Raw genomic sequence first — 49,457 nt, 5'->3', positions numbered from 1 at the left:
GGCTTGCTCGCGATACAAACGACGCGGTGGTTCTGAAGACCGCGCCGACACTATCGCGAGCAAGCCCGCTCCCACAGAAATGAGGTCAATAGGACGCGCCTGCTTGCACTCAGGCGCGTGCTGCTCTAGTGCGTCGTCAACCCATCCAGCGACTTATCCACATACGCTTTGGCCAACTCCACCAAATGCATGCTCGACAACACCAAACTGCGCGCATGCCCGCTCAAACCATTCCCCGCCTCACACGCCGAAGCACCCGCGCAGCGCAACAAGTCTGACGCTTGGGCCAAAGCCGCTTCTACATTGACGTTGTCGGGTATGGCATACGTGGCCTGATCCACGTGCCGTGGAGGCTTATGGTCGTGCAGGTAGTAATTGAGGGCGCGCTCGGTGGCCGCGCGGTCTAACGACAGTGCATCGCACTGAACAGCCTCTTGCGAGGGTAAGGCAGGTGGATCGGGGACAATCTTTTTCATAGCGCTCTCCAAGTTTAGGGAGCTGCCTTAAATCGCGACTAACGATGGGGAGGCAGCCGTACGCAGGTTAGTCGACCGGCAAACTTGGAAACCGGCGCACTCGAAAGTGCCCTGCGCACGGCCACCATAAAACGCAGGCCATAGAAAAGGGCCTCGCGGAGGTAGCGCCTTGCGCCAAGTTTACAAGCCGGGCGACTAAACCCGACCGCTGATGTGCAGCGATGGGCCGAGACTATGCCCCGAACTGGACAGGCGCAAGCGAACGAGAGTGTCTAGGAAGTTTCATAAGAAGGAAAGGGATCGGGCCTACGAACCGCCTGAAAACGCCCCCTTTTTGGGCACAAAAAAATTCATCAAATACTGGCCAAACGCAGGCAGAACTCCAGAGCGTGGCTATAGTCAATTAGCTTGAACCCTAATGATTGGGGCCTATAACCGAGCCCGGAGCCACCGGGCCTTACTGTGCAAAAGGAGCTTGACCCTATGAAACGTACCGCATTGGCTGGTCTGTTTGTATCCGCTGCAATGTTGGCCTCTCCGGTGTTTGCGGCAGATGACCTCTGCCAGCTCAACCTTATACAAATCGCCAATGCCCGAGCGACCGTAGTTGCAACCAGTGAAAACACCCTGGGCGATATCGACGCACAGGTAGATAAAGCCAAAGCCGAACAAGCGGCTGGCAAAACTGAAGACTGCATCGCGACCACCAGCCAAACCTTACAGAGACTGCAAAACCTCATTAAAGGCGGTGATGGTAAGTAAGCCCATGAGGTTGGCCTTCTGCGCTGAATTGGCGTAGACTGCGCAGCTTGCTGGTTACGGCCAGCAAGCATCGGGGCCGTTTAGGATTCGACGCCGGTTGCGAAACTCTAGGTGCATGCCGAGTTGGTAACAGAACTCGTAAATCCACTGTTGCAACTACTTATAGTTGCCAATGACGAAACCTACGAGGGTCAAGCTCTCGCAGCGTAAGCTGCCTTAGCCATCCTCCTGGTACCTTCGGGTCCAGCAATCACTAGGGGATGCCTGTAAACCTGAAGTGATTGTCATATAGAACAGGATCGCCGTGCAGTACGTTGTGGACGAAGCGGCTAAAACTTACACAACTCGCCCAAAGCACCCTGCCCTTCGGGTCGCTGAGGGTTAACTTAATAGAAACGGCTAAGCATGTAGTACCGACAGCGGAGTACTGGCGGACGGGGGTTCAAATCCCCCCGGCTCCACCACTTTTACATCTAAAGACGTCCAAGGGCGTCTTTTTTTGTGTCTTAAATCCAATGAATACGGGGGTTTCGGGGCTTTTGGGTGCTTTGGAGGTTTTTTGAGTTCTAGGCGGTTTGGTATTCCCATTGGTATTCCCGGCTACCCGGGGCTAATCTTGGGAATACCAAACCGTGTCATGGAGTACTTCTCATGTGCGCTCAATTTACCCGCCTCTCTGACCGCCAGCTCAAGGCGATCAAGCCGAAAGACAAGGATTACGTCCTCACCGATGGCGATGGGCTCCAGTTGCGAGTCAGGGTCAATCGGTCGATGCAGTGGAATTTCAACTACCGGCATCCGGTTACCAAAAACCGAATCAACATGGCGCTCGGCCCCTATCCCGAGGTATCTCTGGCGCAGGCCAGGAAGAAAACCGTCGAAGCCAGAGAGCTGCTTGCGCAAGGCATCGACCCCAAAGCACAGCGTAATGAGCTGCACGAAGCCAAACGAGCCGAGACCGAGCACACGTTCGAGAATGTGGCCACCGCCTGGTTTGAGTTGAAGAAGGATTCGGTTACGCCTGCGTATGCCGAGGACATCTGGCGCTCGCTCACGCTGCACGTCTTTCCCGACATGAGAACCACGCCGCTGTCGGAAGTCACCGCCCCCATGGTGATCAAGCTCCTCCGTCCGATCGAAGCAAAAGGCAGTCTTGAGACTGTGAAGCGGTTGAGCCAACGGATGAATGAGATCATGACCTACGGGGTCAATTCTGGAATGATCTTTGCGAACCCCCTCAGCGGCATTCGAGCGGTCTTCAAGAAGCCGAAAAAAGAGAACATGCCTGCGTTAGCACCTGATGAGCTTCCCGAGCTGATGATGGAAATTGCCAATGCGAGCATCAAGCGGACTACCCGCTGCTTGATCGAATGGCAACTACACACCATGACGCGTCCCGCAGAGGCCGCGACGACACGTTGGGCAGATATCGATTTCGAGAAGCGTATCTGGACCATACCTCCAGAGCGCATGAAAAAGCGTCGCCCGCATACCATCCCGCTGACTGAACATGCGCTTGCGCTGCTAGCGACGCTCAAATCTCACAGCGGCCATAGGGAATATGTATTTCCGTCAGACAGAAACCCGCGCACCCATGCCAATAGCCAGACTTCCAACATGGCGTTGAAACGAATGGGCTTCCAGGATCGACTGGTTAGCCATGGTATGCGCTCGATGGCGAGCACGATCCTGAACGAACATGGCTGGGACCCGGAGCTGATCGAAGTCGCGCTGGCCCACGTTGATAAGGATGAAGTTCGGAGTGCCTACAACAGGGCAGCCTACATCGAACGCCGGCGCCCGATGATGGTTTGGTGGAGCGAGTATATCGAGAAGGCAGCTACGGGCAGCCTGTCAGCATCTGCGATCAATCAGACCGGAGCTCGCAACGTCGTACCGATAAGGTAAATGCTGATTGGTGCAGAGCGTCGGCAATCCACATATCGCCGACGTCTGGCATAGCGACAGTTATGTCGACTATCGAACACCGAATACGTAGAGTCCTCGTCACGATCTGACATGAAGCCCTGGGTAACGATATGCAGTGGTTGAAGAGAAAGTACGCGGAGACGCCAGTCCCGTATCGTTTTTACACGGCATCTCTTGTGTCGTTCTCTCTCGGACTAGTTTTGTCTGAAGTTTGGAAACAGTCCGCCTTTGAGACTGCGAACACAATAGCGTCGGCATTGATAATTTGCGGATTTCTCATGTGGTGCCTGCCGGCAGTGCGATGGATGAGAGATATTTGGGATCGTCCATTTGGGAAGACGCCTATCGTTCTGTTGCATGTCCTAGTTTTGCTATTAGCAACCAGTCTTTCCCGCTTTGCGGTGTCCGACGCGCTCGGGTTGCCACCCCAGTCATTTGATTTAACCGTGGGGTTCTTAGCTTTAATCTTTTACCTCCCGGCATGGATGGTGGTCGCTTCCACCATTTTCATGATTTTTGGCTTCCTGCTGTTCGTTGCGGTTTTGATCGCGATTTTCGTTGTAGGATCAATCCAAACACTCGCCCCCCTGTTAAAAGTCGTAGGGTTCAACTATTCAGCTACGCGAAATCGAGCCATGGCTCTATTCCATTCGGCCGGCGCTATTGCGACCGGGCTGGCTTTGCTCGCGACCTACTCTTTCTTAACCGAGACATATCAACCATGGATTCTTTCAACTATCAGATTTACCGCGGTTAAAACCGACTTTCACGCTGCGCCAAATTATCCTGACGTAAGCCCCGGAGAAAGGATACATCCACTCGAAAATGGGTACGTAGCGTACGCCCGTGTAAGAAATGACAAAAGCCTCGTCATCGGGGTCAGATCTCAAAGCGCGGCCACCTATGATCATTTGCTCCCCGAACCGATTTCCTCCGTCAAAGATATGACACTGCCTTTTTTTGAGATAGAGCCTCTACAGATATCGTCCAAAGCTAGCAAATGAATCCAAGCTGGGCGACGACGGCGACAAAGGCGACATTCGTTAGTCCGCTGGTGTGCAAGCTTGGCGACCGCGGTGGCGACCGTCGCCACATCTACCATCTCTCAGCATTTTCAAGCCAAGCCCCTGGGCATAGGAAGGCTCCGCATTCCCATGCGCAGGGGCTCGCATTTAAAAGACGACGAACGGCAGATCATCCATCCGCGCCCATCGGTAGCCACTGCTTTCCAGCGCCCTTAGAAGGCGCAATTCTCTAGATTCAAGTCGGTTGACCTCATGATACGTGGGCGATAGAAAGAAGCTTCAAAGCGTTGCCGTTGGCAGCTCCCAGGTGGCCCGAACCTTCGAGGTCACGCCGTTAGCGCGGTGGTTCAGCCCAAGTGCGATTCGCGCCCGGAAGCTCGCACGGTTACTCGCCAGAGTGACGGACGCCTACTCAACAATCCTGCCCATTGCGGCAATCCCTTAACCCTGCCGACCTGCAGCAACCATTCTGCTCGGCCAATGTTTTGCGCCAACCGTATGTCCGTCTCTTTCCCCAAGAAAGAGACGGACGCCTCATCCAACGCTGCAGCCCACGTCGAACGTGGCTTTGGGCCAAACAGCCTCGTGACAATTGGCGTGACAAACGCCGAATTCAACCGCAACACCCGATGCAGGTGATGGTGCCGCAGTCCACGGATTGGACTGCACCTGACTGACAGTCAAGCATGCCCCAGTCACCGCATCATCGCCTCACCAGACTCAGGATCCCGCGGCACTGGTCTCGTCAGCCAATGCAGCCTTCACCCGCCCACCGGTAACGGTGCTCAGGAGGCCAGATCATGAGATGCCCAAGCTCCCGGTCGTAAGGAGCCGCCAGTCCCGCGTAAGTGGACAAACCTCACAGGTCGCAGGGGCCTTGATCCCTGATAACACTCAACAACCGTGGCGGGATGAGTGAGGATGAAGTCGATCATCTCAGGAGAATGGCGATGCAACTGTGCGAAGCGTTCGAGCCGCCACAACCGTTGCTGGAATACCAGCAGGCGCCGCTGCCCTACCCGGTCGAAGCACTCGGGGAACTGTTGGGCCCTGCGGTCGGACGACTGGCCGAGGTGATCGGCGTGCCTTGCGCCATGGCGGCGCAATCGGTGCTAGCCACTGCAGCCCTCGTGAGCCAGGGTCATGCCAATGTCCAACTCGACGGCCGAGCCTATCCGCTGTCGCTCTACCTACTGACGGTGGCGTCCTCGGGTGATCGCAAAAGCGCGGTGGACCACCTGGCACTGAAGGCCGCACGCGACTGGGAACGACAGCAGTGGACCCTGTATGCAGAAAAGCTCAAAGCCTATCGCGCCGCTACCAACATCATGGCCAAGCCCAAAACCTCAAAGAACCACGCAGAAGCGGAAGGCAGCGAACTATCCGAGCCGGTACCGCCGAGACTGATCATTGCAGAGCCCACCATTGAGGCCCTGGTCAAAAGCTTGTGCCATGGCTTGCCCAGCATGGGTTTGTTCAATGATGAAGGTGGCCAGTTCTTGGGCAGCAGCACCATGAGCAAAGAGAATCTGCTCAAAGCGATCACCACCTTGTCGACATTGTGGGATGGCAGCCCGATCGACCGGGCGCGCTCCATGGCTGGAGAAAGCCTGCGTGCCTATGACCGTCGCCTCAGCCTGCATCTGATGCTGCAGCCCTACCTGGCCAACCAGCTGTTTAAAGACCCGGTAATCAATGGTCAAGGCATCCTGGGCCGTTGCCTGATCAGTTGGCCCGAGCGCCTGGCCGGCCAGCGACTCTACAAGGCAATCGACCTGACCCGGGACGCCAGAGTCCAACGCTACCAACAGCGGATCACCGCCCTGCTGCAACAGCCCTGGCCGCTTCACCAGGATGGATCACTCAATCCCGCCACGCTGGAGCTGACTGCCCGTGCCCGTCGTGCCTGGATAGATATTCACGACACCATCGAGTGCCAGTCTGGCGAGTTCGGCGAGCTGGCCGGCGTCCAGCCTGTCGCGGGCAAGGCCGCGGCGAATGTACTGCGCATCGCGGGCGTGCTGGCCATGGTTGAAGAGGCCAGTGTGTTGGACGAAGCACACATCCAGCGCGCCTCCACGTTGATGGATTACTACCTGGCCGAGATCCAGCGCCTGACCGAACAGGCGCCGGTCAATAGCCGATGTGAAGAGGCGGATCGACTGCTGCGCTGGCTGGTGCAGAAAGGCTGGGCTCGCTTCACCATTCGCGACGTCAATCGCAACGGCCCTCGTTTTGCCCGCAAGAGCGCTGACCACACTGCCTCTTTATTGGTCGTGCTGATCACTCATCGCTGGCTCAGCAGCCGCGACGGAAAAACGTTCGAGGTCCGTCATGTTTCGCCTCAATGACGCGGTGCGCCGCTACCAGACGCAACATCAATCGCAACCTGAATTGCGGCGTGTCGCAGCTTCTGTCGCCACCCTGTCGCCACGCGCCAGGCCAGAAACGACGCGGGTTGTCGCCATTGTCGCCGCTGTCGCCACACCACCACTGGAGCCTACCCACCTAGCCCGGCTGATCGAGCAACTGCGTGAGGAAGGGGCACTGCTGCAACACCACGAGAACGCCCTCCTGATCCGCCCGACACACTGGCAGCAGGTGGACAGGCTCAGCCCTCACTGGAAAGCCTTGCTGCTCTTTCTGCAAACAAACGAAAACGGTGATGACGATGGCCCTCGTCGGTCGGCGTGATGGTCGCAACTTTGGCTATGGCCGCCAGCTAAGCTACGCCGGCCTACAAGCGCTAAAGGATCTGTTTGCCGGCGGCCACTTCGCCACGGTCAAAGCGCATAGCGATCGCTGGCAAGCGTTCGTGCGTTGGTGTCGATCAGAGGATGGTCCCGGTTACAACGATGCGCGTCAGATCGATCGACGGACGATGCAAGACTACGCCGCTTACCTTCGCCAGCAGATCCTGCAAGGCGAACTCTGCATCGCGACCGCGCAGAACCGCCTGAGCAGCGTCAACCGCACCCTCGCCGCGCTGCGCGGTGATCAAGACGTGAGAATCGCCAGCCCGAGTCAGGCGTTGGGACAGCATCGCTCGGGCGTACGCACCCACGCGCCGGATGGCCAAGACCACCAGCAGGTGCGGCGAGTACTCGAGGCGCTTGGCGAACAGCAACACGAGCGGGTGGCCGCGATAGTCCTGTTGGCCCGCGCTACCGGTATGCGCCTGCGCGAAGCGATCCTGGCTGACCTGCCACGCTTGCACCGCGAAGCCGAACACTTAGGCCGCATCAACATCCAGGACGGTACCAAGGGCGGCCGCTCAGGGGCATCAGCGCCGCGATGGGTCGTGGCCAATGAAGCGGTGAAGACGGCACTGCAGTTGGCTCGTAAGGCGTCGCCGCCCCGCAGCCGCAACTTGCTGGCCCGAGACGAAAGCTACGCCGTATTCCTGCAACAGACCGTACTCCGCGCCCGCGAAACGCTGCATGAACACGGGCTGAAGGGCTTTCATGAACTGCGCACTGCCTACGCCTGCGAGCGTTACGAACAGCTCACTGGCCACGCCGCACCGGTCAATGGTGGCCACTGCTATCGCATTGACCGCGACCTTGATCGGCAGGCGCGCCAACAGATCAGCCTTGAGCTCGGACATAACCGGATCGATGTGGTGTCGGCCTACATTGGAGGTCGAGCGTGAGCAAGCCCTTCGATATGACGCTATTCCTGAGCGGCGTACTGACCGGCTCGAAGGTCACGCAGCAACGCCACCTACGGCAAGCCCGCATCATGCAAGCGGCTATTCAACAACGGTGGCAACGAGACAACCCGTGGACATGGCATCTCAAGCATGTACGTTGGTTTCTGATCCACCACTTAAAGGACCACTCTGAAGCCACTCGGTATTACTACCGGTTAACCTCACTGCTGATCTTGAAGAAACTGGGGAAGAGCCGGCCTTTGCGTTGAGAGTTGGGGGGATTGGTTTAAGCTAACGTCGCGGGCGCGGGCAGGCTGCTGCAGTCGGCTGATAGCATCCATCAAGCGCGTGTAAATCGAGAAAAATTCAACCATATACTCGCCCCTGATCTTTATAAAATCTCCCCGCAGCGCTCAGTAAACGCCATAGTTGAACCGTGCCAGCCCCCCCTGACATGCACGTACCGATTTGATTGCTAAAACTACCTCACGACAGCTTTACGCCGGAGCAAATATAAGTCTTTTCGGGACTTACAGATCGTCCGACTAGTCACACCTCTCCGCAGAGGGGGCAGCCACAACCTCTGCAGGCTGCACAGACGGCGCCACATAAGGCTCAGCCTCCACAAACCGATCTGAAAAGAAGGAGCTGATCTTACGCACGGCATGAGTTAGATACGCTCCAGCCTTCTCGTAATCCTTACTGTACCTTCCGGAGTGATTGTTGACGCGCCAAACGGGCCTCTCTCCTGCCCTGTCATACGCCATCTCGCCTGCAATACGAGCAGGCTGCATACCCGTCATGCTCGGATGACCCAGAACCACGGGCGTCGAGATGTCCTCGGCTACGTGCAGACTTCCATCCTTTCCGATAGCCCAAATGAGTTTCCGCCTCGGATCGCTGGCAACCTCTGGAAACATTGACTCCAACGAATTTTGCACAGGATCAAAGAATCGACGCTTGGTCGGGTTAGTACCTTTGCCTGTTTTCGATACCTCATCCTGCTTGATGTAGTTGGGGGCACGCAGCGCACCGTAGTGCTGATTCAGGTGATGTTCGTAGTCATCGTATCGACGTTTGAGAGCTTTGAGGAAAGCGTTGTAGAAATGCTGCTCACCTACATCTACCGTAGCAGTTCCTGGCTCCACCCCTTGCTCATCGAACGCCTTCAGGATCAGATCTGAGTACACGGGATCGAAGAGATAAATGCCAGAAATCGCGTTGCCTAATGGAATGTCGGTGGCATCAAGAAGCACTCTGAAGACACAATTATCCCCCCAAAAAAAATCCATCTGCCACTGTAGCCTGGCCAAGTGGTTCGTAAGAAAGCGCACCGTTTCCTCTCGCCAACGCTCCATTCGCTCGCGCTCGACGGTGTGATTCCCATTCAGCACCAGATCACCTGCCTCATAGGGCACCTTGTGCTTGAGCACATCCTCCCGAACCTGGGAAATCGAGGAGAGCCTAATTTTGCAGCTAAAGGCCTGTGAAGGGATGCTCACCAACTCCATCCACGCAGTCACCTCATCTACGATGCGGTCAGCTGTGGCACGTGCGAACGTGTACTGCAGGCGTGCTTTCCTATCCACAGGCACTATGGACACGTCGGGGATGATGACCTCATCCCACTCTTCATTCAGACCTCGTACCGACATGACTAATGCGCAACGAGACCTGAGTTTTCTCGGAGCGCTGGGGCCAAGCAGTTCGCCTACAGTTGTAAGGTGAGCGCGGGCGTATGGACCAAGTCTGTCGTCGTGGACGTAGACCCAATTTGATCCGTCCCTGAAATCGTATCCGAGAGCAGTGATTGCATGCCCTGCCATCAACGTCATCTTACGTCTTAGCGGGATAGACTCATCCGGGCTTCCAATCGTCTTCAACCTATAGACGTTACCGGTCAGGATCAGCGGCAGGTCGCTGTCCACATAGGCCGTAACGTAACCCTGAAACCACTTAGGGGTGCGGGTGGTTAGGTTCGTGTTGTGGTAACGCAGCCCTTCAACATCAAGCGCTCGTAGAATCTGCTTGTTGCTGAGCTCCTTGTTTGGGAAGCCATTGTTTGAGCCATCGACGAAGTTGAGAGCGGCGGTCGTGATTTCGCTGCAAGACGAAATCTCCTTGACGCTCCGCCCAGGCAGGCTGTGCAGCGCTGTCCAGATCGCCGTAGTGGCGCAGGCAGCAACGACCTTGTCCTGCTCTTGGAAAGCGATGGAATCCACGTGAAGCTTGATACCGAACAGGTTTACCTCGTAGCGCTTCGAGATTTTTTGCTTGGTTCCTGCGCCTTCAGCAATATCACCAAGGATCCGCAGGCAGGTTTTGCCAACGAAGGTCTTCGTGAGGGGCTTGATTACCATGAAGCCAAGGTAGTGCTCCTGTAGCCATTCGGCCGTCATCTCGTCACTTTGCTGACCGTGTAAGAGGCCATCCAGGCTATGGTGTTTGAGCTCACAGCTGAAAAAATGTAGCCGGGCACATTGGTACCCATCGTTCCCAAATCGGCCGACGTAGAAATTGGAGTAGTCCTCCATGAAATCGCGATCGATGTATTTCGGCTCAAGGAGGATGCTGCTCTCGCTCCCTGGCTTCGGGTCAGGGTTGAACTCGGTCAGGTAGCGGAAGAGGTAATTGATCTGTGGCTTGTCGAAGATGTCTGAGTGGTCGTACCCGAAACACTCATGAATCAAAGCAGCAAGCGTCGGCTCGGCGAATTTGGAAACGAGGTATGGAGTCGGAGTCATTTGGGTCGCGCAAAAAAAAGCAGCCGATTGGCTGCTTTTTATAGAGAGGGAGGTTACAGGCTGCAGGTTTTGGACAGCAGATCGCGGGTGACTTCTTGAGCAGTAAATTCGTTGGCCAGCCGCTTGTTGAACGCAACAGACCGCTCACGGGTGAGACGAAGACGCTCCTCACGGTTAGCCCCCATACGGTTACGTGCTTCTGCTACCAGACGATCCAAGCTCATTTCCAGTCCCCCAAAACAGAAAAATCCAACTGCCGCTCCAGCGATCCTGATAAGTGATCACTGCGCTGATGCGACGCCTCGAGGCGAAACGTTCGCCGATGCGCTTCTCCCAACGCTCAGTCTCAGCAGACACCAAGCTTGAGCAGACACGTGACATCATTCAGACCGAGCGAAAGCTTCCAGGTTCAGAGCGAGCACGTGGAGATACCGCAAGCCGAAACGCGAACCCAGTCTCGGCACCCGCTGCAGATACGCAAAACTAACCCTCTCGAAGGGCTGCTAACGACGTCAGTGCGGTGGATGAGGTGATTGTGGCATAGCCGCATAAGGCAGCGCGAGAAGAATTTATACACTTATAGTGGAAAAAGGGGATGCGATCCGTCGTTTCAGCTCGATACGGCAACGCACCGAAACACGTGTGACGGCTCTATCAAAAGCCGTTTCCACGCTTGCGTAACACGGATCTTTAAGCCCGTTCGGTGTCCGCATGAATCCACGAAACGTGTGCAGATTACTTACCCAGCAACCCGCAATAGCTGATCCAAGCACGGACGTTAGATAATAAGCATCCTGCACACTGCCCGATCCAAAACGCGAAACAGATGTAGCGCCCCTTCCAGATCCAGGAAGCCCGCAACGCCTTCGTCGCCCGCCGCTACGAGATCAGCCTTATTATCACTACAGCGCTAATAATCGATTGCTGTCCAAGGTGACCGCACCGATGACTGTATCTCAGAGCGCCTGCAATTTTCCCAGACCAGAGCCATCAACTTCCAAGCGAAACGTTGACATTTTTCTTGACAGCTGATTAAATTTTCAAAGATGCTCTAGAGTTCGTGAGATTTGCTCCCTAGTACCAACAGGGCTGGCAAAGCCAGCCCTGTTGGTACTAGGGAGCGAAAAGCAACTGCATTTTTCGCTACAGCCGCCGCTCTACGCTAGGCATATCAGTGATTCTCTCTGGACCTACCGCCTTAGCCATCTCGCACGCCGCCCCCATTCAACCTGTGGCATGCAGGCCCTGCGCAACTTCCTAGCCTAAGTAGCCTCGACGTACATCTGTCTACCGACCAGACCTACATCCAACAGTGCCGCAAAGAAGCTTCGGGGAACTGACTGCAATCAACTGCAAGTGCTTCGACCAAGAAATCACCCAAGGCTCGGCCATATGGCAGCTGTGCCATGTTTAATTTAACCGGGAGGGCGACTTTCTTCGACCCTGTATGCGGAATGCCACTACGGAATAAGTCATTGTTCCGCTATCGGGTTTTCTCTCGTATACCCCTACAAGATTGCGAAGGTGGTCGCTTCCCCCGCCCCGATCTACCAGATCTAGGACCATGAGAATGCAAAAAGTCACATTGACGCGTTGATAGGCTGTCGCTTGCAATCCAAATTGCTCGACCAAGCCATCTAGTGAAACGTCGTCATCCGTCTTTTTCAGTTCGGCTACGGTCTTAATTCCATCGCGCGCGAAGTGAACGTCGACCCTACCGTTGGCAACATCGTTCACCTCTCGCTGAGCAAGCTCTCTCAGCGGCGTAGCTTGAAGGAACCCATAATAATCTTTGTGCAAATCGGCCTCGAGGGGGGGCTGATCAACACTGCGATTGAACAGGTAGTCAATCCCTGTGACCGCAGTGCGGGTGAGGCTCTCGCGCGAAGCTACAAATGAGATCGTGTGGTAGAGGACCTGAATGAAAAACTCCTGCGCGTGACCGTGGTAGTCCTGGTTACTTACAAGTTTATTGTGGAGCTGCTCAAATACCTCGGTAGCTATAGGCTCAATTCGCTGGAGCTGCACCGCTGCCATAGCTGCCTCAAGTACTACTCCTGCACTCAGCGCGATCGCATCAGGGATGTCGGCCTTCTGAATTATCGCGGCAGCGGTGACCGGTGCCACTACCGCGTCATGAGGGTTTCGGTGAAGGCTCGCTGCCATCGCCACGTCGATTTCATCGCGCATCACGCCCGCAGCAGTTGCGGATAATGAGCTCTTGTTCTCGGTCAACCACTCGTCGAGCACTGCCAACTGAAAAGTATTCGCTTGGATAGTGCCAACAATACGAGGCCTTACGAGCGCCTCTATACCTCCTGCCTGATCACGTTGAAAAATGGACATACTCGCTTGGTAGACACGGAGGAGCTCCTCTTCGATCACACGAGCTGCATGCAGCCATGCGCTCTTGAGCAAGCTCGTGTCGAGCGTCGCGAGTCGAGTCCCAAGTTCCGCCCAACGCAGAGCTTCAATCGACGCAGCACCAAGCCAACTACTACGATCGAGAGGACGATCCGACGGCATCAACACCGCAGAGTAGCCGAAAGCATCTTTGCGAATCTCGGCCAACCTAGCCGGAAGTTGCTCATGGAGACTACCTGTTTGGAAATCAAGAAGAACGCAGATGCAGTGGTAATAGAGTTCTGCGTCCTGACGCTCCTCGCTCATTGCTAGAGCATGCGCCATGAAGTCACGCGCTCGATGGAATGCTTCCACTGCTGTTTCATGATCTTGCGCATCTAAGCCGTCCGACAGTGCAAGCAACCCCAGAGCAAACGAAGCCTCATCTTCTGCCTCCGGAACGTTGGCGAGATCACGCAGCGCTACCAATAGGTCATTATCGGGAACGTGAGCTAGGATCAAACCATTCACTTTGGCAACATGCCGCAGGTAGCTACCATCGTCACTATGTTCGACTTCCAGGAGATGTGCTTGAAGCTTGCGCAGATGAGCAGGACGTCCCTGAGAGAGATACAATGCGCCCAATAAAGACTGGACTCGAGCGCCCGGATAAAGCTCCTGCCGGCCGGTATGATCAAGAAAGGCCCTCTGCAAGTCGCGCACAAATTTTTCATCCATACCGGCCAGGGAAGCCGAACGCCGCACGATCTCAATCAGCACACCTGGATCGCAGGTCTCGCGGATCAAATCGAATGCAGTAGCTCTTGCGCTTGGAGTTCCAGCGTCGACAAGCTCATAGAAATATGCCGCGCTTTCTGGAGTATCCGCGAGCGCGACTGATATCTCACGAAGCTCGAACTCAGACAGCTCATTCAGCTCGACCGGTTGCTCCCTGCGCAACGCATCAATGATGCTTCGTGACTGATCGTTCATCCCTTAGTCCCTAGAAGAGCGTATCGCTGCCGATGGCCACTCTGCGTCTATCCAAAGGTATAACTGAATCAAGCTCTGGGCGTGCAAGGGCACCCACAATGACTTGGATGCCAGGTATCTCTTCCACGGTTTTACTCACCGCCTCAATTAAAGCAGCGAAATCTGCAACGCTCATTTCCGATGCTGCTGGCGAGTCCAATACAAGAAGCCCCGGATGCCTGCCATAACCGCGCGATCGAGCAACCTGAAGAGTGGCCAGTGCTGCCGCGACACGTATGCGAAGATTTTCCCCCGCATTCAAGCCGGTGAATGTGACATTAACGCCACCCTGACGCAGATCCATTCGATGAGCCTTGAATGAAAACTCCTCCAGGTTGCGAACACCAAACCGCTCGGCCAGGTTAAAGATCTGATCGCCGACCTCTTTCATAATTTCTGCTTGAAGCGACTCCATTGCGCATTTGGTCACCGCCTCTGCTGCACTGAGCATGCGCAAAGTTTCGTCTTCATCGAAGGTTGTCTCCGCAGGCCCAGCAAGCATGGCCCCTAACTCCTCGATTCGCGCTTCAAGTCCGACGATTTCGCGTGATAGTTGCTCGGATTCATCGCTGGCTGAGAGCGTTGCTGATATCTCGGACAGGCGTTGATGAACCGAATCACGACTGCCTTCTGCATTTCGAAGCGTGGATTGTACGTGTTGCAACGCTTGCTCCGCGCTATCACGCACTTGGCCTGAATCTGCCACGGCCGCTTCCAAATGAGTCAGGCCATCCGTGTCGGACGAGTCGTGGTCAGTATCGACATCCCCACATAAGCCACAGGTTCGAGTGTTTTCTTCAGTAAATCGCCCTGGTTTGAAAGAGGCTTCACAGGCAGGACAGCAGACTGGTTGCAGCTTTCTGAAAACGTACCCCGCAGCAAGGTCGTCTTTGGCTTGCTGCAAAAGACGGCGAGCGTTGAGGTGCGCAACCGAGGATTCATTGGCCAAGGTTTGCGCAATATTCAGCTCGGTTCGACGCGCAACGACAGTGGCTTGCGATGCGGCCAGTTGCTGATCCAATATACTGATTTCAGTCCGCATCTCGTGCCGACTGGGCAGCGCCGCAAATCGGGTCTGCTTATCCTTCTTCTGACCCTCGAGCTCAGCCAGTCGGGTTCGAATCTTTAGCGTCTCGGTCGCATTGGTACCTTTTGCCTTTTCATGCTCACTCTTCAAACGCTTGTGCGCTGTCGAGATGGCCGTGTAGGTCGATACCCAAGGCAGACCGATGAACATTTGGATGAGGCGTATAGGCAGTCCATCCTCAGTGTGATCACCGAAAACGGCTGATCCAGGCCCAGCGATGAATAGCGCAGAGGACATAGAGGACCAGCCGTGTTCAACCACAGTCGCTTTTGCTGATCGGAAAGCTTGAAAACGATCAAAGCCGAGTTCATCCATGAATACGGCCTCAATGGCTTCGCTCAGTTTCTCACCCGCAAGGCCCTCGTAGAGGGAAAGCTCGGTGCCGTCACTCCGTCGAACCAGTGATGCTTGTGCGACGGTTTCGTCTGTCTCGCCTGCATTCTTGCGTAGCGAAGTGATGTAGGGAACACCGTCGATCTCAAACTCCACTCGAAGGCCTTCTATCCAGCTCCAGACATCACGCTTGATCTTCCCCGGGAAGCGCCCTTGCAAAGCAGCCCTGACCACTGCAAGTGTGCTCGATTTTCCTTTCGAGTTCCCTTCTGAGAGAAGTGCCCAAAGGCCGCCACTGAGGCCAGACCAATCGAAAGTAAAGGGCGTTTGCTGCTCTTTCTCATGCTTGACGCCTTCCATGCGAACTGACACTAGGTTCAGCGTCCGTACCCGAGGGAGGACAGGCTTGGGGCGAATGTTCAAATTGTCGAGTGCAGTCGCTATTGCTTCTGGCGTAGATTTGGCCTTTTGGGCTATGGCCTGATGCCACTCACCAACGGTCATGCCATCTTTCTTGTCGGTCATACGATTTGCTTTTCAAGAATGCCGCTCATGCGTTGTAGCACACGGCTTTTGATGGAGGGGATGACCGCACCATAAGGAGTAGAGGCATAGTCATCGTCTGCGTAGTGAATATCTTTCAACGCGGTACCGCTCTTATCTTGGGCAACCAGTAACGCAAGGTTGGTTTGCGTTTCATACCAAGAAAGTGCGGGTTGATCTGAGAGTGCTTGCTGAAGAAATTCGCGGGCCAGCGGTCCGGTCAGATATTCGTACTGGTACTTACCGTTCGCGAGCTTACGCTTCATAGACTTGGCAAGGCCACGATATCCAAGGATGGACAAAGATTGCTGGAGATCATCGTAGGCGCCACGCCGCCAACGAATCATCTTGACGATGCGGACATCCGGCTCATCTGAGTCGAAGATATGACGGGCAGCATCTAGTAAGGCAGTGTCCTGTGTGCGTGCGTAGAGACTCAGTAGCTGGTCGGCAAGGTAGTCGGGATAGCGGATCCAGAAGTCAATTGCCAGTGCTCTTTTCTCACCATAGAACGCGCGGTCCCAGCCATCGCTGGCCGGTGTGATGGAAGCACTGCCTCGCACAAGGATGAACAATAAACGCAAAGCGTCGCGGTAGGCATGCCCCGTCTGACTCGACACGTCCTGCTGCCCAGCGCTCGAACCGAGCTCAATCATGGCTCCACTTCCTCTTTTTCTGTCCCTGAAAAACCCTTCAATGGGTGAGATCAATCCACCTCGATATGCAGCGGGCTTGGCGCTGATCACTACTTCTCAGTGCTGGATGATGGCAGTTTAGTATGAATGAAAAGTAGCTAAGCAGCGAGGGATAGGGTTCCTCAAGATGAGGTGGGCGCGACTGACGCTGATAGACACAAGATCTCAAGCGACTCGCTGATCGATTGAACGAGTTCGCTCTGGATCGCGAGCCGCCGGACGCGATAGCAACATCTATTGCTGGAGTAGAGACCATCCGACCGATTACGTTTCGACGAAGTAACGCACGCGATCCTCAGCCCACCGCAGTGCACTTTGTTCGCTGAGTGGTATTCCTACTGGTATTCCATGCAAAAAACAAAATAAAAAATACCATTTAAAATCAATAAGCTAGATTGTCAGTTCAAATTACCCCGGCTCCACCAAATCCGAAAAAAAAGACGCCTTAGGGCGTCTTTTTTTGTGCCTGAATTTTGGTGACAAGCAAAAGCTCACTCCCCCGCAAAGTAATCACTGTCCAACTGCTTAACCTCGTACACCTGTTTAACGCTCACACCCAGGTTGTGCTCCACCATCAACCGCGCCAGTTCAACGCCGTCAATCAATACCACCTTGATATCAAGCCCCAGCGCAGCCGTGCGGGCACCGTCAGAGAAGTCCGAGGTGGTGATAAACACACCCTTGCGCGCACGCTGGCGAGTCAGCGCGCCGATAAACTTGTCGATCTCTGGTCGATGCACCGTGTTAGCCCAGCGCTTGGCCTGCAGGTAGATCACGTCGAGGCCAAGCTTGTCTTCTTTGATGATGCCGTCGATACCACCATCATTGGTCGCTTGGGTCGCCTGACCCGCTTCCTTGCGCGAGCCGCCGTAACCCATGGCGATCATGAGGTCGACCACTAACTGTTCAAAAAAACTGGGGGTGGCTAGCCGGACTTGCGTGAGTAGCTCGTCCGCCAAAGATTGCATCAGTTCCTGATGCGCCTCGGCCAACTGCTCGTCTGGCGTGGTTTGAGCAACATCAATGCTCAGCACAGCCGGGGCGTCAATGGCTTGCGGTTTGGCCGTGTGGAAGTCTGCGAACTCGGGAAACTGTTTCAACCAGCTTACGGTGATGCGTTGCGGGCCGTTGGCCAGAGCATCAAGGCCACGCGGGGTGATTTGCACCATGCCCTTGGCCGGAATGCACAGCAGCCCGGCCTTATTCAAATAGGTGCGCGCCCAGCCCACTCGGTTGTTGATGACCGTTTGATGCCCCGAGGGTAAGCGCTCCTTACGTTCGTCGTCAGTCAGTTGGAACTGATCAGCCACCCGCTCGCGCAACTCATTGAGCGGCAGCGGCGCACCATTCTGCACGGTGCTCAGCACCGGGCGCATCACGCTTTGAAAATCCGGAATTGCCACAGTGACTCCCTAGGTACCGCTCACGCTGCTTTCATCGTGAGCCGCAACGGTTTTAAGCATTTTCAAAATCACCAGCGCAAATGCACGGCTTTTCGTCTCGTTATCCAGCACTTCGAGTGACATCTTCTCGTTGTCGGTCATGGCATCCAGCACAGTGTCCAACACACGTTTGGGGAACAGGCCGTGCATCACTTGGTCAACCGAGTGGTTATTCACTTGGGCCATGACATCTTCCTGGCGGCTGATGCGCTGGGCGATGCCGGTAAGAAACTGTAGCTGGTCTTCATCACCTACTTCGGCACCGAAAATATCGTTTAAGGCTTCGATGATTTCTGACAGGCGCTTCTTCTCAGGGTCATGGGGTTTGCCGCTGCCCACGTCGCTACCTGGCTTAAGACCGTACTCGCCTTTTTCTTCGCTCAAGCGCAAGGTGTGTTCGGCACGTTTGCTCAGGCGGTAGTGGCTAAGTTGCAGCTCGCCCACATCGACGTCGTCTTGTAGCAGGCGATCGACGCGCAGCAACGGGTGCAGGTGCTTGGCATACACGCACAATTGCTCCAATTCGCGATCCTCGTAAGGCACGATTTGCGACAGAAACTCGTACAGGCGCACAAAGCTTTGCAGGTTTTTGCGAAACAAGTCGAGTTGATCCACCTGCTCGCCCGCCTCTCTTAATGCATGCTCGGCTTTTTTCAAACCAGCACTGTCGCCATTGGCTTGGGCAGTGCGTTTGTAATCCAGCGCTTGCTGGCGCGACTCCAGCGAGAAGGCGTAGCGCTTGGCAAAACGTTCTTTGGCCGGGGCACAGTAATAACTGAGTTTGCTGGCTTGCGCCTTGGGGTCGAAAAAGGCCAGTGCAAACGCTTCGACCTCTTGCCAGTGATAGATACCCTCGGCATCCAGCTTCTTGTGCAGGTCATAGATGATCTGCGGGTCGGTCACGTCGGTCAGCTCAGCCTTGGTGTAGTACGGCAAGAAGGCGTCGAGAATGTCCTGCGGCTCGTTGAAGAAATCGAGGATAAAGGTTTCTTTGCTGTCACCAAAGGTGCGGTTTAGTCGTGACAGCGTTTGTACGCAGTCCACGCCTTGCAGCTTCTTGTCCACGTACATGGCGCACAACTTGGGCTGATCGAAGCCGGTCTGGTACTTGTTGGCGGCGATCATCACGTTGAAGTCTTGGGTGTCGAAAGCGTCTGCGAGGTCGCGGCCATTCAGGCCCGTATTGAGCAGGCTGCTGTTTTCTGTCACCTCTTCAGGGATGACCTCATCGGGCAACACGCTGCCGGAGAAGGCCACCAGCGGGTGCACATCGCGGTAACCCATTTGCTGAACATAATCTTTCAATGCCAGTTGATAACGCACCGCTTCCTGTCGGCTGCTGGTCACAACCATGGCCTTGGCCTGACCGTTGAGCAAGCCACGGATATTGGCACGGAAGTGTTCAACGATCACTTCAACCTTCTGGCTGATGTTGTACGGGTGCAACCGCACCCAGCGCGCCAGCTTGATACGGGCTTTTTTGCTGTCCACCTCATCGTCTTCGCCGTTTGGATGGGCGATCTTCCAGGCAGTGCTGTAGGTGGTGTAATTACGCAGCACATCGAGGATAAAACCCTCTTCGATGGCCTGGCGCATGGAATACAGGTGAAACGGTTCGGGTTTGTTGCTGGCGCTGGCGGGCAATGCAGGGTCAGCCGGGCGACCGAACAGCTCCAACGTCTTGGCTTTAGGTGTGGCGGTAAACGCGTAGTAGCTAATGCGTTCATTGGGTTGGCGCGCTTGTACGGCAGCATCCAGCAACTCTTCGGCGCTCACCTCTTCGGCGTCCAAAACATCGCTGCCCAGGATCTGTTTTAGCTTGCTGGCTGAAGAGCCGGTTTGCGATGAATGCGCCTCGTCGGCGATCACGGCATAGCGCCCGCTGGCCAGCTTAGGGTACTTGTCCAGCGCATCGAACAATGCCGGGAAGGTCTGGATGGTGACGATGATAATGCGCGTCTGCTCTGCCAGCGCCTCGGCCAGTTGCTCGGACTTGCTCTGGTTGCCAATGTCCCGGCTGATGGGCTTGACCACGCCTTGGGCGTGCTCGAACTGGTAGATGGTGTTTTGCAGTTGGCTGTCGAGCACCGTGCGGTCGGTGATCACGATCACCGAGTTGAACAGCCGCTGACCCGCATCATCGTACAGCGAGGCCAGTTGATGGGCCGTCCAGGCAATGGAGTTGGATTTACCTGAACCCGCGCTGTGCTGAATCAGATAACGCTTGCCCGGCCCTTCGTCGCGGGTGGTGTTAATCAGCTCATTGACCACTTCCCATTGGTGGTAACGCGGGAAGATCATGGTTTCTTTGGTGACCGGCGTACCGTCGAAGCCCTCGCTGGTTTTTTTGTCCAGATGCAGGAAGCGCCCCAGCACTTTAAGCCAGGCATCGGGCTGCAACAGGCGTTGCCACAGGTAGCTGGTGGCGTATTGGCTATCGTCTTCCGGCATCGGGTTGCCCGCGCCCCCCTCTTCGCCGCCGAGGTTAAATGGCAGAAAGAAGGTGTCTTTACCCGCCAACTTAGTGGTCATCGCCACCTCGTTCTGGCCCACGGCAAAGTGCACCAACGCGCCACGTTTGAAGGTCAGCAACGGTTCGGGTTTGCGCGTCAGCGGGTCTTTAACCGGGCGGTCATTGCGGTACTGGCGTTTGGCGTTTTCCAGCGACTGCTTGAACTCGCTTTTGAGCTCCAACGTGGCAGTGGGGATGCCGTTGACGAACAGCACCAAATCCAGCCGTGGGTCGTAACTCTCGCGCGCATGGGGTGAATAAGACACCTCCGGCACCACGCGCAGGCGATTGCAGTGGTAACGCTTGAGGGTGTCCGGATTCATCCCGTGGTCGGGCTTGAAGCTGCACAGTTCTACTTTTACTGCTGGCAGCTTAAAGCCATGACGCAGCACATCCAGCGTGCCGCTCTGCTCCAGCTCGCGCACCAGCTTTTGCACCAGCACATCATCCGGGTTGTTCGGGTTGGCCTTAGCGAACTTGTCCCAACGCTCCGACCAAGCCTCCTTGAAGTAGCCCAGCACATCTTCGGTATACAGCCCTGTGCGGCGGTCGTAGCCACTGGCCGTGCCAACTAGCCAGCCTTGGGCAGCCAGGGCGGTGATGATGTCCTGTTGGAATTGCGCTTCCTTGCTGCTCGCCATTTATACGGCCTCTGCTTCTAATACGGGGGATGGCACGCTGACCGGTGGCTGCCAGCCGCGCACGTCGATTTTACCAGTGACGGCAGCGGAGATTAGGGCAGAGCGGCGCTCTTCGAGTAGTTGTGCAAGCTTCATAGCATTGTCGATTAGCTCGTCAAATCCACTGACATTTCTATTCAAGAATTCGACTATGGAATTTTGTTCATCTATAGACGGTAAAGGCGTTGGCGTTTCCGCAATTGTTCGCAGTGAAAGATTGTAAATAGTCGTCCCGGTAAGCTGGCTTTCGAAGAAGCGCTTAATCTGCTCTGAGGAAAAAAGATATAGGCAAAATCTTGGTGAAAGTGACTCAGTACAATTTATATAGGCTGCGCTTTTTCCTAAGATCACCGGCTCGCCACTGTAAAGCGCAAGGTTTCCTATGGTGCCATTTATAGAGATAAGGACTGTGCTCGAATCAAGCAACACTCGATGTTTTAAAAATTCTTGGCGATTAACTTGCCGAGTTGTTGGGGAGATGGTAATTACCCCTCCCGCAAGATTATTCCCATTGATAAAAAAATAATCACCCGCATCGTCATACTCTGGGGTGGAGTGCAAACCATCACCGATCCTAGTGCTGTGGTATTTAAGGCGAGAAACGTCCCAATGCGCCGGCACCTCGCCTAGACAATCCACGCCAGAGTCTTTCATCTGCACCGAGGGGTCGAGGCCTTTGTTAACGGCGTGGGAAATCACAGCCTGGCGCTTTTCCTTGAGTAGTTCGATCAGGCTCTGCTGTTCTTCGATCAGCGCGTCGATACGAGCGGTTTCGTGATCGAGGAATCGGGCGATTTGGATTTGTTCTGAGGAAGCTGCGACTGGAAGTAGTAATGATCCAAACTGATCATAAGTGATGGTTTTCCCCTCTCTTATTCCAGTCGTTACCGACTGCAGAGCTGAAATGTACGCATCCTCCTTAAGCAGGTATTTGAACAAGCCCGGGTAGACATCATTTTTAGTGTTTCGTCGTAGAACTGTGTAAGCAGGACTGACGCAGCCGTCATATGCAGAATGCTCAATCCCACCCTGAAATGATCTAAGGCTGATCACGAAGTCATCAGCCAGTACACCTTTAAAATTTTGGGTACCTGCAAGAGCCAGAACAACCTTTACGTCATTCTTCTCCATAAAATCTTTTTGCGGAATGACCCCATATGCTTGAGTTGCAGCTAGCTGCTCTGAGCCTGACTGTGCCGTATCCCTAGCATTTCTGAATAGACGCTTAGCAAGGAATATCTTCCAGTGCTGAGGAATCTCGCCTAACCACTCAGCTCCTGAGTCCTTGTATTCCGGATACACAGGAAAACTCATGCCGACAACCCCTCAATCATCTGCTTAATCCGATCAGTACAAGCCTTCAGATCACGATCAATCTCAGCCAACGGGCGCGGCGGCTGGAACACATAAAAGTGGCGATTAAACGGAATCTCAAACCCAACAACGCCGACCTCACCGTCCAGCGCATCAGTTTTGCTTTCGTCAATCCAGGCATCCGGCACATGGGGGATGACTTCGCGCTGGAAGTACTCGTGCACCGACTCGCCCAGCGGCACGTTCTCGTTATCACGCAGGCCCGTGTCCGCTTCCGCTTGGCCCTTGGTCATGCATATATCGGCCTCAGGGTCGCGCTCGCTCAGGGCATTCAGTACGGCTTTGAACTCCGGTGCGCTCAGGCTGACTCTGTGCGCGGTCAGGGCTTTTTTCAGGAATTTGGTGAATGCCTCGCGGTTACGGTGCAGTACGCTCGCATCCAGCGTTTGCAGCGCTTCCATCAGATGCTGCTGGGCTTCACTGTCGAGCTTCTGAATGGCCTTTTCTTCCTGCACTTTAGCGATGCGCTCAACGCTAGTCTGGAAGTTCAGGCGCAGCGGGCGCTCGACGGTGATACGCCGGTAGCCAAAGGCGTCGATAGGGAAGATTTTGCTCTGTGCGGTGTGCTCGAAGCTGCCGTACAGGCGCACCAGCTCGTTGATTTGATCGTCGGTGATGTACTGGCGCTTGCTGCCCAGCGACTTGCGCATTTTGGCGTAGTGCTGGCTGCCATCAATCAGCTGCACCTTGCCCTGACGCGCAGCAACCTTGTGGTTGCTGAGTATCCACACATAGGTGGCAATACCAGTGTTGTAAAACATGTCGGTGGGCAGCGCGACGATGGCTTCAACCAGGTCGTTTTGCAGCAGGTAGCGGCGAATCTCCGACTCACCCGAACCTGCGCCGCCGGTGAATAGTGGCGAGCCGTTGAGGATGATGCCGATCCGCGAGCCACCCTCACGCGGGTCACGCATCTTGCTGACCAAGTGCAAAAGAAACAGCAGCGAACCATCAGACACCCGTGGCAAGCCCGGACCAAAGCGGCCATCGAAGCCCTTGTGGCTGTGCTCATCGGTGATTTGCTTTTGTACTTTCTTCCACTCCACGCCAAACGGCGGGTTGCTGAGCATAAAGTCGAAGCGTTTGTCGGCCAGTTGGTCGTTGGACAGGGTATTACCGAGCTTGATGCTGGCTACGTCCTGGCCCTTGATCAGCATGTCCGCCTTGCAGATGGCGTAAGACTCAGGGTTCAGCTCTTGGCCATGCAGCGATACGCTGACCTTTTCGCTGATGGACTGGATGTACTCATCGCCCTCAGATAAAAAGCCACCGGTGCCCGCGGTCGGGTCATAAATGGTGACGATGCTATTGGGTGCGAGCTTATGGTCTTGATCAGTGATCACCAATGAGGTGGTGAGGTGCACGATATCGCGCGGGGTGAAGTGCTCCCCGGCAGTTTCGTTGGAGCTTTCGGCAAACTTGCGGATCAGCTCTTCAAAGATGATGCCCATGCCGAAGTTGCTGATGCGCTCAGGCTCCAACGGTGCGACGGCAAAGCGCTGTACCACTTGATACAGCAGGTTGGCGCTCTCCAGTTGCTGAACGAAATCCTCGAAGTGAAAGTGCTCAAAGATTTCGCGGGCGTCCTTGCTGAACGCCTGCACGTAGCTCATCAAGTCGGCCGCCGTCTGGGTATCAGACAACGTGCCGAGGGTCAGTGGTGAGGCGTTGAAGAACTGATGGCCAGCCGCGCGCAGTAAAATCATCTCGCGAACGGTATCGGGGCGACCTTCCTGAGCGTAGGTTTGTTTGATCACTTCATCCTTGGTTGGCGCGAGTACGCACTCCATCCGCCGTAACAGGGTAAACGGCAGGATGATGCGGCCGTATTGCGATTGCTTGAAGTCACCGCGCAGCAGATCGGCAATAGACCAAAGAAACGCAGCCGTCTGGGAATGATTTTCCGTGTTCACGCAATAACTCCTTGGAGTACGGGTAAAAACGCAAGTTTACCCCTTAGCGCTGGCGGCATGGCACAAAAGTGCCATCTCCCCAGCCCCCCTTGCTCTGCAGAGCCGACAGGCGATAGCCAAAGGCAGTACATTGCTCAGGCAGCACTCCCCCTAATAAAACAGTTCCTTGAACAGGTTGGCCCAAGAACTGGAAGTTGTGACAAAAAGCGCAGCCAATGGACCAATCACGCATAAATTCGTCTTAGCCACCAATTTGTCATCTTTGGTATCAGTTCGATACTGATAGTAGGCAGCCTTAACGTTATCGATGAGGCTGAACCATGCTGCAACGTTCTCTGTACTCGCTGTCCATTTTGAGTCTTTCCATCGTCGCAGCTCACGCCGTCGGGGGCGAAGCCCTTAATACTCCGCGCCTGAGCAGCATGGACAACTTCCGCGACGTGGCCGGCACTACCACTGCTCGCTCCACAGCCCACGATGGGACCCTGCGTGCAGGTGTGTTTTATCGCTCGAATGCGCTGACGCCATCGGCTGCGGATCTGGCCACGCTTGATAGCTTGGGCATCAAGGCGGTGTATGACTTACGCACACCCGGCGAAATCTCGACGGCGCCTGACGCGCCGCTCACTGGCGCTACTTATCAAAATATCGACATCCTCGGTGCCGCCACGTCGGGGGCAAATATCACTACCGCTGCAATCCTTAATGCACCGGATTCTGCTGCAGCCATGAAGTTGATGCAGGAGACCAATCGCGCTTTTGTCGGCGATGCCGGAATGCGCGCGCAGTTCGGTACGCTGTTCAATGAACTGGCCAGCGTTGATGCGGCGCAGTTGCTGCATTGCACTGCCGGCAAAGACCGTACAGGGTGGGCAGCAGCCGTTCTGCAAAGCATCGCAGGCGTCGACAGCGCGACGATTATGAGTGATTACCTGGCGACCAATGAATACTCTGCCGAGCGTATAGCTGCGACGTTGAAAGCCATGCCGCCGAGCATGGCAAGCATCTACGCTCCGTTACTCGGTGTAGATGCGAGCTACCTGCAGGCTGGGCTGGACCAGGTCAGCGCCCAATACGGCAGCATGGATAATTACCTCAAGCAAGGGCTGGGATTATCACAAGAAACTATCTACGTGTTGCGGGCCAAAATGGTCGAGTACAACAGTTTGCCTGGGCAAGCAGGGATGGTGGGTAACTCGGCGGCTGGTGCGAAGCTGCTACAGCAATTGCAAAACACCCGCTTGTCCGGCACCTACACGGCTTACAACTATTACTTGCAGGCTGCCATCGACAACCAAAATCTGGACGGTGTCGAGTCCACCGTTGGGGGCCAGGTCCACGCTGACGCCGCCAGCTATCTGCTGCGCCAGAATGCTTTGATTGATCAATCTGCGGCACCTTACGCAAGCGGTACCGATCTCAAAATGGGTCAATACCGATTGTGGTCCACCACACTGACGGATTATCTCGGCACTGATGGCTCCTCGCACACTCAAAGCAGTAACGAACACAACCAAGGTTTAATGCTGGGAGCAACCCAGCGCTTCTCAGAGCAATTGAGTGGCCGGGCAAGTGTTGGTTATAGCCAAGGTAAAGTCGGTGGCGCGGGTGGCTCGGTCGACACCGATTTGACCTTCTTCAACCTCGGCGCTCGTTACGCGTTGGAGAGGTTAGAACAGGGCCTTTTCGTCGACGCCAATGCCAGCGCAGGCTATTTCGACTACGACAGCAAACGGGAACTAGGCGGTGGTCTCGGTACTGCCCAAGGGGACAGCCATGGCAAGCTCGTCGGGGCAACGCTTTTGTTTGGCTATCGTGCTCCCGTCAGCGGCATGATTTTCGAGCCCGGCTTTGGTGTACGCATCAGCCACCTGGACCAAGCGAGCTTTAAGGAAAAAGGCAGCGAGTTGGCACTTGATGTCGACAGTAACAAGCAAACCCGCCGCAGCGCCTTGGCCAAGCTGGATGTGTCGTTTGCGCCTATTAGCCTGGGTAATTGGCAACTAGTGCCTGGCGTTAGGGTGGGGTATGAGCACACGCTCGGCGACCGTGACGTGCAAAGCAGTGGGCAACTGCTCGGTCTGAATATCGAGCAACGTGCTGCTTTCGATAGCCGTGATCAGTTCACAGGGGGCGTCAATCTCATGGCCAAACTTGGCGCGCTGAGCCTGGGTGCTGACATGAATGCAAGCGCCGGTGGTAGCCACGGCTTTGGGGGTAATCTCAAGGCCAGCTATGCGTTCTGAGTGACAGGGCAGCGGCCTCGACTCGCGATCAAATCGCTAGCGTCGAGGCCGCTTGCCTGACTTTACATCGGCTGGTCTAAGACCATATGCACTCTGAAAGTACTGGCAAAATCGGCCGACATTGCTGAAACCAAAGCGCAAGGCAACGTGCGCGACTGACGCTCCTGCCCCGTACGCCAGAGCATCGTAGGCATGCTGCAACCGCACTTGGCGTTGATAGCTCACAATGGATACGCCCATAAACCGCCGAAATCCTTCCTGTAAAGAGCGGTGACTGACGTTACTTAGTCGCGCAAGGTCAACGCCACTGAGCAACTGCTCGGGGTGCGCCTGAATGAACTCAACTGCCAACTTCACATGCCGGGGCGCAATCATCGGGGCAGGCAGCCGCAGTGCTTGAGTGAAGTTGTGAGGCCAGGTTTCCAGTACCGCATCGATCAACATTTCTCGCAGCCGAGAAGGCATCAACGTTCCGGCGTGAATCAACGCATCGAACTCAACCCCTGTGGCCATGGCGATCAACCCCTTAACGCCCTGGAGCGCTGGATTTTGCAGATCCACAGTTGAGTCAAAAACCAGCTGCTGCAAAACCGGCTTACCTAGAAGTGTCGATAAACGCTCAGTAAGCACCCCTCGATTGAGTGAAATCCCATGGTGAGCATGGTTGTCGATAAACCGCATCGAGCGAATGTCAGCCTTATCAATCGCCAAGCCGGTTTGCGGAGCTCCACATGATTCGGACGTGTGATTGAAGACAATTCTGCCCGCCGCGGGGATGACGAAGGTGATCTCGTCCATGGGGTCAGGCAAAAATATTGTGAAATTGCCTTGATAATGCAGATGGCGAAAACTGACCCCTTCGTGCCTACCGCAAACTCCGCCAATGATGATATTTGGAGTTTGGGACGCAAGGCCGGGGTAACCGTTACCAAACATCTTTGAGAACCGAGCAAAAAAGTCGTCCGACTTGAGATTATCGGCACGCAAAATTATTCGCTGGCGCGTAGAGACTGAAAACACCTTGGCTTAAACCTTGGAATGTTAACGCTATAGATGTTGATGACCTTAGCAATGGCTTGTGACAAGTTTGTTGCCGCGCATTTAGTCAATCGTATGTGGGGCCTCCTACGCGCGGGTATCGTCGCTGTTCAGTCGTTTAACAAAATTGCCCCATGGAACACTTCGGGGTCGATTGCCTGCAACTTGGGCTTTCTCATAGAGTACCCGTGCTACAACTTCTCACAGGCGCTGCTCCCAAAGCGGCATGACCATGGACAGGTAGAACTCACATGCTCCAACCCTTCAGCTTCCGGACTTCATCCTCTGCAAGCCCCGACACCACAGAAGCCAACATTTTCATCCATGGTTACAGCGCCGGGCACAGTGACAAAGACCAACAGTTTTTACTCGAAAAAATCCCCACTCAACTCAGTCATTACACCAACATCTTTGCGTTCTGGCCCTCAAGTCACTACCTGCACTTTGATAAATCCTCACTCTGGGCGCTTGGCACCGCCGGTCTTTCCTTCGGGACAGGAAGTCCTGCCTGGTCTTTTGGTTACTGGGGCGTTGCGGGGTCTTTTGCCAAAGACCGGGTGAAAAACTTTACTGATGCCCGCTCACGCGCAGAAAGAATGGGCGTGGTGCTGCTCGAGCAATTGAAAGAGTACCTGCGCGATAACCATCCGCAGATCAACACGATCAACCTGATTGGTCATTCGCTCGGTGGCAGGGTTGTTATCAGCACGTTGAGAGCCTTCACCCACAAACAGCCGCTGGCGATCAACGATGTGCTCCTGATGGCTGCCGCCGTCGAAGTAACCCCTGTCGAAGCGCGCGCAATGCGCAGCCTGCTCCAGGGGCGACTGATCAACGCCTATTCCAAAACAGACAGGACCCTTCTGTTGAACTGGGGTGAGTCTTGTCTTGGGCGTAACGACGTTGAACATTTCGAGAGCGTCGAGATGAACGACTTCGGCCATACCGATTACTGGGAGCGGCTACCTGAAGTGTTGGCCGAAACACGATTTAAAGTGCCCACGCATACCTCGCCAACCCAAGCTCAAGAGCCTGCAGCCACAGTCTCGCCCCTCTTTGCCCCAGAAGAACCAGATGCCGAGCATGAGATGACACTCAAACTAGATAGCCCTGAGGATGTTTATCAACATATCAATGACGAGCTCACACTGCTCCTCGGCGAACTGAGCCAGCCGTCAGCCGACGAAGCACTCAAGCAGGCACAGCGTGAGGCACACAAACGGCTCACTGAGCATCAGGCCATATTGCTCAAACGACTGGCTGAGCTGGAGCAAAATGCTGAGTGGAATACGTTCACCATTGCTTTCTATGGCGAAACCGGCGCGGGTAAATCGACCCTCATCGAGACTTTACGTATTTTGCTTCAAGAGCCCAGTAAGCAGGCCAGTCAACAGGCGTTCAGTGAATTACGTGAGCAGTACGGCCTCAGCGAGGACAACCTCCAGCGGCTACAACAACGCATTGAGTTAACCGAAGCCCGACTCAGCGAGCTGACGCAAGAGTTGAGCGCCACATTACAACGTTACGAGCCCCCCCATCGGGAGGCACAAAGCGCTCTCGACCAAGCCAACGCCCGCTCTAGCGAGTTGACGCAACGGTTAGGGCACACGCTTGAGCAGCACGAGCAACTGCACGCCAATGCTCTGGATGCAGTCACGCACCTGCAAGCCCTGCTCGCCGAGCGTAAAAGCACGGCATCACTCTGGCAAAAACTGCTGAATCGGTTCCGGAAAATGCCCGAAGAGATCCAGTTAGGTCAGGCTACTGATGCGCTGACGGCAGCCACAGCGACACGCGACAGCACCGCTGCGACCCTGGCCGAGGAGCAGCATAAAGCCCAACAGGAGCAACGTGTTCTTGAGCGCCAGCTAGGCGAAATCGTAGCGACACGCGACCAAGCCTGTACGGCACTAGGCGAGCAACAGACAGAGACCGCGCACCATCAACACACCCTGATCCAACAACGCCAAAACAATGAAAGCCAATCTGCACAATTACTCGTGCAATTAGAGAGTCTGGCTGACGGTGAAATCATCGGCGATGGCAGGGCCGACTACACCCGGCAAACACAGCGATATGATCTTGAGCTGAACGGCCAGCCTTTCGCCCTGTTGGATGTACCTGGAATAGAGGGTAAAGAAGGTTTGGTACTCAGCGAGATAGAACGCGCTGTTCAGACCGCTCACGCCGTTTTTTATGTCACTAACCAGCCCGCTCCACCTCAAACAGGAGACGCGCAACGTCAGGGCACATTGGAAAAGATCAAACAACACTTGGGGGCACAAACCGAGGTGTGGACAATCTTCAACAAAAAAATCACCAACCCCAAGCAATCATTGACGGGCCGACCGCTGATTTCAGACGACGAGAACAACAGCCTCGCCGGGTTGAACGAGAAAATGCGTGAGCAGCTTGGCAAGCACTACCAGGAAGTGTTCCCGCTCACAGCACTGCCAGCGTTCCTTGCGTCAACCGACCACTTCGTACCGGGCTCGCAGAACGCCAAGCGCCGAAGCAAGGCGCTTTCAGACTTTAGTTCCGATCAATTGCTGGAAAAGTCTGGCGTGCGCGCCTTCCTTCAGTTGCTCGGCGGCCCGTTAATCGGCAATGGAAAAACCAAAATCATTCGGGCCAACTTCAACAAGGCCAATGAGGCGCTCAATCACACCCAAGACACCCTGTCGGGCATTCAACAGACCCTGACTGCGCTCTCGAAAAAGCTCGGCCAAGAAGAGCTAAGCGCCAAGAGTCAATTAAACAGCAGCTTCCTGGCTCTTAAAAAACGTCTGGAGTCGTGCAGCGAAACGTTGATCGACGACTTCGCCAGCAAGGTACGCACTCTCGTCTATGCACGTATTGAAGACGATATCAGTAATGATGATTTTAAAAATGAGCTGGGCAGCCAGCTTAAATCCCAGCAGCGACGCCTGAGCAAACTCCTCCCCAAGGCGTTGAACGTAGAGGTTGGCAAGTTCCAGAGCGCGGCCGAAGACATCCTTGCTCGCTTCGAAAAACATGCGCAAGAGCTGACGATGAGCTATGCAAAGCTTGGCAGTACACGGCTGAACGAACATTTTGACCTCAAGATAAAAATAGACAACGGCGTCAATGTGGCGGGTTTGTTAGGTGGGCTACTCGGTATCGCAGCGGCGCCTTTCACTGGCGGTGCCAGCCTATGGATCGCAGGGGCCGCCGTTGTATCCGTGCTGGTGTCTATTGGCAAAGCCGTGTGGAGCGCCTTTAGCTCGGACTACAAAAAATCTCAGCAACGCGAAGCCACTGAGAAAAACCTCCGTACTGCCACCGAGCAATTACGTGCGGCACTGCGCGATAACCTGAAAATAGCTATCAGCGACATGCACAACACTATCGCCCAGCTCGATCTGGCACTTGAAGCACCTGCCAAACAGGCCGCTGCGCAGGTGCAAACGCTGGCTCGTTGTACCCATCGTTTGAAAAACCTCTCCCGCCAAATCGAAACCGCAGGAAATCTGTAATGGAAAACACCCTCGATACTTTCAAAGCCCAGCAAGCGCACGCTCTGACGCTGCTCGACAGGCTGCAGAAATTCCTCGAACAGGGCGCGCAAGCCGGAGTGGCAATCGACCAAGCCTTGAGCGGCAAACTCCAGAACGCCATTAGTAGTGTGTCAGACGAGAAACTTAAGGTCGCACTGATTGGCGGTTTCTCGGAAGGCAAGACGTCAATTGCGGCGGCCTGGATGGAGAAGCTGGACAAATCCAGCATGAGGATCAGCCACCAGGAATCCTCCAACGAGGTAAAAGTCTACGAAGTGGGCGAAGACTTCGTGCTAATCGACACCCCCGGTCTGTTCGGTTTCAAAGAACAGGAAAATGCCGAAACTCACGCCATCGAGAAGTACAAAGACATTACCAAAAAGTACGTGAGCGAAGCTCATCTAGTGCTTTATGTGATGAACTCGACCAACCCGGTCAAAGAAAGCCACAGAGACGACCTGACTTGGTTGTTCCGTACTCTGGAACTGCTACCGCGCACCGTTTTCGTCCTTAGTCGCTTTGATGAAGTGGCAGACCTGGAAGACGAAGAGGATTACCAAACGAACCTGCAGGTCAAGCGCGACAACGTGACAGGCCGGCTTCAGGAGTTGATCGCGTTAAGCGAACAGGAGGCGGCCGAGTTGTCCATCGTCGCCGTGGCGGCCAACCCGTACGATTTGGGTGTGGAGCACTGGCTAGCCAACCGCGAAGAGTTCAAGACCCTTTCGCATATCAGCACGTTGCAAATGGCGACGACGGGCAAAATCCGAAAAAACGGGGGCAGTGCAACCCTCGCCAATGAAATGCGTAGCAGCGTAATCCGTGACGTGCTCAGCAACCAACTACCCATCGCGATCGAAAACGATCAAAAAGTGTCCCAGGAAGTTGACCGGCTGGGCGAGCTCAATGTTCGCCTGACCAAACAGCTAACAATGACCGGGCAGCAAATCGAGGATGCACGCATTAGTCTGCGCGAGTTCGCCACGCGCTATTTCCGTGATTTGATCCTGCAAGCCAAGGGGTGCAGCCTGGAAACCTTTTCAAACTTCTTCGAGCGCGAGGTAGGTGCTGAAGGCATCATTCTGGCCACCCGTCTGCAGAATGAATTTAGTCGCCAAACACAGTCGATCACTCTCGAGGTCGCAAAGATGCAGGTTGGCTTCGACAACGAAGTCAACCACTTCAACTCCACCGTCAAAACATTTGGCAAGCAGGGCATTAACCACGTGCTCAAAGGTAACTTGATCAACAACACCACGGTGCTTGCCGCTCGCGATGGCCTGGCCACAATTGCCAAAACAGTGGGCATGGATATTGGCAAATACCTTAAGTTCAAACCATGGGGCGCAGTAAAGTTCGCCAAGGGCGCCAATGGCGCACTCGCCTTCATCGGCGTCGCCCTCGAGGTCTGGGACAGTTGGGAAAAATACAAACGCGAAGAAGCCTTTAAAAAGGCCATTACAGAGATAATCGACAACTTCGAAAAACAGCGTCAGGACTTTATCAACCTTGTGAATGCCGATCGCTTCAAAGAAGAGTTCTTCCCCGACTATCTGCTGCTCAATACTCGTCAACAAGAACTGCAAATTAATCTGGACGAAAGCCACCAACGTCAGCAGCGTTTGCTGGCATGGCGCGCCGAAGCAGAAACCATCGACGCTCAATTCAGAACACTGAATTGAATCAGCTCAGGTGCCCGCTGCATGACGTAACGGGTGCCTGAGAATCCGATCGTTAACCACTGTCAGACTGCACGCTCAAGGGCAGGATTGCTACAAAGCTTGCTCAACGGACGTTGGGAAGCGCTTGAGGTTACTTAGCCAAGGCGCCCCTTACTTGCGCAGCAGTTCATGCCTGAAGCGTGCTTCCAGGGACGGTATTTCCAACAACACATCTTCGTCTTCCCACACGTCATAAGAACGAACAGTTTCAATGTTCCCCGCCATGAACTCATCATCGAACGGAGCATCCTCATCGATCTCCTCATACAGGGATGATGTATATCCCTTAATCCACAGCTTGCGCTTCTCAGCACTGATTACGTAGCCTGACGTGTATTCATTACCCGCCAGCCGCACGGGTTCCGCAGTACCTTTACGGCTCAATGCCGTGATGGCAATGACTAAATGCGCCAGCTCATCCATGTCGGGACATACAAACTCATGGAAGGCAGGCCAAAAGGCCATATCCCCCTCTGAGCCGCGCCATCCCTTGCAACTGTTGATCGTGCTCAGGTCATCGTAGGGGTGTGAATGGAACGTACCTATCAACTCCAGCTGAGGCCAATACTCACCAAAAAAATCACGCTTTATTGCTATCGAATCAAAATCGGGACGGACCCAATCAGTGTGCCTCAGGGCCGATGTCTCCACCGTAGCAACTACGGCGACCAAGCGAGCAGGAAGCCCCTTACGGACCGGTAACGCGTACCCCCACAGCAAACCAAATGTTTCAAGATTCTTGTTGCTTCGCCCACGCGCATGAGATCGGTGTGACACTTCATAGGCTTCGATAGCCGAGGTAAGCAATTGCGGTAAAACATGATCTTCAATAATTACCTGTGTACGCATTTCTTTCTCTCATTGGGTGAGGCGGTCTGAAACGCTACACGAGTTCCTGACTCAGCCTTTACGCCAATGATATCAAATAGCCACAACCTTAACTGACCTGTACGAGCGCGCGTGCGCCTATTGCGAAAACCGCCACTCTTTGAACCTTGTGCTTAATCAAGCATGCGTCGCACCCGATTCGGTCGCGAAGCACAGCAGTACATCGAGAAGAATTTATGTGACTTGCCGCTTAGGTTGTATGGCTGACTCAATCTGGTAGAGATGACTTATTAACATCGACGTTAACCCTCATAGCCAAAAGCCACTAGCCCATCCGCCCTAATTGCCCTCCCCCCACCCAGCCCCAATACTTCCAACCTCTACCCCAACTCAAACCAAAAAAAACCACCCACGGCGGGCGCGGCCTTTAAACCTTTAACGGTTAGCCAGTAGCTAAAACAGGGCCTGCCCCTGCGATGTTCAGTGCGCCTCATAAAGTCCCGCCACGACCAAAAACCCATCAAAAACAATCAGCACTCCCCAGAGGTTGCCATGAAGCTTTTTCACTCAATGACGGTTCTTACAGTATTCGGCACGTTGGCTTTCGGCATGTCCGGGTGCCAGGTGGTCAAGCCTGCGGAAGGTGATCTTAAGAGTCGCGCTCAAACCAGTATTGGTAAGCCGGTTACGGATATTTCGAATATCCGCAACGATTTCAATACGACGTACTTCAGCGTTAAAACCGCTGGCGGGGAATATACGTGTGAGTTGCCCAGCGGCCCGATGGTGGCTCTCGCGTCCATGGGCATGGGAGCGGGCGCGCAGTGCACTAAGCAATAAGCTCGCACTTGCGCCAACAACTGGTTAACCCGTTTGTTTGTGCGCGAGTTCTCGCAATGTTGTGCGTAATTCTGTCGGGCGCACGGGTTTGGAGAGGATGGCGATATCGTTTTCTCGAAGCTGTGTCTGGATTTTATCGGTGTCGTGCCCGCTGAGTATCAACGCGGGCACCGCCCAGCCGCGTTGTTGGCGCAGGATGTTGATGCACTCGATGCCGGTTGCGTGGTTGCCCAGGTCGTAGTCGGCGATGATGACGTCGCAGTCGCTGTTCAGGTTTTGCCCGCTCAATTCGGCCTGTACTGTGCAGCCCCAGCGCTCCAGCAGTGCGCGGGTGGCCATTAATACGTTGTGATCATCTTCGATCAGGCAGACTTTCAAGCCTGTGAGCAGCCAGGCTTTGTGCTCGCCTTCTTGTGGGGCAAGGGTGGGCGGCGGCACTGTCGGCGCTAATCCATACAAGCAGGCTGACGTGCCATGGCCGACCCGCGAGCGGATAGCAACTTCAAGGTTCATCAAGTGGCCCAGGCGCTTGACGATGGAAAGACCCAGGCCCACGCCTTCAACGTCTTTGTCGCGCTGATGACGCACGCGATAAAACTCGTCAAAGACTTTTAGCAGGTGCTCTTTATCAATCCCCCGCCCCTGATCATGAACCTCGATCGCAAGCCCACTACCGCGTTTGCGCACGCCGATCAGTACCGGGCGCTGGGCACCGTATTTGAAGCAATTGGAGAGTATGTTTTGCACCATCGTTGTGAGCAGCACAGAGTCGATCTGGGCCCAATGCGGGCAAGGTCGCAGGCGCAATTCAACACCTGCCCACCGCGCAGCCTCGGCGTTTTGCCGCACCACGTCGGCCAAAAACTCCCCCAGGTGCAGGGGCTGAAAGGTGGGCAGTACGCGGCCGTTGTCCAGGGTGTAGAGGTCGAGTATCGAGCGAAAGAGTTGCGAGACGTTGAGGAGCGAGCGGTCGATGCTGTCCACCAAGCGCTGCTCATCATCCCCCAGGCGGGCTTCGCGCAAGCACGCGGTAAACAGGCCGATGGAATGGATGGGCTGGCGCAGGTCATGGCTGGCTTGGGCCAGAAAGCGCGATTTTTCCAGGTTGGCAGCCACGGCCTCTTCAGAGGCTTTGCGCGTACGCTCCAGCAAGAGGTGCGCATACACCGGAATCACCGTGCTGGTGATCATCAGCATCAGCACCATAAACGGCTGCGTCTGCCACCAGGGTGTCAGCCAGTAGACGATCATTAACGCCAGTAGCGCCAGCGCCGTGGCAATGGCCAGGTAGCGCGAACCATAGCGCATGCCGTTGCCCAGGTTGATCCAGACCATCACCGCGTAAAGAGGCAGCGCCGCTTCGGCGCCGACGATCAACCCGAACGAGGTCCCGGTGTAGTCGTGAACCATCCCCAATATTCGGCGCACAGGGTAATGCCCGGGCCACTGAGAAATGGCGTAACGAAAGCCAATGGACGCCAGCAGGAACAGCACGTAATAAAGGATGACAGGGAGATAACGATCTACCTGGTGCCCAGGCAGAAAGCCCAGCACGCTGATGTAGCCAATGGCGCAGAGGGTCACAATGATGCGCAAGTTGGCCTGGTCGAGTTCGGTGTTCTTCTGAAACGTCATACAGAGCATCCTGAACTGAGCATCTGGCAGGCCGTGATGGGCCCTACGGGTTATCAACAGGCTCGATGCTAAAGCCATCCTTATAAAAAGCCTGACTCAAGGTAAAACACGATATGTCATGCAGAATCATTATTGCCGACGACCACCCGATGTTTCGCGAGGGGATGTTGCGCACCGTGCAACGCCTGTTACCTGAGGCGACGGTAGAGCAGGCGGGGGACTTTCAGACGGTCAAGGCGTTGATACAAACGGGCGAAGAAGTCGACACGCTTATTCTCGACCTGCGCTTTCCCGGTTTGACCTGCATGAGCCTTTTGCATGAACTGAGACAAACATTGCGGCGCACCACGTTGATCGTCGTGTCAATGGTCGATGACCCGGCGCTGATTGAGCAGGTGATGGCATTAGGCATCGATGGCTTTATTGGCAAAAATATCGCCCCGGACGACATCGGGCAGGCGCTGCTAGCCATTCGAGAAGGCAATGTGCTGATTAAATGTGCGCCCTCGGGCTTGCTGCCACTGCACACCCATGTGCTCACCACTCGCCAGCAGGAAGTGCTGCGCCTGATTGCGGACGGCAAGACCAACAAAGAAATTGCCAAGGTCCTCTCTATTTCGCCCTTTACCGTGCGTATTCATGTGTCGGCACTCTTGCGCGCCTTGAATGTGCCCTCTCGGGCAGCGGCGGCGGTGAAGTATTCAGTTATCCATTGAGGCCTGACTGTATCAGTGCGCGAGTACGGGGTAAGTCATACAGATGGGCTAATAGCCGATTGATAGGCCACAAACAGGCAAAAAAAGGCACTGGTGATTGCTCACCAGTGCCTTTTTACTTGAGGGCAAACCTGCCCAGCTTGCTTACACCTGAGCGTTCGGCACCACCTGGATCGCCGATTGAGTGCCACGCGTCAACTCGCGGTACTCGTAAGTCACTTTGTCAGGCGTGACCTTGCCGCTGTAGCCCTTCTTGATGTTGGCGACGATGTAGTTGAAGTCGCTCTTGCTGCGGGTGGTGACGACGATGTTGGCGTTGCTGCTGGCGCTGGACACGTAGTTGCCCACTTGCGACAGCGGTTGCTGGAGGCGTTTGTCGCGTTTTTTCACCAGGGCCTGCGGGACGTTGACCTGCATCGAGTCCATGCTTTCGACACTGGCCGCGCCAACGTCGTTACGCTTGTCTGCCGGTACCGCCTCCTGGCGGGTCGTCAGTTGCACCACCGCGACATCGCCCGACTGGCGCTCGATGGCCGCCTTGGCTTGGCGGGCGTTTTCCAGGTCTTTTTGGCGACCCACGTAGTAACCGGTCGGCGCGCCCAAGGCCGCACCAATGGCGCAACCGACGCGAGGATTGCCACCCGTACCGGCCGCAATCGCCGCGCCACCAATGCAACCGAGCACACCACCGACCGCCGTACTGCCCACGGGCGAGTTCTGGCAACCACTCAACAACAAGCCGCTACAGGCGAGCAACACGGTCGATACAACAAGTGCACGTGACAAGGGCGATTCCTTTCGAGAGTGAAAATGAGCATTCATTGAGGCTGATACCCGTAGGACAGGCCCCCGAGCAGGTGCAGGCGCACCCGTTCGTTAAGCGGGTAAAACACCGGCTGGACCTGCGCCGTCCACTGCACACTGTGGGCAATGAGCCAGCCCATTACCCCAAGCGTGGAGCCGTTCTGGCGCTTGAGGTCGAGAAACAGCGGTTGTTCGGTCACCTTGTTGGTCCACAGCATCGGCACCGCCAGCACCACCAGCGCATAGCCTGCGAAGGCGGCCATGTAGAGCCTCGGCGGCACATAACACAGCGCCCGCCCGAAGAACCCCAGGCACTTGAAGATGTGGGTAAAGGCGCCGAGCAGGGAAAACAACAGGGCGATCATCGGCACAATCAGAGCCCGGTAACTGTCACGACCGATTTGCGCCTTTTCGCCTCTGTCGCGGTAGCTCTGCGGGTCCACCAGGCGATCTTCGATTAACTGTTTGGCATCATGGCTAATGGTCGGCCGGTACACGGTCTGCTCAAAGCCGCCAAGTGACAGGTCGGGTTGCAAGGTGATCATGTAGGGCAAATGCAAAGCATCGCGCCATTTGTTCTGTATCGGCAACTGGGCAAAAAACTGCCCGCGCGGCAAACCCGGATCGATCCATCGGCCGACCGACGTCAGCCCGGAGGCATAGGCGTTGCGGGCTTCAAGTTGCACGCGCTTGGTCACGGCCTGATTGAAACCTGCACGGTCATTGGGACGCCAATCGTCGGCCACCGCAATGCCCTTCTCGCGCAGCGACTGGCGGACTGTATTGGCATGGCGTCTGGGTACATTGTTGGGGGTCAGGCGGCGATTACGTTGTTTGAGGCTCTGCTCGTAATCGCTCCAGGCCTGCTGTTGGCGCCGGGCGATGGAGGCCGCGCTGATCGCCTCCAGGTAACGGCTGCTGCCCAATTGGTACTGGCGATAGCTCTCGTTCAGTTCGGCGAGGGAATCTTGGTAGTGCCGATAATTGACCGCAACGTTGCCGCGCACGGTTTCAGCGAACAACTCGAAAAACAGCTGAGCCTGGGGTTTGATTTTTTCGATCAGGTGATCTGCCGACAGCAGCATATTGGGCAATGTCGCCAGCAGGGTCTTGCCCTCGGGGCTCTGCAACTCCTCGCTCGTGAGATTGAGGCCAGTCAGTTTGAAATCGTCGTGCCTCACCAAGTACGTCGCCGGCACACCCAAAGCCGCACGCGCGCGCTCATCGGGTGTCGAGCGATCCACCAGGTGATTGACCAATGCCAATTGCGCATAGTACGTGGTGCCGATGCAGGCGACGATCACCAGAACCGCGCAGATCGTTGTGCGAAGACGGCTCCAGCCTTGGCGCAAACTCCTTTTCAGCACCGCCCCCAACCCCAGCAGGGCCACCGCCGTGCCGGCGATCAAGCGTCCGTAAACCTCAATGGACTCCACTTGATGCTGGCTGGCCAGACCACCGACGACATCCAGCAAACGGGCGTTGAAACCCATTTCGACAATCAGGTACAGCAGCGTCAGGGTCAGCATCACCAGTACCAGTACACGCTCTTGATGCCGGGGCAGCGGGTTCTTGTCTTTGCGTAGCCAGTGCATCAACCCACTCGGTGTCAGGCCGGTCAAAACCCGGACTCCGTGCTGGAGATCAAGTTGATCTCTACTCGACGCCTGGGTAACGCGGTCGCCTGAGCATGTTCAACGACGGCATCCGCCACCGGCTGTGGCAGCGTAGAAGCAATCGCCTCGTTGGGCTTCGGTTTAGGTATGGGCTTGGGTGCAGGTGCAGGCGCAGGTACAGGCACAGGCTTAGGGGGCACTGGAGGCTTGGGCGCCGGTGCGGGGTCAATCGCTGGCTTGGCTTTGGACAGGCCAAGCAGCAGCCCCGGCAGGTCGATCTTCATCGGCCCACGGAAGTTTTTATCTTTCGAGGAGTAGGTCCAGGCCTCGGAGCGTCGGCCATTCATCTGCATGGCGACAAAGTTCTCGCCGTTCTCACTGCGCTGGAAGGCCAGAATGTCGCCACAGCCGCCCAATCGATAGGGGCCCCAGACAGACTTGCCGGAGATCACCACCAGCGCAGTTTGCGAATCGCATTGAGCAGTGCGGTAGCTCATGACCACCGCCGTGTCGCCGTCCAGCTCCATCGTGGTTTCGACGGTGCTTTCGCGCCAGTCGTCCGGCAGTTGCACCTGCATTTTGCGCTCGTGCAGGTTCAAGTACGCTCGGCCAGTCGGGGTTTCCATGTGACTGAAAGGCCCGCTCACCGAATTAAAGCGACCGATCACCTGGTCGGCCTGCGCGCCGAACGCGCTGCACAGCAGCACAAGCAACAGGCTGCGAGTCACCAGCCTGGCCAGCACTTGCAGCACTCTGATGGGTTTCAACGTGCGTCATCCTTAACCGAATTCCTGGGCGAGCCGACAATTCGCTTCGCGCGGGGATGCTAGCACAAAGCCATAACCTCACGATAACGCAGTTTTTTGGTGTCTGCGGCCTCTGTGTCTCAGTAGTCCGCTGTTTTAAAAGCGTTACGCACCCACCTTCGAGATATTTGGAGGGCCGGAGCGAGACAGGCGAGCACAAACGATAAAGGTTAATTAATGTCGACATTCAAGCATTTCCACCTTCGCGCACCCGTCTAGTCTCCAACCTCAAAGCGCCCTGGCGTCGATCAACGCAGCAGTTTCCACCAGAGGAGGAAGGCATTGGGTTGGCAGTAAATCGCTCGTAGTACGTGTGCGACGGATCCAGATCGAGGGACACCCAGGGTGCTGATGACCCTGTAAGAACAATCGGCATTCATAAAAGTGTCACACGATTGTTGCAAAGTTCTCGGGCCCGATCTCACACGGAATTTCTTTGATGAAAAGCTTAATGAAGTCTGCTGCACTGGCTGTTGCTGTTTCTCTCTGCGCTACGTCGGCGGCATTTGCTGCTGAGAGCGTACGTCTGACAGGTTCCGGTGCCAGTTTCCCGGCTCCGATTTACCTGACCTGGTTTAAAGATTTCAGCAAGAAAACCCCTGGTGTCACCGTGGACTATCAGTCCAAGGGCAGCGGTGCGGGCGTTCAGGACTTTTTGAACAAGACCGTTGATTTCGCTGCAAGCGACTCGGCAATGAGCAAAGAAGACATCGCCAAAGTGGCCGAAGGCGTGCAATTGCTGCCGATGACCGCCGGTGAAATCGTTTTGGCGTTCAACCTGCCAGGCAACCCTAAAGAACTGAAATTGCCACGTGATGTGTACTCGAACATCTTCCTGGGCAAGATCACCAAGTGGAACGACCCACAGATCGCCGCTGCCAACCCTGGCCTGAAGCTGCCTGATCTGCCGATCACTGTGGTTGTGCGTGCTGACTCCAGCGGTACCACCGCGGTCTTCACCAAGCACTTGGCTGCCATCAACCCTGAGTTCAAAAAAGACCTGGGTGAAGGCAACACCGTTAACTGGCCTGCCAGCGACAAGTTCATCAAATCGCCGAAAAACGATGGTGTGACTGCCACCGTTCGTCAGACTCCAGGCGCCATCGGTTACATCGAATACGGCTTCGCCAAACTGGCCAAAGTTGACTTCGCTCAACTGCAAAACAAGGCCGGCGAGTATGTTGTGCCTAACGCTGAAAGCGGCGCCGAAGCCTTGGCTGCGGTGAAGATGCCAGAAGACCTGGTGGCCTGGCTGCCAGATCCGGACGGTGCCAAGTCTTACCCGATCACCACGTACACCTGGATGATCTTCCGCAAGCACAACGAAAACCCGGCCAAGGCCAAAGCCATGCGTGAAATGGTTGAGTATGGCCTGACTGAAGGTCAGAAAATCTCTGACTCGATGGGCTACATCCCGCTGCCACCGTCGGTTGTTGATCAAGTTCGCAAAGCGTCTGCCAACATCCAGTAACACGCGTGAGGTCTCTCCCGGCAGGCGCTTGCCATGCCGGGAGAATGTCCCCCCAGCTCCGGAATTAGCCAATGAACACACCATTTGTCGTACCGGTTAATCCGGATTCTGCTTGCCAACCACCGTCCACGAAGGACTTTCTGGTTGATCGCACCTTCCGTGCACTCGCTCGTATAGGGGTCGTTTTGATTCTGGCGTTGGTCTTCGCCTTGGTATTCGAGGTAGGACGCAAGGCTCTCCCCGGCATGGAAAAGCACGGCTTTGACGTGATTTTCGGCAGTGTCTGGGACGTTAACCAAGGCAAATACGGCATTCTGCCGGCTATTTGGGGCACGCTTTACAGTGCCTTTATCGCGTTGCTGATCGCAGGCGTGTTCGGCGTCAGCATGGCTATTTTCCTGACCCAAGATTTCTTGCCAGCCAAACTGGCTGCTGTGTTTCGCACCATCGTAGAACTGCTCGCCGCCATCCCGAGTGTGGTGTATGGCCTGTGGGGCATCTACGTGGTGATCCCGGCCATTCGCCCGTTGACCGCGTGGTTGAACACTGAGCTGGGCTGGATTCCTTTCTTCGGCACCTCTTTAAGCGGGCCGGGACTTCTCCCCGCGGCACTGGTACTGGCAATCATGATTCTGCCAACCATTGCGGCTGTTTCGCAGGACGCCCTCACCGCCGTCCCGATGAAAACCAAGCAAGCTGCCTACGGCATGGGCACCACCCACTGGGAAGCGATTCTCAAGGTGATGGTGCCTTCGGCCGCCACCGGTATTTTCGGCTCCCTGGTACTCGGCCTCGGCCGTGCGCTGGGTGAAACCATGGCCTTGGCGATGCTGGTCGGCAATGCAAACAATATTTCACTGTCTCTGTTTGCGCCGGCCAATACACTGGCCGCCTTGCTGGCACTGAACTTCCCTGAAGCCGGGCCCAACGAGATCGAAGTGCTGATGTACGCAGCCCTGGTGCTGATGTTCATCACGCTGCTGGTTAACGTGTTCGGCTCCATGATCATGCTCTACGCCCAGCGGGGTCATAAGTAATGACAAACCTCACGTCCCCTACCAAGGCGCTGCCAAGCCTGCAACGCCGGCTTGAAGGCCGCTCGCTGCGCAGCCTGATCCTGACCATGCTGGTGTGGTTTGGTGCGCTGCTGGCCAGTGTGCCGCTGATTTCCGTCCTCTACATGTTGATCACCCGCGGCGGTGCCCGCCTGAGCCTTGAAGTGTTCACCGAGCTGCCACCCACCGGTTTTGAGACCGGCGGCGGTTTCGGTAACGCCCTGGCCGGTACGTTTGTGATGGTCGGTATCGCTGCCGCCATCGCGGTGCCGGTCGGCATCCTGGCTGCCGTGTTCCTCGCAGAGCTGGGCCCGGACAGCAAGCTGGCCAATGCCTCGCGCTTTGCCGCCAAAATGCTCACCGGCCTGCCATCCATTCTGGCCGGTGTATTTGCCTACGCGCTGGTGGTGATGACCACCGGGACCTACTCGGCGCCCGCCGGTGGCGTGGCACTGGCCGTGTTGATGCTGCCGATCGTGGTGCTGACGGCTGAAGAGTCGATGAAGATGGTGCCCAAGATCATGAAAGACGCCGCTTACGGCATGGGCTGCACCCGTTCGCAAGTCATCTGGAAAATCGTCTTGCCCACCGGCCTGCCGGCCATTTTGACCGGTGTGATGCTCGCCGTCGCACGCGCCGCCGGTGAAACCGCGCCGCTGCTGTTTACCGCACTGTTCAGCAACTACTGGATCTACCACGACGGCAGCCTGGCGGTGATGAATCCAACGGCCTCGCTTGCCGTACTGATTTACAACTTCTCTGGCATGCCCTTTGACAACCAGCTCGAACTTGCCTGGGCCGCTTCGCTGGTGCTGGTGATGATCGTACTGCTCGTGAATATCGTCAGCCGTATTTTCGGCAAGCCCAAGTATTGAGATAGGGAGCACCTGATTTTGAACGTATCAACTGCGCAAATAGCCGCTCCGTTTATCACCCAGGCCCCTGTGGTCATGGACTGCAAGCTGGACAAGATTTTCTACGGCAACTTCCTGGCCGTCCGTGACAGCCATGTGCCGATTGAAAAGAACAAGATTACCGGCTTCATCGGCCCGTCTGGCTGCGGCAAAAGTACCGTGCTGCGTAGCCTCAATCGCATGAACGACCTGGTTAAAGGCTTCCGCTTTGAAGGCCATGTGCACTTCCTCGGGCAGGACGTCTACGGCAAGGGCGTAGACCCGGTTGTGGTACGCCGCTACATCGGCATGGTGTTCCAGCAACCGAACCCGTTCTCGATGAGCATCTTCGACAACGTCGCCTTCGGCCTGCGCCTCAACCGCTACAAGGGCGACATTGGCGACCGCGTCAAACACGCCCTGCAAGGCGCGGCGCTGTGGGATGAGGTCAAAGACAAGCTCAAGGTCAGCGGCCTGTCGCTGTCCGGTGGTCAACAACAGCGTCTGTGCATCGCCCGCGCCATCGCCACCGAGCCAGAAGTACTTCTGCTGGATGAACCTTGCTCGGCACTCGACCCGATCGCGACCCGTCGTGTGGAAGAGCTGATGGTCGAGTTGAAAAAGGACTACACCATCGCCCTGGTGACCCACAACATGCAGCAAGCCATTCGTGTGGCGGATACCACGGCGTTTTTCTCGGTGGATATCTCCCAGGGCACCCGTACCGGTTATCTGGTTGAGATGGGTCCTACCACCCAGATCTTCGATAACCCACGCGAACAAATGACCAGTGACTACATCACCGGCAAGTTCAGCTGATTAACAGGCGCCCGCACGTCAGCGGGCATCGGTTTGTTACAACATGCTTTTTACTGTTTTCCAGGAATACCAATGCCTGCATCGCGTCGTCTTGATCTGCCAGCCATTGAACACTCACTGCGTGAGGTTCAAAGCGGCTTTGCCGAGCTCAGCCGGCACTTTACCGAGCAGCGCGACCCGCTGACCGACGAAGTGCTCAACAATGTGCTTGAAGGCTATGCGCTGATTGATGACTATGTCGCTCGGGGTGTCGACCTGTTTGACCTTCAGCAACTCAACCTGATGCTGGAGATCAATGCGACCGTGCTGTGTGGCAGCGACCCGCAGCGTCGCCTGGAATACGCTCAGCACCTGTTGGCGACCGAGGAGCACTTCTTCAACAACGTTGAGGGAGGCATAAAGGACTTGTTCAACTGGTACGGCGCGCATCGCAACGAATCCGTCTGGAAGCGTGCGGCCGGGGTCTATGTACGCATTCTCAGTGAGCCGCAATTGTTTATCGAAGGCAATCACCGCAGCGGTTCTCTGATCGTCAGCTATTTGCTCATGCGCGAAGGCTTGCCGCCGTTTGTACTGACGCTGGAAAACGCCGAAGGCTACTTCAACCCGTCATCGGTCATACGCAATTCGGCCAAACATGGCGTCAGAGCGTTGTATGAATTGCCCAAGATCAAGAAGAAGTACGCCGCTTTCCTGGAAGATCAGTCACCGGCTCCCAGAAAGTTTTTTCTTAAAGACAAACCCTTGACCGTCATTCAAGGAAGGCACTGATGAACAAGGAATCAACCCTCGCTAACGGCCCTACGGTGGTCGGTCGATTAAAGCAGGCCGTCCAGGCCAGCCTCCCGACATCGCTGCAAAAACGTCAACGCGTGCGTATTTCGTTTGATATCGATGACACCCTCGCCTGCCAGCTTCACCATTGCGACGTCGAGCAAAGCCGTCTGCCCGATTGCGTCCATCGCTGGTTGGGAGAACCGCTGCGTTTCGGCACCCGCGCCCTCATCCGAGAACTGCGCCGCCAGGGCTGTAGCATTTGGGTCTACACCTCGTCCGGCCGCACCCCGGCCTACATCAAGCGCTGGCTCATGCTGTACGGCATCCGCGTTGACGGCGTGGTCAACAGTGATCGACACAGCCTTGCGCTAGCAGCTCGCGGGCTGTCAAACGCCCCGTCGAAATTGCCATCGGCCTTCGATATCGACCTGCATGTGGATGACTCCGAAGGCGTGAGGCTTGAAGGTCAGGACCACGGTTTCCGCGTTGTCGTGGTTCACCCTGAAGACGAAAACTGGGCCCAACAAGTGCTGGACGCAGTCGCCGTGGTCCAGGCGCAGCTGGACTGGCAACACTCGTTCAAGCGCCCAGCCCCGGCAGCACAGACCGCCAGGGCGTTTTCTTCCTGATCCCTGTAGCCCGCCACTCAGGGTCGCTTCGCAACCCATCGCAGCCTCATGCTTCGGCAGCGACTACAGGGTTCATGCAGCTTTTGTAGCCGCTGACGAGGCACGAAGGCTGCGATGCGGGCCGAAGGCCCCCCTTTCAAGGTGGCTACGTCCGGCCAATCAGCCGTCGCGGCCACCTCACCATCCCCACCACCAGCGCCAGCAACATCACCCCCAGCGACACCGCTTCGCTCGCCCCTACCCGATGACCCAGCATCAACATCGAGCCCACAACCCCGAACACCGGAATCAGCAACGACAACGGCGCAACCCTCGACACCGGGTACTCCCTGAGCAATACATTCCAGCCCCAGTAACAAAAATGCGTGGCGACATAGACCTGAAACAACAGCGACAACACGGCCACCCACTCAATGTGCGAAACAACGCTGACAAACGGCGCGCTGCCGTGTGCCAGCCACGTGAGCGCCAGCAACGGCAGCGGCGGGAACAGACTGGCCCAGACCACAAAGGCAAAGATCTCCCGCACCTTCGACTGCTTGATGATGATATTGCCCACGCTCCAGCTAAAGGCACTCACCACCAGCAACCCGTAGCCCACGGTCGTCCCATGGCCGGGGCTGCTCAAGATGATGCTGATCAGCCCCAACACTCCGAGCCCTACGCCGAGCTTCTGCCCAACACTCAACCGCTCGCCAAACAGCAACACGCCCCAGCCCAACGTGAAAAACGCACTGAACTGAATCAACAGCGCAGCGGTGCCCGGCGGCACGCCCATCTCAATGCCCAGGTTAATCAGCGCCCACATCGCCACGCCGAAAATCAATCCATACGCCGCCAGCCATTTAAGGGCGATGGGCGGTCGCTTGATAAAAAACACCCACGGTAGCGCCGCCAGCGTAAAGCGCAGCGCGGTGAGCAACAGCGGATCAATGGCCGCCAGCCCCAGTTTAGTGATGGGAAAGTTAAGCCCCCACATCGCCGTCACGGCGATGGCCAAGGCCAGGTGTTTGTTTTGCATCGTGATGGCGTCCAGTCGTCAACGCGGATGCCTGTCTGCATCCGCTGGACGTCACTATGCGCAATACACCTCGTGGCCCGCTTGCACTCCAAGGTCAACATTCATTAAATTCGGGCCATGCGCGAAATAGACATAGATCCTTACGAAAACACACCCCGCGATGCTGTCGTAACAGCCAATGACTACCCGCACGGGCAGCACTTTGCGCTGCACACCCATCAACGCGGGCAATTTGCCTATGCCGCCTGCGGGGTCATCACCGTGTTCAGCGGTCAAGGCAACTGGGTGGTTCCGCCACAACGGGCGATCTGGGTGCCGGCGGGTGTGGCTCACGAAATGACCATGGCCGGGCCGGTGACCATGCTCAACACGTACATTGCCAACCCGGTCGCCGGGCAACTCGCCCTGCCCGCCCACTGCCAAGTCTTCGGTGTTTCGCCCCTGCTGCGTCAGTTATTGCTGCAAGCCCAGGACATTCCTGCACTGTACGACGAGACCCAGCGTGAGGGCCTGTTGATGCGCTTGTTGCTGCACGAAATCGCCGCCATGCCACGCTTGTCCCTCAACGCGCCCTTGCCCAACGAACCCCGGCTCGCACGTGCCTGCCGCCACCTGCTGGCGCAGCCGTCACTGGACATCGGGATCGATGACATGAGCCAACAAGTGGGCATGAGCCGCCGCACCTTCACCCGGCTATTTCGCCAACAGACCGGCATCAGCTTTGTCGAATGGCGCCAGCAAGCCTGCTTATTGGCCGCAGTGGTGCGCCTGGGCAACGGCGAACCGGTCACACGAGTCGCCACCGACTTGGGCTACAGCAGCCCCAGCGCATTTACCAGCGTGTTTCGCAAAGTCCTGGGTGAGGTGCCGAGCCGGTATTTTGCGCACGCCAATAATTTGTAGGAGCGAGCTTGCCTCGCGATCTTCAGATCTTGGCCTAAGCCCCCTCACACCGCCCCAACCCCTGAAAACGCGCCTCAAAATCCTCCGCCAATTGCTCCAGCGTCACACTGCCAAGGCGCTCGATCAGCAGTGCTTGAGCGGCATCGAAAGCATCGGTGAGGGCGGCATTCACGGCTTGTTCAACCAGGCATTCCGGGTGGTCGGTAGATAAGCCGATGGCGAATAGCGAGGCCGAGCCGAGGGCTTCGTGGATGTCCAGCAAGGTCATGTCCGCCAGCGGTTTGGCCAGTGTCCAGCCGCCGCGATGGCCCTTTTCTGAGCGTACGTAACCTTGTTCCTTGAGCAGGGCCATGGTGCGCCGAATGACCACGGGGTTGGTGCCCAGCATCTGAGCAAGGGTGTCGGAGGTGGCCGGTTGTTCGTGGCGCGCCATGTGGATCAGGACGTGCAGCATGCGGGACAGGCGGGTGTCGTTTCTCATGGGCGTTCGTTTCAAGCGTGAAGGTGCGCCGAGTATCGCTCGCCACACTAAAAGTTACGAGAGTGTTGACACACTTACTTCACGTAACTTACGTTGTATCGAGAAATCTTCGAGGGGTCGAAGAATCAACGAGAGGCGTAATCATGGTTTACGACGTGGTGATTGTGGGTGGGAGCTATGCCGGGCTGTCTGCGGGCTTACAGCTGGCGCGGGGCCGACGCAAGGTGTTGGTGATTGATGCGGGGCTTCGGCGCAATCGATTTGCTCAGCACTCGCACGGTTTTTTGGGGCAGGACGGCCGTGCCCCTGGTGATATTGCCGCTCAGGCGCGGGCGCAATTGCTGGCGTACCCGACGGTTGAGTGGGTCGATCAATCGGCGGTAAAGGCCGGCCAGTGTGCTGAAGGGTTTACCGTGGTGACGGCCGACGAACAACGCTTTGCGGCGCGGCGCTTGATCATCGCCACCGGCATGGTCGATGTCCTGCCAGAAATACCGGGGCTGGCAGAGCGCTGGGGCAAGCATGTATTTCATTGCCCGTATTGCCACGGCTATGAACTGGACGGCGGGCCGATCGGGGTGTTGGCGGCCACGCAAGTGGCGTTGCATCAGGCGCTGATGCTGCCGGATTGGGGCCCGACCACCTTGTTTCTGAATGGTGTGTTCGAGCCCGATGCCGAACAATTGGCCAGCCTCGAAAAACGTGGGGTAACGCTGGAACGCGAGCAGATTGTGTCCATCAGCGGCCACGCGGATGTGACGCTGGCCAGCGGTCGTGTGGTTGAGTTGGCAGGCGTGTTCACCCAGCCGCACATGCACATGGCCAGCCCGCTGCCCATGCAACTGGGCTGCGAGTTCGAGGCCGGGCCGATGGGGGATTTCATCAAGGTCAATGCCACCCGCGAAACCAGCGTGCCAGGCGTATTTGCCTGTGGCGATGCCGCCGTGGCCGCTGGCAACGTAGCCATCGCCGTGGGTGATGGCGCGCGAACCGGGTCAGCGGCGCATCAATCACTGATGTTCCGCTAACCCTTATCCACCTGTAGGAGCGAGCTTGCCTCGCGATCTTTTGATCCTTAAAAGATCGCGAGGCAAGCTC

The 49,457-nt window shown here is 56.0% G+C and carries 38 protein-coding genes and 1 other RNA gene; 21 read left to right on the top strand and 18 right to left on the bottom strand.

The annotated features are described in order from the left end of the window. Nucleotides 1–125: 125 nt before the first annotated feature. The gene (locus QMX84_RS12875) at nt 126–476 is read right to left on the bottom strand and encodes a DUF3077 domain-containing protein (protein WP_048373219.1); all 351 of its coding nucleotides are present in this window, start codon (nt 474–476) and stop codon (nt 126–128) included. Between the two features lie 483 nt (nt 477–959). Between QMX84_RS12875 and QMX84_RS12870 the strand changes: the two genes are divergently transcribed. From QMX84_RS12870 to QMX84_RS12835, 8 genes are all read left to right on the top strand, one after another. Beyond that, complete coding sequence (locus QMX84_RS12870) at nt 960–1,238, top strand: hypothetical protein (RefSeq protein ID WP_262123732.1); 279 nt, start codon at nt 960–962, stop codon at nt 1,236–1,238. Nucleotides 1,239–1,310: 72 nt separating this feature from the next. Next, nucleotides 1,311–1,702, top strand: a transfer-messenger RNA (tmRNA) gene (gene ssrA / locus QMX84_RS12865). Between the two features lie 187 nt (nt 1,703–1,889). Next, nucleotides 1,890–3,146 carry an integrase domain-containing protein gene (locus QMX84_RS12860; protein WP_282363962.1) on the top strand — a complete coding sequence of 419 codons (1,257 nt, stop codon included), beginning with the start codon at nt 1,890–1,892 and terminating at the stop codon, nt 3,144–3,146. A 299-nt stretch (nt 3,147–3,445) separates the two neighbouring features. Beyond that, nucleotides 3,446–4,171 carry a hypothetical protein gene (locus QMX84_RS12855; RefSeq protein ID WP_282363961.1) on the top strand — a complete coding sequence of 242 codons (726 nt, stop codon included), beginning with the start codon at nt 3,446–3,448 and terminating at the stop codon, nt 4,169–4,171. 971 nt (nt 4,172–5,142) lie between these two features. Continuing rightward, nucleotides 5,143–6,543 carry a YfjI family protein gene (locus QMX84_RS12850; protein WP_282363960.1) on the top strand — a complete coding sequence of 467 codons (1,401 nt, stop codon included), beginning with the start codon at nt 5,143–5,145 and terminating at the stop codon, nt 6,541–6,543. After that, nucleotides 6,527–6,886: a hypothetical protein gene (locus QMX84_RS12845; RefSeq protein WP_282363959.1), complete on the top strand. Its 360-nt coding sequence runs from the start codon at nt 6,527–6,529 to the stop codon at nt 6,884–6,886. Before QMX84_RS12850 ends, QMX84_RS12845 begins: the two co-directional genes overlap by 17 nt. Further along, the gene (locus QMX84_RS12840; protein ID WP_282363958.1) at nt 6,864–7,844 is read left to right on the top strand and encodes an integrase domain-containing protein; all 981 of its coding nucleotides are present in this window, start codon (nt 6,864–6,866) and stop codon (nt 7,842–7,844) included. The genes QMX84_RS12845 and QMX84_RS12840 overlap by 23 nt, the downstream gene beginning before the upstream one ends. Next, nucleotides 7,841–8,113, top strand: a complete 273-nt coding sequence (locus QMX84_RS12835; RefSeq protein ID WP_282363957.1) for a hypothetical protein — start codon at nt 7,841–7,843, stop codon at nt 8,111–8,113. Before QMX84_RS12840 ends, QMX84_RS12835 begins: the two co-directional genes overlap by 4 nt. Nucleotides 8,114–8,389: 276 nt before the next feature. Here the strand turns inward: QMX84_RS12835 and QMX84_RS12830 are convergent, their stop codons facing one another. The 9 genes from QMX84_RS12830 to QMX84_RS12790 form a co-directional block, all read right to left on the bottom strand. Beyond that, a complete protein-coding gene (locus tag QMX84_RS12830; protein ID WP_282363956.1) occupies nt 8,390–10,588 on the bottom strand; it encodes a hypothetical protein in 2,199 nt (732 codons plus the stop codon). Between the two features lie 53 nt (nt 10,589–10,641). Next, nucleotides 10,642–10,812 (bottom strand): hypothetical protein, encoded by a 171-nt coding sequence (locus QMX84_RS12825; protein ID WP_282363955.1) that lies wholly within the window; start codon nt 10,810–10,812, stop codon nt 10,642–10,644. A gap of 1,186 nt (nt 10,813–11,998) precedes the next feature. After that, nucleotides 11,999–13,924: a hypothetical protein gene (locus QMX84_RS12820; protein ID WP_282363954.1), complete on the bottom strand. Its 1,926-nt coding sequence runs from the start codon at nt 13,922–13,924 to the stop codon at nt 11,999–12,001. A gap of 10 nt (nt 13,925–13,934) precedes the next feature. Further along, nucleotides 13,935–15,908: a hypothetical protein gene (locus tag QMX84_RS12815; protein ID WP_282363953.1), complete on the bottom strand. Its 1,974-nt coding sequence runs from the start codon at nt 15,906–15,908 to the stop codon at nt 13,935–13,937. Next, nucleotides 15,905–16,582: a hypothetical protein gene (locus tag QMX84_RS12810; RefSeq protein WP_282363952.1), complete on the bottom strand. Its 678-nt coding sequence runs from the start codon at nt 16,580–16,582 to the stop codon at nt 15,905–15,907. The genes QMX84_RS12815 and QMX84_RS12810 overlap by 4 nt, the downstream gene beginning before the upstream one ends. Before the next feature lie 530 nt (nt 16,583–17,112). After that, nucleotides 17,113–18,024, bottom strand: a complete 912-nt coding sequence (locus QMX84_RS12805) for a restriction endonuclease (RefSeq protein WP_282363951.1) — start codon at nt 18,022–18,024, stop codon at nt 17,113–17,115. Nucleotides 18,025–18,033: 9 nt separating this feature from the next. Continuing rightward, nucleotides 18,034–21,216, bottom strand: coding sequence for a DEAD/DEAH box helicase family protein (locus QMX84_RS12800; protein WP_282363950.1), 3,183 nt, complete (start codon nt 21,214–21,216; stop codon nt 18,034–18,036). Continuing rightward, on the bottom strand, nt 21,217–22,569 hold the full coding sequence (locus QMX84_RS12795; protein ID WP_282363949.1) for a restriction endonuclease subunit S: 1,353 nt from the start codon (nt 22,567–22,569) through the stop codon (nt 21,217–21,219). Beyond that, complete coding sequence (locus QMX84_RS12790; protein WP_282363948.1) at nt 22,566–24,542, bottom strand: class I SAM-dependent DNA methyltransferase; 1,977 nt, start codon at nt 24,540–24,542, stop codon at nt 22,566–22,568. Before QMX84_RS12790 ends, QMX84_RS12795 begins: the two co-directional genes overlap by 4 nt. A 320-nt stretch (nt 24,543–24,862) precedes the next feature. Here QMX84_RS12790 and QMX84_RS12785 point away from each other — a divergent pair, with 320 nt between their 5' ends. Beyond that, complete coding sequence (locus QMX84_RS12785) at nt 24,863–26,788, top strand: tyrosine-protein phosphatase (RefSeq protein ID WP_282363947.1); 1,926 nt, start codon at nt 24,863–24,865, stop codon at nt 26,786–26,788. Between the two features lie 36 nt (nt 26,789–26,824). On the opposite strand, the gene QMX84_RS12780 is transcribed toward QMX84_RS12785, so the two are convergent. Then, nucleotides 26,825–27,808, bottom strand: a complete 984-nt coding sequence (locus QMX84_RS12780; RefSeq protein WP_282363946.1) for an AraC family transcriptional regulator — start codon at nt 27,806–27,808, stop codon at nt 26,825–26,827. A 269-nt stretch (nt 27,809–28,077) separates the two neighbouring features. On the opposite strand from QMX84_RS12780, the gene QMX84_RS12775 reads away from it, so the two are divergent. Both QMX84_RS12775 and QMX84_RS12770 read left to right on the top strand, forming a co-directional pair. Then, a complete protein-coding gene (locus QMX84_RS12775; protein ID WP_282363945.1) occupies nt 28,078–31,323 on the top strand; it encodes a DUF726 domain-containing protein in 3,246 nt (1,081 codons plus the stop codon). Further along, complete coding sequence (locus QMX84_RS12770; RefSeq protein ID WP_282363944.1) at nt 31,323–33,026, top strand: LeoA/HP0731 family dynamin-like GTPase; 1,704 nt, start codon at nt 31,323–31,325, stop codon at nt 33,024–33,026. The genes QMX84_RS12775 and QMX84_RS12770 overlap by 1 nt, the downstream gene beginning before the upstream one ends. Nucleotides 33,027–33,176: 150 nt before the next feature. Here the strand turns inward: QMX84_RS12770 and QMX84_RS12765 are convergent, their stop codons facing one another. Continuing rightward, entirely contained in the window at nt 33,177–33,914 is a 738-nt protein-coding gene (locus QMX84_RS12765) for a hypothetical protein (RefSeq protein ID WP_282363943.1), read from the bottom strand. Nucleotides 33,915–34,445: 531 nt separating this feature from the next. Here QMX84_RS12765 and QMX84_RS12760 point away from each other — a divergent pair. Further along, a complete protein-coding gene (locus tag QMX84_RS12760) occupies nt 34,446–34,733 on the top strand; it encodes a hypothetical protein (protein WP_262123724.1) in 288 nt (95 codons plus the stop codon). 24 nt (nt 34,734–34,757) lie between these two features. Here the strand turns inward: QMX84_RS12760 and QMX84_RS12755 are convergent, their stop codons facing one another. Continuing rightward, nucleotides 34,758–36,368, bottom strand: coding sequence for a hybrid sensor histidine kinase/response regulator (locus QMX84_RS12755; protein WP_282363942.1), 1,611 nt, complete (start codon nt 36,366–36,368; stop codon nt 34,758–34,760). Nucleotides 36,369–36,481: 113 nt separating this feature from the next. Between QMX84_RS12755 and QMX84_RS12750 the strand changes: the two genes are divergently transcribed. Then, nucleotides 36,482–37,084 (top strand): response regulator transcription factor, encoded by a 603-nt coding sequence (locus QMX84_RS12750; protein WP_282363941.1) that lies wholly within the window; start codon nt 36,482–36,484, stop codon nt 37,082–37,084. Between the two features lie 144 nt (nt 37,085–37,228). On the opposite strand, the gene QMX84_RS12745 is transcribed toward QMX84_RS12750, so the two are convergent. Genes QMX84_RS12745 through QMX84_RS12735 form a run of 3 tightly spaced genes read right to left on the bottom strand, consistent with a single transcriptional unit; the run spans nt 37,229 to nt 40,271 of the window. Next, nucleotides 37,229–37,870, bottom strand: coding sequence for a glycine zipper domain-containing protein (locus QMX84_RS12745; protein WP_262123721.1), 642 nt, complete (start codon nt 37,868–37,870; stop codon nt 37,229–37,231). 32 nt (nt 37,871–37,902) lie between these two features. After that, nucleotides 37,903–39,510, bottom strand: coding sequence for a hypothetical protein (locus tag QMX84_RS12740; protein WP_282363940.1), 1,608 nt, complete (start codon nt 39,508–39,510; stop codon nt 37,903–37,905). Then, complete coding sequence (locus QMX84_RS12735; RefSeq protein WP_282363939.1) at nt 39,507–40,271, bottom strand: hypothetical protein; 765 nt, start codon at nt 40,269–40,271, stop codon at nt 39,507–39,509. The genes QMX84_RS12740 and QMX84_RS12735 overlap by 4 nt, the downstream gene beginning before the upstream one ends. Nucleotides 40,272–40,749: 478 nt before the next feature. Here QMX84_RS12735 and pstS point away from each other — a divergent pair, with 478 nt between their 5' ends. The 6 genes from pstS to QMX84_RS12705 all read left to right on the top strand — a co-directional run bounded on the left by pstS (nt 40,750) and on the right by QMX84_RS12705 (nt 45,954). After that, nucleotides 40,750–41,781 (top strand): phosphate ABC transporter substrate-binding protein PstS, encoded by a 1,032-nt coding sequence (gene pstS / locus QMX84_RS12730; protein WP_048385760.1) that lies wholly within the window; start codon nt 40,750–40,752, stop codon nt 41,779–41,781. A 71-nt stretch (nt 41,782–41,852) separates the two neighbouring features. Continuing rightward, nucleotides 41,853–42,818 carry a phosphate ABC transporter permease subunit PstC gene (gene pstC / locus QMX84_RS12725; RefSeq protein WP_048372864.1) on the top strand — a complete coding sequence of 322 codons (966 nt, stop codon included), beginning with the start codon at nt 41,853–41,855 and terminating at the stop codon, nt 42,816–42,818. After that, complete coding sequence (gene pstA / locus QMX84_RS12720; protein WP_262123718.1) at nt 42,818–43,711, top strand: phosphate ABC transporter permease PstA; 894 nt, start codon at nt 42,818–42,820, stop codon at nt 43,709–43,711. The genes pstC and pstA overlap by 1 nt, the downstream gene beginning before the upstream one ends. Nucleotides 43,712–43,786: 75 nt before the next feature. Continuing rightward, nucleotides 43,787–44,548: a phosphate ABC transporter ATP-binding protein PstB gene (gene pstB, locus QMX84_RS12715; RefSeq protein WP_019410462.1), complete on the top strand. Its 762-nt coding sequence runs from the start codon at nt 43,787–43,789 to the stop codon at nt 44,546–44,548. A 72-nt stretch (nt 44,549–44,620) separates the two neighbouring features. Then, nucleotides 44,621–45,319, top strand: coding sequence for a hypothetical protein (locus QMX84_RS12710; RefSeq protein WP_048372868.1), 699 nt, complete (start codon nt 44,621–44,623; stop codon nt 45,317–45,319). Further along, a complete protein-coding gene (locus tag QMX84_RS12705; RefSeq protein WP_282363938.1) occupies nt 45,319–45,954 on the top strand; it encodes a hypothetical protein in 636 nt (211 codons plus the stop codon). Before QMX84_RS12710 ends, QMX84_RS12705 begins: the two co-directional genes overlap by 1 nt. A gap of 145 nt (nt 45,955–46,099) precedes the next feature. Here QMX84_RS12705 and QMX84_RS12700 read toward each other — a convergent pair whose 3' ends face one another. Further along, nucleotides 46,100–46,975 carry an EamA family transporter gene (locus tag QMX84_RS12700; protein WP_282363937.1) on the bottom strand — a complete coding sequence of 292 codons (876 nt, stop codon included), beginning with the start codon at nt 46,973–46,975 and terminating at the stop codon, nt 46,100–46,102. Nucleotides 46,976–47,092: 117 nt separating this feature from the next. Between QMX84_RS12700 and QMX84_RS12695 the strand changes: the two genes are divergently transcribed. Beyond that, the gene (locus tag QMX84_RS12695; RefSeq protein WP_262123715.1) at nt 47,093–47,878 is read left to right on the top strand and encodes a helix-turn-helix transcriptional regulator; all 786 of its coding nucleotides are present in this window, start codon (nt 47,093–47,095) and stop codon (nt 47,876–47,878) included. A gap of 34 nt (nt 47,879–47,912) precedes the next feature. Here QMX84_RS12695 and QMX84_RS12690 read toward each other — a convergent pair whose 3' ends face one another. Next, a complete protein-coding gene (locus QMX84_RS12690) occupies nt 47,913–48,359 on the bottom strand; it encodes an Rrf2 family transcriptional regulator (RefSeq protein ID WP_262123714.1) in 447 nt (148 codons plus the stop codon). Between the two features lie 143 nt (nt 48,360–48,502). Here QMX84_RS12690 and QMX84_RS12685 point away from each other — a divergent pair, with 143 nt between their 5' ends. Then, nucleotides 48,503–49,387: an NAD(P)/FAD-dependent oxidoreductase gene (locus QMX84_RS12685; protein ID WP_282363936.1), complete on the top strand. Its 885-nt coding sequence runs from the start codon at nt 48,503–48,505 to the stop codon at nt 49,385–49,387. The last annotated feature ends 70 nt before the right edge of the window (nt 49,388–49,457 follow it).

Source organism: Pseudomonas sp. PS01297 (assembly GCF_029959305.1).
Taxonomy (GTDB): domain Bacteria; phylum Pseudomonadota; class Gammaproteobacteria; order Pseudomonadales; family Pseudomonadaceae; genus Aquipseudomonas; species Aquipseudomonas helleri.
This window is presented reverse-complemented; position numbering and strand designations above follow the sequence as displayed.

Bases quoted from the DNA above. Each gene is read 5' to 3' on its own strand.
- QMX84_RS12875 (WP_048373219.1), bottom strand. From the start codon at position 476: ATGAAAAAGATTGTCCCCGATCCACCTGCCTTACCCTCGCAAGAGGCT.
- QMX84_RS12870 (WP_262123732.1), top strand. From the start codon at position 960: ATGAAACGTACCGCATTGGCTGGTCTGTTTGTATCCGCTGCAATGTTG.
- QMX84_RS12860 (WP_282363962.1), top strand. From the start codon at position 1,890: ATGTGCGCTCAATTTACCCGCCTCTCTGACCGCCAGCTCAAGGCGATC.
- QMX84_RS12855 (WP_282363961.1), top strand. From the start codon at position 3,446: ATGTGGTGCCTGCCGGCAGTGCGATGGATGAGAGATATTTGGGATCGT.
- QMX84_RS12850 (WP_282363960.1), top strand. From the start codon at position 5,143: ATGCAACTGTGCGAAGCGTTCGAGCCGCCACAACCGTTGCTGGAATAC.
- QMX84_RS12845 (WP_282363959.1), top strand. From the start codon at position 6,527: ATGTTTCGCCTCAATGACGCGGTGCGCCGCTACCAGACGCAACATCAA.
- QMX84_RS12840 (WP_282363958.1), top strand. From the start codon at position 6,864: ATGGCCCTCGTCGGTCGGCGTGATGGTCGCAACTTTGGCTATGGCCGC.
- QMX84_RS12830 (WP_282363956.1), bottom strand. From the start codon at position 10,588: ATGACTCCGACTCCATACCTCGTTTCCAAATTCGCCGAGCCGACGCTT.
- QMX84_RS12825 (WP_282363955.1), bottom strand. From the start codon at position 10,812: ATGAGCTTGGATCGTCTGGTAGCAGAAGCACGTAACCGTATGGGGGCT.
- QMX84_RS12820 (WP_282363954.1), bottom strand. From the start codon at position 13,924: ATGAACGATCAGTCACGAAGCATCATTGATGCGTTGCGCAGGGAGCAA.
- QMX84_RS12815 (WP_282363953.1), bottom strand. From the start codon at position 15,908: ATGACCGACAAGAAAGATGGCATGACCGTTGGTGAGTGGCATCAGGCC.
- QMX84_RS12810 (WP_282363952.1), bottom strand. From the start codon at position 16,582: ATGATTGAGCTCGGTTCGAGCGCTGGGCAGCAGGACGTGTCGAGTCAG.
- QMX84_RS12800 (WP_282363950.1), bottom strand. From the start codon at position 21,216: ATGGCGAGCAGCAAGGAAGCGCAATTCCAACAGGACATCATCACCGCC.
- QMX84_RS12795 (WP_282363949.1), bottom strand. From the start codon at position 22,569: ATGAGTTTTCCTGTGTATCCGGAATACAAGGACTCAGGAGCTGAGTGG.
- QMX84_RS12785 (WP_282363947.1), top strand. From the start codon at position 24,863: ATGCTGCAACGTTCTCTGTACTCGCTGTCCATTTTGAGTCTTTCCATC.
- QMX84_RS12775 (WP_282363945.1), top strand. From the start codon at position 28,078: ATGCTCCAACCCTTCAGCTTCCGGACTTCATCCTCTGCAAGCCCCGAC.
- QMX84_RS12770 (WP_282363944.1), top strand. From the start codon at position 31,323: ATGGAAAACACCCTCGATACTTTCAAAGCCCAGCAAGCGCACGCTCTG.
- QMX84_RS12765 (WP_282363943.1), bottom strand. From the start codon at position 33,914: ATGCGTACACAGGTAATTATTGAAGATCATGTTTTACCGCAATTGCTT.
- QMX84_RS12760 (WP_262123724.1), top strand. From the start codon at position 34,446: ATGAAGCTTTTTCACTCAATGACGGTTCTTACAGTATTCGGCACGTTG.
- QMX84_RS12755 (WP_282363942.1), bottom strand. From the start codon at position 36,368: ATGACGTTTCAGAAGAACACCGAACTCGACCAGGCCAACTTGCGCATC.
- QMX84_RS12750 (WP_282363941.1), top strand. From the start codon at position 36,482: ATGTCATGCAGAATCATTATTGCCGACGACCACCCGATGTTTCGCGAG.
- pstS (WP_048385760.1), top strand. From the start codon at position 40,750: ATGAAAAGCTTAATGAAGTCTGCTGCACTGGCTGTTGCTGTTTCTCTC.
- pstC (WP_048372864.1), top strand. From the start codon at position 41,853: ATGAACACACCATTTGTCGTACCGGTTAATCCGGATTCTGCTTGCCAA.
- pstA (WP_262123718.1), top strand. From the start codon at position 42,818: ATGACAAACCTCACGTCCCCTACCAAGGCGCTGCCAAGCCTGCAACGC.
- pstB (WP_019410462.1), top strand. From the start codon at position 43,787: ATGGACTGCAAGCTGGACAAGATTTTCTACGGCAACTTCCTGGCCGTC.
- QMX84_RS12710 (WP_048372868.1), top strand. From the start codon at position 44,621: ATGCCTGCATCGCGTCGTCTTGATCTGCCAGCCATTGAACACTCACTG.
- QMX84_RS12705 (WP_282363938.1), top strand. From the start codon at position 45,319: ATGAACAAGGAATCAACCCTCGCTAACGGCCCTACGGTGGTCGGTCGA.
- QMX84_RS12700 (WP_282363937.1), bottom strand. From the start codon at position 46,975: ATGCAAAACAAACACCTGGCCTTGGCCATCGCCGTGACGGCGATGTGG.
- QMX84_RS12695 (WP_262123715.1), top strand. From the start codon at position 47,093: ATGCGCGAAATAGACATAGATCCTTACGAAAACACACCCCGCGATGCT.
- QMX84_RS12690 (WP_262123714.1), bottom strand. From the start codon at position 48,359: ATGAGAAACGACACCCGCCTGTCCCGCATGCTGCACGTCCTGATCCAC.
- QMX84_RS12685 (WP_282363936.1), top strand. From the start codon at position 48,503: ATGGTTTACGACGTGGTGATTGTGGGTGGGAGCTATGCCGGGCTGTCT.